Genomic DNA, 56460 nt, shown 5'->3' on the forward strand with positions numbered 1-56460 from the left:
CTGAACAGCTGGCTGCACTGGAAGTGGACGCCGCTGGCGTTCGGGGTGGCGTTCACCGTCTGGTTCGTCGTCCGCAATCTTCCGTTCGCGCCGTTCAACGCTTTGTACGTGTGAGCTAGGCTGCGTCGCCGAACCAGGTGATCTTCCGAGGGGGACGCAGTGAACAAGCCGCAGGACGAGCCGGAGCTGACCACGCGCCTGCAGCCGCCGGGGGCGGGCGGGCAGCCCGCGCGGCCGGCCGGTGAGGACCTGACGCAACGGGTGTCGCCGGAAGGAATCTTCCCGCCGGTGGGGGATTCGGGTGCCACGCAACGGGTTTCGGCGGAGGATGCCGGTCTCACCCAACGCATCCCGGGGGCCGACGCGGGCGCCACGCAACGCGTCTTCGGCGATGAGCCGGGCTTGACGCAGCGCATCAATCACCCGGGGCAGGGTGCCGCGCAGTCCTCCGGCCAGGCGCCGGGCCAGGTTCCGCCGGGCCAGGTTCCGCCAGGACAGGTGTCGCAGCCGGGACAGGCTCCGCCGAACCCGTTCGCCCCGCAGCCGGGCCAGGCCTCGGCGCCGTTCGGCCAGCCGCCCCAGGGCGGCCAGGCACCGGGCGGCCAGGCACCGCAAGCCTTCGGCCAACCGACCGGCCCGCAACCGACGGGCCTGCAGCCGACGGGCCCGCAGCCGGCGGGCCCCCAACCGACCGGATCACAGCCGACGGGCCCGCAGCCGGGCCAGGCCGCGGTGCCGTTCGGCCAACCCGGGCAGCCAGGCCAATCCGGCCAGTTCGGCCAGCCGGGCCAGGCCGATCAGCCAGGCCAGGGATCGCAGCCGTTCGGCCAGCCCGGCCAGCAAGCCCAGTCCTTCTCACCCGGCCCAGCCGGGGCGAGTCCCTTCCCGCAGCCGCCCGGCCAGGCCGCTCCCTTCGGCCCGCCCGGCCACCAGCAGCTCGCCTCCTGGGGCCAGCGCGTCGGCGGGTACCTGCTCGACCTGGCCCCCGTCCTCGCCGTGGTGGCGATCGGCGGGCTGGTGATGATCGGCTCGATCACCGCCGGGGCGATCATCATGGGCCTCGGCTGGCTCGGCGGCATGGTCTGGCTGGTGCTCAACCGGTGGATCCAGGCGGGCAAGACCGGCCAGTCCCTCGGCCGCCGGATGATGGGGATCAAGCTCGTCGGCGAGGAGACCGGGGCGCCGATCGGCGCGGGCTCGGCGTTCGTGCGCGATCTTTGTCACGCCGCCGATTCCGCCGCCTGCTACGTCGGTTTCCTCTGGCCGCTGTGGGACGAGAAGAACCAGACCTTCGCCGACAAGATCGTGAAGACGATCGTCGTCACGGCACCGAAGGGAAATTGACCGAAACGCGGGTGGAACCGGCCCCGGTCGCCTACCGTCCTATCGCGACGTCACGGCGTTCAGGTATCGATCGGTGCCTGCGCGCCGCCCTGGTCACCCGACCGAGTACGCTCCCGCGCACCGGCCTGCCTCGGGGGCGACCGTGACGCTATGTTTCCAGCCGATGTGAAGTGAGCGAGGGGGAAGCCCCATGACCAATCCCTACGGTCAGCAGCAGCCGTACGGCCAGCAGCCCGGCCAGCCTCAGCCGGGCTACGGCCCCCCGTCGGGCGCGACACCCGCGCCGTACGGCCAGCCGTCGCCCCCCTACGGTCAGCCCGCTCCCTACGGCCAGCCGTCGCCCTTCGGCGGCGGGCCCGGCATGGGTGGCCCCGGCATGGGCGGTCCGGTGCAGGACATCCCGGACTACAAGGGCTGGGCCATCGCTTCCCTCTTCCTCGGCGGCGTCCTGCTGGGCATCTTCGCGATCATGAAGTCGAACGAGGTCGGCCAGTACAAGATGCAGGGCAACTACGCGATGGCGGAACAGGCTTCGCGGACCACGAAGACGATCTGCCTGATCTCCACCATTCTCGGCGGCCTCGGCTGCGTGCTCGGCCTGATCATCTTCATCGTCAGCCTCGCCGCCATCTGATTTTCCACCTTTCACCGTTCCAGCCTCTTTGGGGGATTTCTCGATGACCAATCCATACGGCCAGCAGCAGCCGGGTTACGGCCAGCAGCCCGGCGGCTACGGCCCGCCGTCCGGCGGCATGCCCGCGCCCTACGGGCAGCCCGCCTACGGCGCCCCCGGTGGCGGTTTCGGCGGCCCGCCCGGAATGCCCGGCGGCGGCCAGGAGATCAAGGACTACAAGGGCTGGGCCATCGCGTCCCTGTTCCTCGGCGGCGTCATCCTCGGGATCTTCGCGATCATGAAGTCCAACGAGGTCGGCCAGTACAAGATGCAGGGCAACTACGCGATGGCCGAGCAGGCCTCGCGCACCACGAAGACCCTGTGCCTGGTCTCCACCATCCTCGGCGCCGTCGGCTGCGTGGTCAGTATCATCATGATCATCGTGGCGATCGCCGCCGGTACCGCGGCGTACGACACCTACAGCACGTACAGCACGTACAGCACCGACTACTGCGACTACACCACCTCCTGCTGAGCGGTAGTGGGACGATAGGGCGGTGAGCCGTCTCTACCGCGACACCGGAGTGGTGCTGCGGACGTACAAGCTCGGCGAGGCAGACCGGATCGTCAGCTTCCTGACGCGGCGGCACGGCAAGGTCCGTGCCGCCGCGAAGGGTGTCCGCCGCACCAACTCGCGGTTCGGCGCCCGTCTCGAACCCTTCGTCCACGTGGACGTGCAGTTCCACACCGGGCGCACCCTCGACGTGGTGACCCAGGTGCAGACCCTGGACGCGTTCGCCATGCCGATCGTGGCCGACTACCAGCGCTACACCTCGGCCAGCGCCATCGTCGAGACCGCCGACCGGCTCACCGTCGAAGAGGGTGAGCCCGCGCTGCGGCTCTACCTGCTCGTCGTCGGCGCCCTGCGGGCGCTGGCCGACGGCGAACGCGACTGCTCACTGGTGCTCGACGCCTTCCTGCTGCGCGCGATGGCCTTCGCCGGCTGGGCGCCGGCGATCGACGAGTGCGCGCGCTGCGGTGAACCCGGCCCCCACCGCGCGTTCAGCGTGGCCGGCGGCGGCGCGATGTGCCCCCGCTGCCGGATGGCCGGTTCGGTGCACCCCGCGCCGGAGATCTTCCAGCTGCTCGGTGCCCTGCTGCACGGCGACTGGCCGACCGCGGACGCCGCCACCCAGAACACCCGCCGCGACGCCAGCGGCCTGGTCGCCGCCCAGTTGCAGTGGCACCTGGAGCGCCAGCTGCGGTCCCTGCCACTGGTGGAGAGACGTGCCCGCGATGCCGAGGTCACCGGGAAGTAGGGTCGGAGGGAACCACCCGACCGGACGATCTGGAGGACCAGTGCGGCTCAGGGGACGCTCCACACCGGCGTCGCAGGTGCCCCTGCGGGCGCCCGAACCGCATGCCTCGGGCGAGCGCCCGCCGGAGATCCCGGCCGAGCTGGTGCCCCAGCACGTCGCACTGGTGATGGACGGCAACGGCCGCTGGGCCAACCAGCGCGGGCTGCCCCGGATCGAGGGGCACAAGCGCGGCGAAGCGGTGATGATCGACGTCGCCAGCGGCGCGGTGGAACTCGGCGTGAAGTGGCTCTCGGTCTACGCGTTCTCCACCGAGAACTGGAAGCGCAGCCCGGACGAGGTCCGCTTCCTGATGGGCTTCAACCGCGACACCATCCGCCGCCAGGTCGACTACCTCGGCTCGATCGGGGTGCGCATCCGCTGGGCCGGGCGGCGGCCGAAGCTGTGGCGCAGCGTGATCAACGAGCTGCAGGCGGCCGAGGAGAAGACCAAGCACAACACCACGCTCAACATGACCATGTGCGTGAACTACGGCGGCCGCGCCGAACTGGCCGACGGGGTGCGGCGGATCGCCCAGCTGGCCGCCGAGGGCAAGATCAACCCGGACAAGGTCGACGAGCGCACCATCGCCAAGTACCTGTACCAGCCGGAGATGCCGGACGTGGACCTGTTCCTGCGCCCGTCCGGGGAACTGCGCACCTCGAACTTCATGCTGTGGCAGTCGGCCTACGCCGAGTTCGTCTTCCAGGACACGCTGTTCCCGGACTTCGACCGCCGCCGGCTGTGGGCGGCCTGCCTCGAGTACGCCAAACGTGACCGGCGATTCGGTGCCGCGGTGGACGCGGCGTCGGCCGGAGGAGCCTGATGACCACCGAAGCCGCGGACACCGCGAACCTGCTGACCCTCGCCCGCGAGTCACTCGAGCGCTACCTCGAGGTGCACGTCGACGACGACGGCGCGCTCACCTTCATGCACGCCGACGTGCCGTGCGTGGTGCAGGCCACGCGCCTGGCCGACGGGCTGACCGTGCTGAGCCTGACCTGCGTGGTGGCGTGGGACCTGCCCGACGACCCGTCGATCGCGGCGTCCGCTGCCGAACGCGCCGGGCAGGGCCTGTTCGGCACGCTCGGCGTGGTGCACACCGAACGGGGGATGGACGTGACCCTGCGTTACGCCTTCCCGGCGGAGGGGATGGACCCGTCGCCGCTGGGCACGCTGCTGATGCTGGTCGTCTCGACGGCCTCGCAACTGCGTACCGATCTGCTGGGCATCCCGGAGTCCTGACCGCGCGCTGCGCCATGCCGTGAATGTGGCTTTCACAGCCGAATCCGCTGTGAAAGCCACATTCACCGCACCCGCCCGGCGCTCTCCGGCACCTGGCGATCCCCGTCCCGCCCGCGGCGTCTGGCATAGTCTCGAAGGTGGGAATCATTTCCGACAGCGCGGAGGGCACCACGCGCAGGAAACCGCGGATCACCTCCATCGAGGTGCTCTGCGCGGTGCTGCTGATCGCGATTCTCGCCCAGGGCTGGCTCCAGCAGGTCCTCGACGTCCCGGCGTTGCGCACCGGCTCCACCGTCTTTGTCGCCGTCTGCGTGCAGGCGCTGCCGTTCCTCGTACTCGGCGTGCTGATCAGCGGCGCGATCGCCGCCTTCGTCCCGGCCCGGGTGCTGCGCAAGGTGCTGCCGAAGCGCGAGAGCGCCGCGGTCGGCGTCGCCGGGTTGGCCGGGGTGGCGCTGCCGGGCTGCGAGTGCGCGTCGGTGCCGGTGGCGCGCCGGTTGATGGGGCAGGGCGTGGCACCCGCCGCCGCGCTGACCTTCCTGCTCGCCGCTCCCGCGGTGAACCCGGTGGTGCTGGTGGCCACCGCGGTCGCCTTCCCCGGCGAGCCGATGATGGTGCTCGCGCGGTTCCTCGGCTCACTGGCCACCGCGATGGTGATGGGCTGGCTGTGGGCCCGCTTCGGCAAGCTCGAGTGGATCGCCGAACGCGCCCTGCGCCGCCTTCCCGACAGCGAGCCGGGCTCCCGCTGGAAGACCTTCGCCGAGATCGCCCGCACCGACCTGGTCGAGGCCGGTGGCTTCCTGGTGCTGGGCGCGCTGATCTCGGCTTCGCTCGGCGTGCTCGTGCCGCCGGAGTGGTTCGGCGTGCTGGGCGAGCAGATCGTGCTCGGCATCCTGGTGATGGCCGTGCTGGCCGTGGTGCTCGCGCTGTGCAGTGAGGCCGACGCGTTCGTCGCCGCCTCGCTGACCGCGATGCCGCTGCTGCCGAAACTGGTCTTCCTGGTCGTCGGCCCGGCCGTGGACGTCAAGCTGTTCGCCCTGCAGGCGGGCACCTTCGGCCGGTCGTTCGCGCTGCGGTTCGCCCCGGTCACCTTCGTCGTCGCGACCACCTGCGCGGTGCTCGCCGGCTCGTTCCTGCTCGGAGGCTCGTGATGCGCCGGGAAACCCAGAACATCCTGCTCATCCTGCTCGGCGGGGCGCTGCTCAAGATCAGCCTCAACGGCGACTACCTGCGGTACGTCAAACCCGCGCACCAGCCGTGGATCATCGCCGGTGGCGCGATCATGGTGCTGCTCGGCGTGGTCGCGATCGGCCGGGACCTGCTGGCCGCCCGCCGCACCGCCGCACCCGAAGAAGGCCACGACCACGGCGGCCACCAGCACCCGGCGCGGTCGGCGTGGCTGCTGATGGTGCCGGTGCTCGCGGTCTTCCTGGTCGCCCCGCCCGCGCTCGGCTCGGATTCGGTGACCCGCACGCAGGGTCGCGCGCCGCAGTCCTCGGCCTTGCGCGACGCGCAACTCTTCCCCGCCCTGCCGGAGCAGGCCGTGGTGCCGCTGCCGGTGTCGGAGTTCGTCACCAGGGCGGGCTGGGATTCCAGCGGCTCGCTCAACGGCCGCACGGTCTCGCTGTCCGGGTTCGTCGCCCGCAACGGCGCGGACGTGCTGCTGGCGCGGCTGGTCATCGGCTGCTGCGCGGCCGACGCCAACCCGGTCACCGTGCGCCTGCTCGGCCCCGGCACCGAAGGGCTGAAACCGGACGCCTGGATCGAGGTCACCGGCGTGGTGGTGCCCGGCACCACCACCAGGGAGACGAACTACACCCCGGACTTCACCCTGGCCTCGGTGCGGCCGGTGCCCGCGCCGAAGGACCCGTACGAGTACTGAGCCCGTGCGGTACCGGACGACCGTGCGGCTCCCCGGCGGGGTGACCTGGTTCCTGCGCGGGGTGGCCGCCGGGTGCGTGCTGCTGTGCGTGGCGATGTGGTGGTTCGCCGGGGACCAGCCGGTCGCCTGCGCGATCGCCACCGCGGTGCTGCTCGGGGTGGCCGGGGTGCTGCTCGCCCTCCGCGGCCGGATCGAGGTCGACCCCGAGAACCTGCGGCTGACCGTGGTGCCGTTGTTCACCAAAACCTTGCCACGCGCGGAGATCACCTCGGTCGAACTGTCCGAAGTGGACCCCTGGGGCGAGTTCGGCGGGTACGGGTACAAGGTGCGGCGCGGGGACGTGGTCGCGTTCGCCTTCAGCCGCGGTCCCGCCGTCCGCCTCACCACCCGCGAGGGCCGCACCTACGTGATCACCGATCCGGCGGCGGCGGAGCTGCGGTCAGCGCTGGGCGGCTAGCGCGCTTTCCGAAACGCGGCTGACGATGGCGGGTGCCTCGTGGATCAGCGTGTCGTCGGTGAGCGCCTCGACCATGAACAACGCGAAGTCCACCCGCCGGGTCAGGTTGCTGGCCAGGATCGGGTCGCCGACGTGACGGCTCCACACCGGCAGCCCCTGGCTCTCGCCCTCCTCCAGATCACTGCCGCGCACGACGGTCCACCGCCGGTCGCTGGCGAAGATCCGGCGGCACGCCTCCACCTGGTCGTCGATCTCCACCAGGCGCGCCCACCGCGCGAGCACGCTGGCCACCTTCACCCCGGTCCGGAACAACCAGGAGTACTGGTCCTGGCCGTCCTTGGTGATGTGCCAGCCGCACGAGAACACCAGGCGCGCGCCGGGTTCGGCGTGGTCGAGCACGGCCTGCGCGGTGCCCGACGAGTACTGCTGCACGCGCCACGGGACCAGCACGGTCAGCACGCCGTCGCAGCCGGCGACCGCCTTCCGGATCACCTCCCGGTCGTTCGTCGGCCCGGGGACCACGGTGATCCGGCCCTCGAACTCGGCGAGCTTGTCCACGCTGCGCTCCCGGCAGACGCCGACGACCTCGTACCCCCGCTCCAGTGACTGGCGGACCATGTACCGCCCCAGCTTCCCCGACGCGCCGATGATGCAGACCTTGTCCACGTCCCGCTCCCGCCTTCCGGACTTACGTTGTAAGTAACGCTAGACTTACGTTGTAAGCCCGTCAAGGAGGACCAGTTTTGGCACAGCGCGTGAAACGGCAACCGCTCAGCCGGGAGCGGGTGATCACCGCCGCGATGGCGCTGGCCGACGAGAAGGGGGAAGCCGGGCTGACCATGCGGGCCATCGCCGGGCGGCTGGGCGTCGAGGCGATGTCGCTCTACAACCACGTCGGCGGCCGGGACGACATCCTCAACGGCATGGTCGACGCGGTGTTCGGCGAGATCGACCTGCCGGAGGCGACCGGTGACTGGAAGCGGGCTATGCGCGAGCGCGCCACCTCGTCACGGGCGGCGCTGCGGCGTCACCCGTGGGCCGTCGGCCTGATGGACTCCCGAAGCCAGCCCGGTCCGGCGACGCTGCGCCACCACGACGCCGTCCTGGGGGCGTTGCGGGCGGGCGGTTTCTCGGTCGTGATGGCCGCGCACGCCTTCTCGGTGATCGACAGCTACCTGTACGGCTTCGTGCTCCAGGAACTGGCCTTGCCGTTCACCAACACCGAGGAACTCGACGAGGTCGCCACCGGCATCCAGCGCGAAATGCCCGTCGACGCCTACCCGCACCTCATGGAGCTGATGACCGAGCACGTCCTGCAGCCCGGGTACGACTACGCGGGCGAGTTCGAGTTCGGCCTGACGCTGATCCTGGACGCGCTGAAGCCCGGCTAGCGCTTCGCGCAGTCCGCGCAGAGGCCGACGATCTCCACCGTGTGCGAGATGTCGGAGAACCCGTTGCCGGAGGCGATCTTCTCCGCCCAGCGCTCCACCGCCGGGCCCTCCACCTCGACGGTGTAGCCGCAGCGGCGGCAGACCAGGTGGTGATGGTGGTGCGAACTGCACCGCCGGTAGATCGCCTCGCCGGATTCGGTGCGCAGGACGTCGATCTCGCCCGCCTCGGACAGCGACTGCAGCGTCCGGTACACCGTGGTCAGGCCGATGCCCTCGCCGCGCTTGCGCAGCTCGTCGTGGAGTTCCTGCGCCGACCGGAAGTCGTCCACCGTGTCCAGCAGCTCGACCACGGCCGCGCGCTGCTTGGTGGACCGGCGTCCGGGCAGCGGGGCCGGTCCTCGGGTCGGGATGCTCACTACTGCTTGCCCTCCTGCACGTGTGCCACCGCGTCCACCACGATATGCGCCAGGTGGTCGTCGACCAGCCGGTAGACCACCTCGCGGCCCCGCCGCTCGCCGTGCACCACGCCGGCCGCCTTGAGCACCCGCAGGTGCTGGCTGATCAGCGGCTGGGCCACCTCGAGCGAGTCGACCAGCTCGTGCACGCAGCGGTCGCCGTCGCGCAGCTGCAGCACGATCGAGATGCGCACCGGCGCGGCCAGCGCGCGCAGCAGTTCCCCGGCTTCGACCAGGGTGCCCGGCGACGGGGTCGGGGCGTGCGGGGACGGCGCCCTGGCCGGCGAGTGCACGTGCTCGGCGTCCTCCGGCAGACCGGGTGGTGCGGCGTCCGGGCTCACCGTCGGCATCGTCCACTCCAGCGGTTGGCGAAAAGGGTTGTCTTTACCAGTCTAGTGCTTCACTTCGGCGCTAGGCCGTTCGAGTGACATCCGGTCGAAATCGTGAGTAAGTTTCCTATCTTGTGGACTGCCGTGCGAAGTTGGCCGCAGCAGCGGCCGCGCCGCGGGGTCTGGGGTCGCGCGAGCAACCCGAACGAGTGATCGCGCGTGTGTGTTACGGCAAGAGCGCCTATGAAGCTGAGGAGCCATGACGCGTTTTGTGACGAAGCTGGCCGCCGGCACGACGGCACTGGCCCTCGCGGCCGTCCCCGGAGTGGCATCGGCCCAGGTGGATGAGAAGACCGGCCCGGTCGCCTACGCCAACGCCGCCGCGGCGAAGGTGGGCGAAGGGGAGGGTGCGGGCACCGTCGTCACCGAGACGCAGAAGTCACCGCTCAAGGCGGGCGAGTCCCGGCTGGCGCAGGAGCGCAACCTGCTGCCGAAGGACGAGGGCGAGAAGAAGGCCATCGGCGCCAACTACCTGGTGCACCTCGGCAAGTACAACGCCGACCACAACCCGTACCCGGAGGGCATCGCCAGCCGCGACCACAACGTGGTGGCGACGCTGAAGGACACCAACGTGCCCACGGCCACCGCGGAGACCAACTACGCGCTGCAGGACGTCACGATCGGCGGCAAGACCGAGATCGACAACACCGTCCTGGTGCTGGACAAGGCCAAGTCCACCGTCGAGTGCGCGGGCAGCGACAAGGTCACCGGCACCACCACCGCGGACAAGCTCTGGGTGCGCAACGCCGAAGGTGACCTCGAAGAGCAGGAGGTCCCGGCCGCCGGTGGCGAGCTGAAGCTGACCGACCTGCCGTTCGGGGCCCCGCGGGACACCGATCCCAAGAAGGGGATCGAGGACCCGGCCAAGACCGTCTCCGACCTGACCGTGCGGCCGATCTCCGAGTTCGACGCCCTGCTCCGCCAGCAGCAGTGGCGCGACGGCGAGCTGAACGCCGCCGCGGGGTGGCTCGTGGAGATCGTCACCCACGTCAAGGACAAGGACGAAAAAGTCCTCGAGGACGTGAAGAGCCAGTACGTGTTCGGTGGGGTCAGCTGCTCCATCCCGGAGAACTTCAAGCCCGCCGATCCGCAGTCGAGCACCCCGCAGGTGCCGACCAAGATCCCGGCGGGTGCGATCGAGCCGCGGGACGTCGACGGCGGGGTCTCGCCGCTGGGCCTGACGCTGCTCGGCGGCGGGCTGCTGCTGGGCGCGGGTGCCGTGCTCACCCTGCGCCGCCGTCCCGCGCCGGTCGACGAGCGGAAGAGCTGACCTGGTGGAGACGCCGACCACGCCTCCCGCTGTCGACGAGGTCCCCCGCCGCCGCAAGCTGATCGCGGTGGTGCTCGCGATCGTCGCGGTGGTGGTCACCGGGGTCGGGGTCTGGGTGCTGGTGAGCGGCCCGGACCCGGTGCCGGTGGCCCAGCCGCCCGCCCCGGTGGTGACGCCCGACCTGCCCGCGGAGACCTCCGCGCCGCCGACGGCGGTGCAGGTCGCCGAACCCGCGCAGAGCCCCGGCACGGTACGGCTGCCCGAAGGCGGCACGGCGAAGCTGATCCGCAAGGAGGTCACCGCCGACGGCGTGCTGCCCATCCCGGACGGCCTCGACGAGGCCACCTGGTGGGGCGCGAAGCTCGGCGACGGCCAGGGCGCGGCGCTGCTGTCCGGCCACGTGAACTGGAAGCGGCAGAACGGCCCGTTCGACGAGCTGTGGCGCAGCAACCCCGGGCAGGAGGTGAGCGTGGTCGACACCGGTGGCGGGCAGTGGAAGTACCGGATCACCGAGGTGGTCACGCTGCACAAGAGCGAACTGCCCGACCACGCGCAGCGGTTGTTCGGCCAGGACGGCCCGCACCGGCTGGTCCTGGTCACCTGCGGCGGGGACTACGTGGGCGGCACGGAAGGCTACGAGGACAACCGGATCGTCACCGCGGAGCTGGTCTCCCGGCCGTGATCCGCGTTTGCCTTTTCACCCAAGGTAAACCCCTCGCAGAGCGCTCGTGGTGCAGCGGATACTCTGACAAGTCAGATAACCGTCCCCGCATGTCACGGAGCGTGGAGTGCCCGCCAACACCATCGAGACCGTAGTCAGTCTCTGCAAGCGTCGTGGTTTCGTCTTTCCGTGCGGGGAGATCTACGGGGGTACCCGGTCGGCGTGGGACTACGGTCCGCTCGGCGTGGAGATCAAGGAGAACATCAAGCGCCAGTGGTGGAAGTCCATGGTGCAGGGCCGCGACGACGTGGTCGGCCTGGACTCCTCGGTGATCCTGCCGCGCCAGGTGTGGGTGGCCTCCGGGCACGTCGGCGTGTTCACCGACCCGCTGGTCGAGTGCCTGTCCTGCCACAAGCGCTTCCGCGCCGACCAGCTCGCGGAGGAGTTCGCCGGCCGCACCGGCAAGGAGGCCAGCGAGGACGACCTGTCCGAGGTGCCCTGCCCGAACTGCGGCAACCGCGGCCAGTACACCGAGCCGCGTGACTTCAACATGATGCTCAAGACCTACCTCGGCCCGGTCGAGTCCGAGGAGGGCCTGCACTACCTCCGCCCGGAGACCGCGCAGGGCATCTTCGTCAACTTCCTCAACGTGCAGACCACCTCGCGGAAGAAGCCGCCGTTCGGCATCGGCCAGATCGGCAAGTCCTTCCGCAACGAGATCACCCCGGGCAACTTCATCTTCCGCACCCGCGAGTTCGAGCAGATGGAGATGGAGTTCTTCGTCGAGCCGGGCGAGGACGAGTCCTGGCACCAGCGCTGGATCGACACGCGCACCGAGTGGTACACCGATCTCGGCATCAAGCCGGAGAACCTGCGCCACTACGAGCACCCCAAGGAAAAGCTGTCGCACTACTCGAAGCGGACGGTCGACATCGAGTACCGCTTCGGCTTCGGCGGCCAGGAGTGGGGTGAGCTCGAGGGCATCGCGAACCGCACCGACTTCGACCTGACCACGCACTCGAACCACTCCGGCGTGGACCTGTCCTACTTCGACCAGGCCAGCGGCCAGCGCTACCGGCCGTTCGTGATCGAGCCCGCCGCCGGTGTCGGCCGCTCGATGATGGCCTTCCTGGTCGACGCCTACACCGAGGACGAGGTGCCCAACGCCAAGGGCGGGGTGGACAAGCGCGTGGTGCTGAAGCTGGACTACCGGCTGGCGCCGTACAAGGTCGCGGTGCTGCCGCTCTCGCGCAACGCCGACCTCACGCCGAAGGCCCGCGACGTGGCGGCCGCGCTGCGCAAGCACTGGCACGTCGACTTCGACGACGCCGGGTCGATCGGCAAGCGCTACCGCCGCCAGGAGGAGATCGGCACGCCGTTCTGCGTCACCGTGGACTTCGACTCGCTCGACGACCACGCGGTGACCGTGCGCGAGCGCGACTCGATGGCGCAGGAGCGGGTCTCGATCGACCAGCTCCAGTCCTACCTGGGCGCGCGGCTGATCGGCTGCTGACCCCTGACGGATGTCATGGGCAGGTCGTGACGGGCGGCCTGGGGACCGGGCGGCCTCCGGCGCGACGCTGGAGGCATGACCAGAGATTCGCACGCGGTCCGGCTTTCCGGGCTGCGCAAGCACTTCGGGGGAGTCCGGGCGGTCGACGGCGTCGACCTGGCCATCGCGCCGGGTGAGGTCGTCGCCCTGCTCGGGCCGAACGGGGCCGGGAAGTCCACCACCGTCGACCTGCTGCTCGGGCTGACCCGCCCGGACGCGGGCACCGCCACGGTGTTCGGGCTGAGCCCGGCCGAGGCGGTGGCAGACGGGGTCGTCGGCGCGATGCTGCAGGGCGGCGCGCTGCTCGACGACGCGACCGTCGGCGAGATGGTGGAAATGGTGGCGTCGCTGCACCGCGCGCCGTTGCCGGTGGGGGAGGCGCTGCGCCGCGCGGGTGTGACCGAGCTGGCCGGGCGGCGCGGGACCAAGCTGTCCGGCGGGCAGCAGCAGCGCGCGCGGTTCGCCATCGCGCTCGTCAGCGATCCGAGCCTGCTGGTGCTCGACGAGCCCACCGCGGCGATGGACGTCGGCACGCGCCGGGAGTTCTGGCGCGGGATGCACGAGTTCACCGACGCCGGGCGGACCGTGCTCTTCGCCACGCACTACCTCGAAGAGGCCGAGGACTTCGCCGACCGGGTGGTGCTGATGCGCGCGGGCCGGGTGGTGGCGGACGGGTCGGTGGCGCAGGTGCGCGCGCTGGCCGGGGGCCGGACGATCCGCGCGGTGGTGCCCGGGCTGAGCGCGGCCGCGGCCGGTGCGCTGCCCGGAGTGTCCGAAGTGGAGCAACGCGGCGAGCAGCTCGCGTTGTCCAGCCGGGATTCCGACGCCACCCTGCGCGCCCTGCTGAGCGAGTACCCGGCGGCGCACGAGATCGAGGTGTCCGCGGTCGGGCTCGAAGGCGCGTTCCTGTCGCTGACCGCCGAGGGGAGCGCCCGATGAGCCCGGCCTACCTGCGGCTGGAGATCCGCCGCACCTTCCGCTCCACCCGGTTCGTGCTCTTCGCGATCGCCTTCCCGGTGATCATGTTCCTGTTGCAGGCCACCCTGTTCCTGCCGGCGGAGGCCCCGCACCGGGCCGAGCTGGTCGGCGTGTTCATGGTCAACATGATGGCGTTCGGCGTGCTGTCGGCGGCCATGGCGGGCGGGGGCAGGCTGGCGCTCGAACGGGCCGGTGGCTGGCAGCGCCAGCTGCGCCTGACCCCGTTGTCCGGCACCGGTTACCTCGGCGGCAAGGGGCTGTCCGGGATGCTGGTGGCGCTGCCCGCGCTGGTGCTGGTGCCGGTGGTCGCGGTGCTCACCCAGGACGTGCACCTGAGCGCGGGGGGCTGGCTGCGGGCCGGGCTCGGCAGCTGGCTCGGCGCGGTGCCGTTCGTGCTGCTGGGCCTGCTGCTCGGGCAGTTCGGCACGCCCGAGTCGATGCAGCCGCTGGGCATGCTGGTGACCATGACGATGGGCTTCCTCGGCGGGCTGTGGGTGCCGATCGACACCATGCCCGAATGGCTGCGCGGGGTCTCGCAGCTCTTGCCGAGTTACTGGCTGACCCAGGTTGGCCGGGGCGCGGTGACCAGCGAGCTGTCGGCCGGGCTGGGCACCGCGGTCGCCGTGCTGGCCGGGTGGACCGTGGTGCTCGGTGCGATAGTGGTCCGGCGCTACCGCCGCGACGGCGCCCGGGGCTGAGGGGAACGAGATGGTGGACTGGCAGGACGGCCGGTGGGGCGGGCCGCGGGTGCCGGGGCCGAGCCGGTTCCCGCTGCGCTGGGTGGTCATCTCCTCGGTGCTGCTGCTGCCGTTCGTCATCCCGTCGAGCATCGGGCTGCTGGAGCACGAGCACCGGTGGCCGGTGCTCGTGCTGTCCTTCGTGCTGGTGGCCGTCTACTGCGCGGGGTACCTGGCGATGCCGGTGCTGCTGCCGGTGCGCCGGGTGAGCACGCGGCTCGCCTGGTGCACCGCGCACCTGGCGGTCGGGTTCGCGCTGCTGGGGTTGTTCGGCGACGAGCAGATGTACCTGATGGTGTATTCGATCTCGCTGATCGCCTTCGCGCTGCCGACGCCGATCGTGCTGGCCACCGGCGGGGTCGCGGTGCTCGGGCTGACCGGGTGGCTGCTGGCGGAGGGGCGGTTCCTGGCGGAGCTGGGTGACCTGGTCACGGTGGTCTCGGTGAGCATCGCGATGTTCTTCATGGGCAGGCTCTCGCGCCTGGTGCGGCAGCTGCGCGCGGCGCAGGAGGAGATCGCCGCGCTGGCGGTGGGCGCGGAACGCGAGCGGCTGGCGCGTGACCTGCACGACCTGCTGGGGCACAGCATCACCACGATCGCGGTCAAGGCGGGGCTGGCGCGGCGCATGCTGGAGACCGCGCACGACGAGGCGTCGGCGATCGAGGAGATCCGCTCGATCGAGGGACTGGCCAGGAGCACGCTCGCCGACGTGCGGGCGACGGTGACCGAGTACCGCGAGGTGTCGCTGCCCGCGGAACTGGCGGGGGCGCGGGAGGCGCTGCGGGCGGCGGAGATCCGCGCGGACCTGCCGTCCGCGGTCGATGACGTGCGGCCGGAGCTGCGGGGTGTGTTCGGCTACGTGGTGCGGGAGGCGGTGACGAACGTGATCCGGCACTCGGGCGCGCGGGTGGTGCGGGTGTCGCTGGGGGCGGACTGGATCGAGATCACCGACGACGGGGTGAACCCGCCGGGTGCCCAGGGCAACGGCCTGCGCGGCCTCGGTGAACGCCTGACCGCCGCGGGCGGCTCGATCCACGCCGCCCCGGCCCCGGGTGGCGGCTTCCGCGTCCGCGCGAGCGCCGGGGAGGCAGCGTGACCGAGGCGCGCGGCGTGATCCGGGTGCTGGTGGCCGACGACCAGGCCCTCGTCCGAGGAGCACTGGCGGCCATGCTCGGCCTGGAACCGGACATCGAGGTGGTCGCGCAGGCCGCCACCGGGGACGAGGTGCTGCCGCTCGCCCGCGAGTCCGAAGTGGACGTGGTACTGCTGGACGTGCAGATGCCCGGCAAGGACGGCCTCGAAGCCGCCGCCGAACTGCACGCGGCGCTGCCGGCCTGCCGCATCATCGTGTGCACCACCTTCGGCAGGCCGGGCTACCTCACCAGGGCGATGGCCGCCGGCGCGGCGGGCTTCGTGGTCAAGGACAGCCCGCCGGAGCAGCTGGTGGACGCGGTCCGCCGGGTCCACAGTGGACTCCGCGTGGTGGACCCGGCGCTGGCCGCGGAGTCGCTGGCCACCGGCACCAGCCCGCTCACCGGGCGTGAGCGCGAGGTCCTCCGCGCCGCCGGCGACGGCGCCACGGTGGCCGACGTGGCGGGCAGGCTGCACCTGTCCGACGGGACCGTGCGCAACCACTTGTCCGCCGCCATCGGGAAAACCGGCGCGCGCACGCGCGCGGAAGCCGTCCGCATCGCGGAAGACCGCGGCTGGCTGTAGGGGGTAGTCGCTACAGAGCGTGAATCTGTCAGGATTTCCCCACTATGACTGCGCGTATTCCCGGACGAGTGAGTGCTGCCCGCTGGGTGCGCCGTGCCGTGGTCGGCGCGGTGCTGATCGCGCTGCTCGTGGTCGGGGGCACGGCGGTGCGGGTGTGGCAGGTGGCCAGGCTCGACGACCGCTCACCCGCCGACGTCATCGTGGTGCTCGGCGCCGCCCAGTACAACGGCAAGCCCTCCGAGGTGTTCCGCGCGCGCCTGGTGCACGCCAAGCAGCTCTACGACACCGGCGTGGCCAAGTACGTGCTCACCTCGGGCGGTTCCGCCGAGGGCGACAGCTACACCGAGGCCGAGGCGGGCGCCCGCTGGCTGATCGAGCGCGGGGTGCCCCGCGAGAGCACCATCGTGGTCGGTGAGGGGCGCGACACGCTGGGCACGCTGCACGCGGTCTCCGACGAGGTGCACCGGCGCGGGCTGAGCAGCGCCGTACTGGTCAGCGACCCGTGGCACTCGCTGCGCGCGGAGACGATGGCCGAGGACGTCGGACTGGACGCGTGGACCTCGCCGACCCACCGCGGCCCGATCGTGCAGACCAGGGAAACCCAGGCGAAGTACATCTTCCGGGAAACCGGGGCGCTGCTGTTCTACCGGCTTTCGAAACGCCCCGCCGACGATATCGGCGGCACCGGCCTCGGCTGAGCGACCGGTATTCCCGCACCGCCGATCATGTGATTCTCCCGCCTTGCGGAAACAATTCTCACGCCGCGGATTCATTCGGTAGCGGCGGGACCACGGAGAGCCGCCGCGTGGGGTAGCCCTCCAGCGGACGGGCCAGCGCGGCCAGTCCGGCCGGGGTCAGTTCGGCGCGCACCCAGCTGCCCGGCAACGCCGGACCCGCCGCCCTGATCAGCCCCGCCCTGGCCAGATCGTGGGAAGTCGCCTGGTCACTGCAGTGGAGGCCGTCCACCCTGAGATCCGGCTCGCAGCTCGCGGTCAGCTCCGCCCGGCCCGCCTGCACCGCGCGCAGCATCGCGCGGGCCCGGTGGGTGATGGCCGGCGTTCTCTCAGGAGTGACGACTTCGGCTCTTTCGGCGCTTGTCATAACTCATCACCGCCTCCGTGCTTCCAGTGTTCGTGGTGACTGGAATCACAATCGTCTCCTGGTTTGCTTTCCGGCGGCACCCGAGAAAGTACCTAGGGGAACCCCTATTTCGACCGGACGACGGTTCAGGGTGCGGCGGTTAAGCTGGCGTGGGTGAACTCCTACACGGCGCACGACGCCGAGCGGCGGCTCGCCGAGCCGCCCAAGGGCGCGGTGCTCGACGGTGCGCGGGCCGACGCCCGCAGCGCGTTCGCCCGCGACCGCGCGAGGGTGCTGCACTCCGCCGCGCTGCGCCGGCTGGCCGGGAAGACGCAGGTGGTCGGCCCGGGTGAAGGCACCGAGGTGAGCGGGGTGCCGCGGACCCGGCTGACCCACTCGCTGGAGGTCGCCCAGATCGGCCGCGGCATCGCCGAGGAGCTTGGCGCCGACCCGGACCTGGTGGACACCGCCGGGCTGGCCCACGACATCGGCCACCCGCCGTTCGGCCACAACGGCGAGCACGCGCTGAACGCGGTCGCGCAGGCGTGCGGCGGGTTCGAGGGCAACGCGCAGACGTTGCGCATCCTGGCCAGGCTGGAGCCGAAGGTGCTCGACGGGCCGGAGACCGCCGGGCTGAACCTGACCAGGGCCTGCCTGGACGCGGCCACCAAGTACCCGTGGCCGCGCAAGGCTGGCGTGGCCAAGTTCGGCGCCTACGCCGACGACCTCGCCGTCTTCCGCTGGATGCGCGAGGGCGCCCCGGAAGGCCGCACCTGCCTCGAAGCCCAGATCATGGACTGGGCCGACGACGTGGCCTACTCGGTGCACGACGTGGAGGACGGCGTGCTCGCCGAGCGCATCTCGTTCCGCGTGCTGGCCGACGCCCAGGAACGGGCCGCGCTGGCCGAGTTGGCGGCCAAGCACTTCTCCGCCTGCCCGGTGTCCACTTTGGAGGGCGCCGCGCGCGGGCTGCTGGAACTGCCGGTGGTGGCTGAGCTGGCCGAGCGCTACGACGCCTCGCTCGGCGCGCAGGTGGCGCTCAAGCGGATGACCAGCGAGCTGGTCGGCCGGTTCGCCTCGGCCGCGGTCACCGGCACCAGGGCGGCCCACGGCGACGGCCCGCTGACCCGGTACGCCGCCTCGCTGGCCGTGCCGGAGCAGGTGGGGGCCGAGGTGGCCGTGCTCAAGGCGCTGGCCCTGCGGTACGTGATGAGCGACCCGCGTCGCCTGGCCATGCAGGACGGCCAGCGCCAGCTGCTCGCCGAACTGGTCGAGGTGCTGGTCCGGCGCGCGCCCGAGCCGCTCGACCCGATCTTCCGCCCGGCCTGGACCGCCGCGGCCGACGACGCGGCCCGCCTGCGCGTGGTCGTCGACCAGGTCGCCTCGCTCACGGACGCCCAGGCCTACGCTTGGCACTCCTGGTACACGGGCCGTCACGGGTAGGGTCGGTGGCATGGCCGACCCAGCCGAAACCAGTCACCTGCGCTTCGCCCTGGCCGTGCACGCCGAGGCCGGTTCGCGCGACACCTGCTTCTCCCCGTACTCCGCGGCCAGCGCGCTGGCGCTGGTGGCCAGAGCCGCCCGCGGCGAGTCGGCCGAGGAGCTCACGCGGTTGCTCGGGGAGGTGGGCGGCCAGGCCAAATTGCTGCGCGACGCCGCCGAACTGCACGGCCCCGACCACCAGGACACCCCGGTGCTCGAAGTGGCGAACACGCTCTGGGCGTGGGACGAACTGGAACTCCGCAGCGAGTTCACCGCGGAACTGGCGGACTGGGCGGGCGGCTCGGTGGCGAGCGCGCCCTTCGTCGGTGATCCCGAGGCCGCGCGCCGGACGATCAACGCCGACATCGCCGCCACCACCCACGACCTGATCCCGGAGTTGCTCACCCCCGGCTCGGTCGGCCCGGACACGGTGGCGGCCGTGGTCAACGCGCTCTACCTGAAGACCGCGTGGACGAACCCGTTCGGCGAGGGCGCCACCCGCCCGGCCGCCTTCCACGCCCCCGGTGGCGAGGTCGAGGTGCCGACCATGCACCAGACCGAGCAGCTCGCCTACGCGCACACCGGCGGCTGGCAGGTCGTCGGCCTGCCCGCGGTCGGCGACGTGGAGGCGGTGGTCCTGCTGCCCGACGGCGACCTGGCCGCCGCGGAGGCGGAGCTGGACGCGCCGAAGCTCGCGGAACTGCTGTCCGCCAAGACGTTCACCCAGGTGAGCCTGGCGCTGCCGAAGCTCGAACTGGACCTGCGCACCGATCTGACCGCGGTGCTCAAGGCGCTCGGCGTGCGCACGCTGTTCACCCCGGACGCCGACCTGTCCGGGCTCAGCCCCGACCCGCGGCTGCTCGTCTCGGACGTGCTGCACCAGGCGGTGCTGCGCCTCGACGAGAGCGGCCTGGAGGGCGCGGCGGCCACCGCGGCGATGATCCGGATGGTGTCCATGCCACTGGGCGACCCGGTACCGGTCGCGGTGGACCGGCCGTTCCTGCTGCTGGTGCGGCACACCGGCACCGGGGCCGTCTACTTCCTGGCCAGGGTGGTGAACCCGGCTAGCGCGTGAGTACTTCCGAGGCGAGTTTCCCCAGGTAACCGGCGAAGCGCCGCCGGTCGTCGGCCGGCCAGTGCGCGACCAGTTCGGCGAAGGCCGCGCGCTGGTACTCGTGCGTGGCCTCGAGGAACTTCTCCGCCGCGGGGGACAGCGACAACCGGGCGCGGCGGGCGTCCTGCCCGGAGGTCTCCCGCAGCACGAAGCCGTCGCGCACCGCGTCGGTGATCATCCGGCTGGCCACCGACCGGTCCAGCCCGAGCTGCCGCGCCACGTCGGCCACGGTCACCTCCGGATCCGCCTGCGCCGCGCTGTGGATCGCGTCGATCACGTAGAGGTTCTGCACCGTCCACGTCTCGGGCGCACCCTCGTAGAGGCGCTCCACCACCTCGGGCGCCCACCGGCGCGACCAGAACCTGACCAACCGGAACAACGCCGGTCCGCCGCCGTTCGGCGCGGGCCGGGCTTTCTCGTTTTCGGTCACCTAGGAACTCACGAGCCTTTCGTCGAACCAAGATCACCCATGCGGGTATGGCCGGACATCCTGCCATGCCCTTGATGCGTGCGTATTGCACGCGTTAATGTGTGCGATATGCACGCGGTCAAGGGTAGTCGCTCGCTCGCCTTCGCCGGGGTCCTGCTGGGAATGTTGCTGGCACAGCTGGATTTGACCGTGGTGGTGACGGCGCTGCCGATGATCGGCGCCGAGTTGGACGCCGGTCCCGCGGTCGCCGGGATCACCGCCGCCTCGTTGCTCACCGCGACCGTCTCCACGCCGATCCACGGCCGCTTCGGTGACCTGTACGGGCGAAAGATGGCGTTTGTGCTCGCCGTCGGTTTGCTCGCGGTGGGTTCGGCGTGGTGCGCGCTCGCCACCGACATCGGCTCGCTGGTCGCCGGGCGCGCGGTGCAGGGCGCCGGGGCCGGTGGGCTGATCGTCGGGGCGATGGCGGCGCTGGGCGAGTTGTTCGACCGGACCGAGCTGATCCGGCGGCAGGGCTGGCAGGTGGCCGTCGGCGCGGTCGCCTCGCTCGCCGGGCCGCCGGCGGGCGGCCTGGTCGCCGACACCTTCGGCTGGCGCTGGCTGTTCTGGTTCACCCTCCCGGTGGCGGCCGTGGCGCTGGCACTGGGTCTGGCCGGGCTTCCCGGCCGCCGCGCCGACCGCCCGGCGGGCAGGCTCGACCTGCGCGGCTCGGCCCTGCTGGTGGTCGCCGGGACGGCGGCGACCGCGCTGGGCACCGTGCCGGCGCTGGCTCGCAGTCCACTATGGACACCGGTGCTGGTGGTGGTCGCGGTGGCCGCCGGGTTCGCCTTCGCCAGGACGCAGACGCTGATCCCGCGCACGATCTTCGCCGACGCGGTGGTGGTGCGCTCGGTGCTGGCGACCACCCTCGCCGGGGTCGCGCTCTACGGCACGTTCACCTTCGTCTCGCTGGCGATCACGCTCGGCGTGCGCGGCGATCCCGGCGCGGCCGGGCTGCTCCTGCTGGCCATGACGGGCGGCTCGCTGCTCGTGTCGAGCTGTTTCGCGGTACTGGCCCGTCGTTGGCCGCGGATGACCGCCTGGGGCCGCTGGGGCTGTCTCACCGGCGCCGTGGGGCTCGCGCTGATCGCGGTGTCCGTGCCACTCGGCGGGGTCGTGCTGCTGACGGTCGGGCTGGTGCTCACCGGCGGCAGCTTCATGCTCGTGGTCTCGGCTTACACCGTGCTCGCGCAGGGGCGGGCGGCACCGGGCGAGATGGGCGCCACGATGGGCGTGTTCACCTTCGCCAGGCAGGCGGGCGGGGTCGCCGGGACCACCCTGCTCGGCTGGCTCGCGCTGCTGGTCACCGGCGGTTTCGAGGCGGCGGGGCTGACCGTGGTCTTCGGTGCCGCGGCACTGGCCATGGTGGTGGCGCTCACGTGCTCGCCCCGGGTTGTCACAACCGGCGAAGTCGTCTCGTCCCCCTCGTGAGAACGACGAACGAAGGAGAGCGACCATGCCGCGTATCCCCGCGAAGGACCCCAAGGACGGCGGCCTCGTGCTGCGCCTGATCGCCCGGTTCGCCCGCCGCCGCTACGGTGCGCTGCCGGAACCGCTGGCGGTCCACGCGCACAACCGGCGCGTGCTGCGGGCCGGCCTGGTGACCGAGATGCTCGCCGAGAAGGTGGCCACCGAACTGCCGGTCAACGTGCGCGAGCTGGCGGTGTACCGCACGGCGGTCCGGCTGGGCTGCTCGTGGTGCATCGACTTCGGCACCATGCTGCAGAAGCACGAGGGGCTCGACATCGACCGGCTCAAGGCGATCGACGACTACGCCGACTCGCCGCTGTACAGCCCCCAGGAGCGGCTCGCGCTGGCCTACGCCGACGCGATGACCGCGACGCCGGTGACGGTGACCGACGAGCAGGTCGCCGAACTGGAGGCCGAGTTCGGCCGCGAGGGCGTGCTGGAGCTGACCTACCAGATCGGGCTGGAGAACATGCGGGCCCGGATGAACAACGCGCTGGACATCACCGAGCAGGGCTTCACCTCGGGCGAGGCCTGCCGCGTGCCGCAGGTCACCCAGAGCGGCCGGGTGTCTGGTTAAGCAGTTTCCGATTAATCGCCGAGCAGGTCACGGAAACATCACTGGACAAGATCGATTGCGGGTGCCGCCGGGGCACCCGCAAGCCGATCTTGGCCCGTTCGGCCCGGCCGACTCCGGCATTCGCAGGTTGCAGACAAGATCGTTCAATTCATTAACAGAGTTGGTTTATCACTCACCAAAATTCGGGCTAACAATTAGTGGTTCCGCCTGGTTATGGTTGCGCCAAGAGCGGGTTTTGAGTGCTCCGGCTGGGAAGTCTCGGGGGCCAGTCAGTGCTGTCGGTGTCAATTGGAGTTGGGCTCCGGCACGGCCGCGAGATGACGAATGGAGCGTGGCGCAACATGGTGAGGGCGTTCCCGGCGCGCCGGTGGCTGGCGACGGCCACCGCGGTCGCCGGACTTCTCGCGCTGACCGCGTGTGGTGGGGCGAACACCGCTGGTTCCCCTGGTGCGAGCCCCGCGCCGGGCCCGGGCGGGCTGCTCGACCGGGCGCCGGTGGCCACCGACGCGGAGCTGGCGGCGAGCCCGACCGCCGCGGCCATCCGCGCGCGCGGGCAGTTGATCATCGGCAGTGAACTCGATCTGCCGCTGCTTTCCGAGCGGAATTCGATTACCGGCGAAACCGAAGGTTTTGACGCTTCGCTGGCGAAGCTGCTCGCCAAATACATCATTGGCGAATCCTCGGTCAAGATCGCGAAAGCGACGCCGGAGACGCGGGAAGCGCTGCTGCAGGTCGGCACGGTCGACGCGGTGATCCGGATTTACACGATCACCCCGCAGCGCGCGCAGAAGGTGGCCTTCGCCGGGCCGTACCTGATGTCCGGCCAGTCGATCGCCACGCTCAGCCGCGAGCGGTCCATCACCCGGCCGGCCGACCTCAACGGCAAGGACGTGGTCGCGGTCGCGGGCACCACCAGCGTGGACGCGCTCAAGCGGGTGGCGCCGGAGGCGAAGATCCGCACCTTCGGCACCGCCAACGAGTGCATCCAGGCGCTGGAGGCCGGGCAGGCGGTGGCCTACGTGCACGACCTCACCGTGCTGGCCGGGGCGGCCCGGCTCAACGACAAGATCCGCGTCATCGGCGAGCCGTTCACCAGCGAGCCCTACGGCATCGGCCTGCCGCGCGGGGACACCGAGTTCAAGAAGTTCGTCAACGACTGGCTGGGCAAGATCGTGCAGTCCGGGATCTGGGAAGAGCTGTGGAAGGAGTCGCTGGGCACCGTCGTCGCCGGTCAGCCGCCGGCGCCGCCGCAGATCGGGTCGGTACCGGGCTCGTAGACCACGAGCGGGGGAACGCGGCGTGACAACGAGGTCCTGGCTGCGGAACGGGGTGGCGGCACTGCTGGTGCTGACCGGGTGCAGCGCCGCCCCGCCGAGTGGCCCGGCCGCTCCGGCGGGCCCGTTGAGCCTGCTCGACCGGGCGCCGGTGGCCACCGCCGAGGAGGTCGCGGCCAGCCCGACGGCCGCCGCGATCCGCGAACGCGGGCAGCTGCTCGTCGGCGGCGAGCTGGACCTGCCGCTGATGTCGCAGCGCAATCCGATCACCGGCGAGACCGTCGGTTTCGACGCCACGCTCGGCAAGCTGCTGGCCAAGTACATCATCGGCGAACCGAACGTGAAGGTGGTCCGGTCGATCTCGGAGACCCGCGAGTCGGTGCTGCAGACCGGCACCGTCGACGCGGTGATCAGCACCTACACCATCACCCCGCAGCGGGCGGAGAAGATCGGCTTCGCCGGGCCGTACCTGGTCTCCGGGCAGGCGATCGCCACGCTGAGCTCGGAGAACAGGATCTCCACCCCGGCCGACCTGGCCGGGAAGAAGGTGGTCGCGGTGTCCGGCACGACCAGCGTGGACGCGATCCGGCAGAGCGCGCCGGGGGTGCAGCTGACCACCTTCGGCGCGGCCACCGAGTGCATCCAGGCGCTGGAGGCCGGTACCGCGGTGGCCTACGTGCACGACATGACGCTGCTGGCCGGGACCGCGCAGCTCAACGACAAGATCCAGATCGTCAGCGAGCCGTTCACCGAGGAGGCCTACGGCATCGGCATCCGGCACGGTGACGAGGCGTTCAAGAAGTTCGTCAACGAGTGGCTGACCAAGATCGAGCAGAGCGGCCTGTGGGGCGAGAACTGGACCGACACGCTCGGCCGGGTGGTGCCGGGCGACCCGCCGAAACCGCCCGCCATCGGTTCCGTGCCCGGTTCGTGACCCGGTGGGCACCGCCGCTACCCGCGAAGGGCTTCCGGCGGCAACCACTCAGGCGGGCAGGTGCTTCAGCTTCTCCGGGTTGGCCTGGTCGTAGATCGCCACCACCTTGCCGTCGCGGATGACCATGGTGGACACGTGCGCGTCCAGCGGCACGTGGTCCTCGTCACCGGGGGCGGGCGGCAGGTACAGCCCCAGGTCGCCGTTGACCAGCAGCGGCCGCGCCCCGGCCACCGCGGCGTCGGTGTACTTGCGGAACACCCCGACGAAGAACCGGGTGATCTTGTCCGCGCCGACCATGATCTGGCGGGTGGTGCGGGCCTTGCCGTCCGAGTCGCCGATCAGCACCACGTCGGGGTGCAGCACCTCGGCGACCGCGCGCACGTCACCCGAGTTGAGCGCGGCCACCAGTCGCTCCAGCACCGCCTGCTGCTCGGCCATCGACGCCCGCGGCGGCGGATCGGCCTCCTCCAGCGCCCGGCGCCCGCGCGAGGCGTGCTGGCGCGCGGCGGCCGGTGAGCAGCCGAGGATCTCGGCGATCTCGGCGAACGGCACGGAGAAGGCGTCGTGCAGCACGAACGCGACGCGCTGCTCGGGGCTGAGCCGGTCGAGCACCACCATCGCCGCCATGCGCACGCCGTCGTCGCGCACGGCCACCTCCAGCGGGTCCTCGCTGGGCCGCGGCCCGAACCCGGCCACGATCGGCTCGGGCAGCCACTGCCCGACGTAGCGCTCGCGGCGGGCGGTCGCCGAACGCAGCCGGTCCAGCCCGAGCCGCCCGACCACGGTGGTCAGCCAGCCGCGCGGGTCGCGGATGGCTTCGCGCTGGCCCTCGGTGAGCCCGGCGAGCCGCAGCCACGCCTCCTGCACCGCGTCCTCGGCGTCGGACACCGAGCCGGTCAGCCGGTAGGCCACCGAAACCAGGTGCGCGCGATGGGCGGTGAACTCCTCAGCCAGCAGATCCCCGGTGACGGCCATACCTCGAGTCTGCACCATCAGGTGCCGCACCCGGGCGCGTCCTCGGTGCCCCGATCGCGCTCTTCGCGCCCAGGCGGCCCCTGGCGGCACCGGGCCTCCGCCCGAGTACAACCCCGGTACGAGGGCGAATGCCCGGCACCGCCAGGAACCACCTGGATCGCGAAGCCCATCGACCGGGGCATCGAGGACACGCCCTAGAGTGGAAGTGTGGCGGGACGGATCCGGGAAAGCGACATCGCGGAAGTGCGTGACCGCAACCGGATCGATGAGGTCGTCGGCGAGTACGTGGCGCTGCGCCGGGCCGGTGGCGGCGCGCTGAAGGGGCTGTGCCCGTTCCACGACGAGAAGACCCCGTCGTTCAACGTCCGCCCCACGCACGGCACCTTCCACTGCTTCGGCTGCGGCGTCGGCGGCGACGTGATCAAGTTCCTCACCGACCTGGAGAAGCTCACCTTCGTCGAGGCCGTGGAGCGGCTCGCCGACCGGGTCGGGATCCGGCTGACCTACGAGGGCGGCGGCGGGAGCGTCCAGCGCGACCGCGGCACCCGCTCCCGCATGGTCGAGGCGCACAAGGCGGCCGCCGAGTTCTACGGCGAGCAGCTGCTCTCCGAGGACGGCCGGATGGCGCGCGACTTCCTCAACGAACGCGGCTTCGACCCGGTGGCGGCCAAGACCTTCGGCTGCGGGTACGCGCCGAGCGGCTGGGACAAGCTGACCAAGTACCTGCTCAAGCGCGGGTTCGAGCTCAACGAGCTGATCAAGTCCGGGCTGGTGCGCGAGGGCAGGCAGGGCCCGATCGACCGCTTCCACCGGCGGCTGCTGTGGCCGATCAAGGACCTCGGCGGCGACGTGGTCGGCTTCGGCGCGCGGCGGCTGTTCGACGACGACCGCATCGAGGCCAAGTACCTCAACTCCAGCGAGAGCCCGATCTACAAGAAGTCCGAGGTGCTCTTCGGGCTGGACATGGCGAAGAAGGAGATCTCGCGGCGCCACCAGGTGGTGATCGTCGAGGGCTACACCGACGTGATGGCCATGCACGGCGCCGGGGTGCCGACCGCGGTGGCCACCTGCGGCACCGCGTTCGGCCAGGACCACATGAAGGTGCTGCGGCGCCTGCTGATGGACGACGACGCCTTCCGCGGTGAGGTGATCTTCACCTTCGACGGCGACGAGGCCGGGCAGAAGGCCGCGCTCAAGGCGTTCGAGGGCGACCAGACCTTCGCCGGGCAGACCTACATCGCGGTGGCGCCGGACGGCATGGACCCGTGCGAGCTGCGCCTGGCCAAGGGCGACACCGCGGTGCGCGACCTGGTGGCGCGGCGGATCCCGCTGTTCGAGTTCGCCATCCGCAGCATGCTGAGGTCCTACGACCTGGAGTCGGTGGACGGGCAGGTCGCCGCGCTGCAGAAGATGGTGCCGATGGTGGCGCAGATCAAGGACCGCGCCAAGCGGGACGGCTACGCCACCAAGCTGGCCTGGTGGGTCGGCTGGCCGGACGAGGCGACGGTGGTCAAGCGGGTGCGCGCGGTCGCCGGTGGCAAGGGCGCGGCGCCCGCCGCCCGGCCCGCCGCGGCGGCCTCCGGGTCGAACCCGCAGGACGTGCCCCGGCCCAACCCCACCGACCCGCGGCTGACCGTGCAGCGCGAGTCGCTGAAGGCGGCGCTGCAGGAGCCCGCGCTGGCCGGCCCCGAGTTCGACGCGGTGCCGGACGAGGCGTTCACGCACCCGGCGTACCTGGCCATCCGCAAGGCGATCCGCGAGGCGGGCGGGGCCGCCGGTGGCATGGCGGGGCCCGCGCTGCTCGAAGCCACCTCGCGTCACTGTCCACAGGGGATGGTCCGCCGGGTGCTCGGCGAGCTGGCGGTGGAACCCATGCACGCCAAGGACGAGGCCGACGCGCGGTACGTCTCCAGCGTGCTCGCCGCGATCCAGGAGAACCTGGTCGGCAGGCAGATCCAGGAGATCAAGTCGAAGCTGACCCGGTTGTCCCCGGTGGAGGCGCCCGAGGACTACCGCGCGTTGTTCGGGGACCTGGTGGCGCTGGAGGAGTACCGGAAGGCATTGCGGCAGCAGGCCGTCGGCGGGCTCGACTGATGGGGTTGTTCAAGCGGCTGTTCGGCAACCGCCTGCCGGACGACTTCGGGGGAGAGCTGGCCGCCGGTGAGGACGCGCTGGCCACCGCCCCGGTGACCGGCGGCGGGTACCTGGTGGTCACCTCGTTGGGGCTGTGGGTGCCGTCGGAGGACGGGCCGCGCCGCATCGGCTGGCACCTGATCAGCAAGGCGGTCTGGGGCGAGAACGCGCTGACGGTGACCGAGGCCGACGAGACCGGGCAAGCGGGCGACGCGGTGTTGCTGACCGACCGGGTGCCGGTCCGGTACGGGGTCGAGGAGCCGGGGAAGCTGCCGCCGATGGTGCGCCAGCGCGTCGACGGCTCGATCCGCGGGCGGCACCGGCAGGAGCTGCCGGGTGGCGTGGCGTGGTTCCTGCGGCGGAAGGTGCCGGGCACCGACGGCACGGTGCTCCAGGTACGAGCCGACCCTGGCGTGGACGCGGCACTGGTGGCAAGCATCGCCGAGGACGCGGCGAAGAAGCTGGTGGATCCGGAGGCCTAGCAGTACAGTCGTACTGTATGTGGGATCCGGCGAAGTACCTCGACTACCAGGACGAACGCGCGCGGCCGTTCTACGACCTGCTGGCCCGTGTCGGCGCCACGTCGCCACGCCGGGTCGTCGACGCCGGGTGCGGGCCGGGGAACCTGACCGCGTCGTTGAGCTCGCGCTGGCCGGACGCGGTGGTGGAGGCGTTCGACAGCTCGCCGGACATGGTCGAGGCGGCACGGGCCAACGGGATCGCGGCGTCGTTGCGGGACGTGACGTCGTGGGTGCCGCCCGCGGACACCGACGTGATCGTGACCAACGCCGTGCTGCAGTGGGTGCCCACGCACCGTGAGGTGCTCACCCGGTGGGTGGACGCGCTGCCGCCAGGAGCGTGGCTGGCGATGCAGGTGCCCGGGAACTTCCGCGCGCCCTCGCACGAACTGGTTCGCAAGCTGGTGGCGACTTCGAGGTGGTCGCGCTCACTGGACGTCCGCGATGAGGACGCGGTGAGCGAGCCGCAGGAGTACGCCGCTCTGCTGGCGGCTTGGGGTTGCTCGGTGGATGTGTGGGAGACCACCTACGTGCAGCGTCTGACCGGGGAGGACCCGGTATTGGAGTGGATCACCGGCACCGTGCTCCGCCCGATCAAGGCGGCGCTGGACGCGGCCGAGTGGGAGCGCTTCCGGTACGAACTGGGCTCGCTGCTTCGGGACGCCTATCCGCCGAATGCGGACGGGAGCACCTGGTTCCCGTTCCGGCGGGTCTTCGCCGTGGCCCACGTGAACTAGCCGTGACGCACGGCAGCCCTGATGTAAGTGGGCTGCGCGTAGGTCAGCCGTGGTGAGCGTGCGCCAGACGCGCCGGGCCCGGAGCCGCGGGCGTGGGCCGGGGCGTGCGTGGGGTGACCGTGTGCGCATGGGGTGAGCCAAGCCCGCGCGCGGTAGCAGCTCTGCGCGCGGTGCCTGGCCCAGGCGTCGCTCAGCCCTGGTGCTGTGCTTCCCGGGTGCGCTGCCCGTTGCCGCCAGGGCGTTCCCCGAACGGCAGCTTCTCGCCCACCTTGGCCCTGGCGATCCCCGCCGCGCCCTGCACGGCGGGGTGGTCGGCCAGCTTGCGGTAGGTGCGGACGATCTGCTCGTACCGGCTGCGGCCGGCCCGCGCGCCGAGCACATAGCCCACCGCCGCGCCCAGCAGGAACTTCTTCATCTGTCGTACGCCTCCCTCTGCTCGCTCAGCTTCCATTGTCCCCCACCTCGGCGCGCCGGGCCGGGGACGCCGGGGGTGGGTGCACGGCGGCGGCGGGCATGGGATAGAGTTCTTCACGTCGGGCCGGAGTGATCCGGTCGGGCCAGCAATCCCCTGTAGCTCAATTGGCAGAGCAGCCGGCTGTTAACCGGCAGGTTATTGGTTCGAGTCCAATCGGGGGAGCATCCGCCCAGGTCAATGGCCTGGGCTTTGTTGCATGTACCCCCAGAGGGTGCAGAATCAGCTGACGCTGTCCGCCATGGCTTCCAGGGCCGGTGACCCAGCCGTAGCCACAGCCGGTGAACGCTTCTTAAATCCGGTGGATGACGTTGCTGGGGTCCAGCCACCCGCCGGTTGCGGACGGGGGCCGTTGGCGCGAGGAACACTCCACCAGCATTGGCGCCGACCAGTTCGGCCCCTGCGGCAACAGGCCCGGCTGGGTTGCTTTTGCGCAGGGGGAGCCGGTGGAGGCCTTCTCTCAGCCGGATCGCGCTCAGGCATTGAGGGTGTAGCGGACTTCGGTGCGGGCTACGGAAAAACCGGCCCGTTCGTAGAGGCCGCTTGATCCTGTCGGGCTGCCGGCGTCGACTTCGATGCTCGCCCGGTCGAAGCCGGCGTCTCGCGCCGAACACAGCGCACGGCTGATCAGCGCGCTCGCCACGCCTCGCTGGCGATATGCGCGGCGAGTTCCGATCCTCATCAGGTGCGCGTCACGGACACCAGTCGCCGCGGTGTCCGCATCCCAGGAGTAGGTCAGCACCATGCCGGCAGCCGTGCCGCTGCCCACATCGCGCAGCAGAAAGCTGAGGTCCGGGCGAAAAGCCGGCCAGCCGAGAAACGCCCGCCACTGCTCCCGCGGCATCGGGACTCCTCCCCATCGGTCGAGCACCGACTCGTTGCCGACAGCGAAGAACTCGGCGTCGTTCTCGCCCGAGTACCCCTCCGCAGCGAGACCGTCCGGCAACGGCAGGTCGACAACGGCGGCTCCGAGTGGCTGCCGCATGTGCGAGTACCAGCGCACGGGTGCCATACCAGCGGCTTCGTAGCAGGCGCGTGCGCTGTCATTGCCCGCGTTGTTCTGAGCGTCGATGGCCAGCGGCAAGCCGGGGTGATGGATCGCGTGCAGCGCCTTCGCGCTCGCGATCCCGGTAGCCAGCAGCTCGGCTCCGAGTCTCCGGCGCCGGTACTCGGGATGCACGCCGCCGCTCACTGTCACCCGGTGCACGTCCTCGACGAGCAGCTTGTGCGCCGCCGAGGAGTAGCCGACCATCCGGTCCCCATCGAAGACGCCGACCGTACCGCGCTCGAGGTCGAGCATGGGGGCGTTGATCTGGTCGGCGGCGTCCTCCTCGGAGTAGAACTCGCCGAAGACGTCGATGACCTCGATCGCGTTGAGCAGCTCGGCCAAGGCGGCCGCGTCCCCCGGGCTGATCGGACGGCGGACCAGCTTTGCGAAACCGACGGGCATGGGCCGACCTTAGGCATCTCGTGACCCCGACGTCACCCGGGTTTCTCTCGCTGCCGCCTGCCTGCCTCAATCGATTCGCCCTTTTCGCTTGGGGAAGCGTCGTTCGAACTCGGCCCATTCGGCAGGCCGGTGGAGACCGCGTCGGTGGTGAAGAAATGCCGGGAGTCGTGCGGTGGGTAGCGCAGAGGGTTGCCGCCGTGCCCGCGCTTTCGTTCGAGAGGGTGACGGTGGTGTCGCCGGATGGTTCCACGACGGCTCGGTCGAGATGTGCTGGTCGCGTTTCGTCAAGCCCCCGAGCTCCATGAGTCCCTGTTGTCGCTGCTCTCACCTGCGTTGGCGTCTTCCGGCTCGCTGGTTCCGGCGCCCCGACGTCGCCGAGTCTCGGCTGACGCTGTCCGCGGCGGCGGGGCGGGAGGTCAGTCCTGTCGTCGTGAGCTGAGGAGCAGGTGGCAGCGGCCTATACTTTGGATAGAACAGATTCCGGTCAATTCGGCCCAAGGCCTTGTGCTATATGGATGAACTTGTTGCCAATGATCTATAACACGTTCTAGATTTACCGGCATGGCCGACACCGACAGACCCGGCGGGCAGCTGTCCCGCCGGCAGGTTCTGCGTGGCACCGCCGCCGGTACCACGATCGCGCTGGCTTCAGGATGGGTCGACCCGCTCTCCGCCGCCGCGGAGCCGCTCCTCGGTGAGTACGACGTCGTCGTGGTCGGTGCCGGTGCCGCGGGTATGACGGCCGCGCTGACCGCGGCCCGTCGGGGACTTTCCTGTGTGGTGGTCGAGAAGGCGGCCACGTTCGGTGGTTCGGCGGCCCGGTCCGGGGCGGGGATCTGGATCCCCTGCAACGAGGTCCTGCTCGCCGCCGGTGTTCCTGACACGCCGCAGAAGGCGGCCAGCTACCTCGCCGCCGTGGTCGGGCCCGGCGTGCCCGCCGCCCGGCGGCAGGCCTTCCTCGACAACGGCCCGGCGATGCTCTCCTTCGTCATGGCCAACAGTCCGCTGCGCTTCCGCTGGATGGAGGGGTACAGCGACTACTACCCCGAACTGCCCGGCGGCTTGGCGAACGGCCGTTCCATCGAGCCGGATCAGTTGGACGGCAACGTTCTCGGCGCCGAGCTCGCCCGCCTGAACCCGCCCTACCTCGCCACCCCGCCCGGCCTCGTCGTGTTCAGCGCCGACTACAAGTGGCTCGCCCTGGCCGCGGTCAACGCCCAGGGTGCGGCGGTCGCCGCCGAATGTCTGGCTCGGGGCACCGCCGCGGCTCTGCGCGGGGAGAAGCCGCTGACCATGGGGCAGTCGCTCGCCGGTGGCCTGCGGGCCGGGCTGCTGGCGGCGAACGTGCCGGTGTGGTTGACCACCCCGTTGGTCGACCTGGTGGTGGAGGGCGGCCGGGTCACCGGTGCGCTGGTGTCGCGCGGCGGTACCACCGGCGTGATCAAGGCCCGGCGCGGCGTCATCGTCGGTTCCGGTGGGTTCGAGCACAACGCCGCCATGCGCAACCAGTACCACCAGCAGCCGACCGGTACACAGTGGACAGTCGGCGCTCGCGAGAACACCGGTGACGGCATCCGGGCGGGCGCGCGGGCAGGCGCGGCACTGGACCTGATGGACGACGCCTGGTGGGGCCCGGCCATTCCGCTGCCCGACGCCCCCTACTTCTGCCTCGCCGAACGCACCCTGCCCGGCGGCCTGATCGTCGACGCGGCGGGGAAGCGGTTCGTCAACGAGGCGGCGCCCTACGGTGACGTCGTGCACGTCATGTACGACCGCAACCCGACTGATCCGTGCATCCCCGCCTGGTTGATCGTCGACCAGTACTACCGCAACAAGTACCTGTTCAAGGACGTTCTGCCGACCTTCGCCCTGCCCGGCTCGTGGTACGCCTCCGGAGCCGTCCACCGCTCGGCCACCGTCGACGGCCTCGCCTCCGCGATCGGCGTGCCGGCGAAGGCGTTGCGGGAGACCGTCTCCCGGTTCAACGGGTCCGCGCACAACGGGACCGACGCCGAGTTCGCCCGGGGCAAGAGCGCCTACGACCACTACTACACCGATCCCGCCGTGCACCCGAACTCGTGCCTGGCGCCGCTCTGGCTGCCGCCGTACTACGCGTTCAAGATCGTTCCCGGTGATCTCGGCACGAAGGGCGGGATGCGCACGGACGCGCGGGCGCGGGTACTGCGTCCCGACGGCACGGTCATCCCGGGCCTGTACGCCGCGGGCAACGCCAGCGCCGCGGTGATGGGCCGCGGCTACGCCGGTGCTGGTTCCACCATCGGTCCCGCGATGACCTTCGGTTACATCGCCGCCAACGACATCGCCGGGGCGTAGCGCGTGGCGGTGGTTCAGAACAGGGTCGCGGGTTCTACCGGCTCCGGTTCGGGCAGGGGCTCGAGGTCCGGCACCAGCGCCCGCACGTCGTCGTGGAAGTGGCGGGCGAGTGCGGGTGCGTCATCGTTGTTGGGGGTGTGCACAAAAACCGTCGGTGCGCGACCCTCGCGCAGCCAGGCGGCGACCACTTCGGTCCACGGCTGCCACCCCTCGACCGTCTCCTCGGCCGAATCCCGGCCCAGGTAGCGGACGATCGGCTGGTCGGTCAGCGCCCGCGTCCGCCGGGGCAGGCGGGGTTTCTTCGCCCAGGCTTCCTGTTCGGCCTCGCTGGTCGGCGGGGTCCGGAAGAAAACGGTGGTGTCGAACGGGACCCACTCGGCGTCCGCGGTGGCGAGGGCGCCCTCCAGCGCCGACGCCGAACCGGTGTCGGTGAAGAACTCGGGGTGACGCACCTCCACCGCCCGCCGACGGTTGGCGGGCAGCCGGCGCAGGAAGCGGCCGAGCGCCTCGACGTCCGAGGGGCCGAACGAGCCGGGCAACTGGGTCCACAGCACGGCCCGCTCGCCGAGCGGTTCGATCGCGTCCAGGAACGCCCGCATCTCGGTCTCGACCGCGACGAACCGGCGTTCGTGCGTGACGGCCTTGGGCACCTTGACCACGAACCGGAAGCCGGGGTCGGTCTGCTCCGCCCACGCCGCGACGGTCTCGCGGGCGGGGGTCGCGTAGAAGGTGGTGTTGCCTTCGACCGCGTTGCACCAGCCGGCATAGGCGCGCAGGCGTTCCTTGGCGGGCAACGACTGCGGCAGGAACCGCCCTGGCCACGCCTTGTGGGTCCACATCGCGCAGCCGACATGAAGACGTGCCACTCCGCCGGCTCCTCTCGCTCGCGAGTGAAACTACTACCCGGCCTGGTGCGCCGCCGTCCAGGTGCGGATCGCGGTGACGAACTCGTCGGTCGCGTCGGATTCCACGTAGAGACCGGCGCCCTCCAGGATCACGGTCTCGTGCGCGGGGAAAGTCTCCTCCAGGCGCTCGCGTTCCCGCGGGCGGAAGCCGATCTGCGCGTTGCCCCAGACGATCAAGGTCGGTAGGTGGCGCAGGTCGGTGGCGCCCGCCTCCACCTCGGTGAAGAAGGCCTGGCTGGCGGTGATCCGGCCGGGGAGCACGGCGGCGGCCTGGCGCCGGGCGGGGGTGTCCAGCGCCCGGCGGTAGTGGGTCATCTCGGCGGCGGTCGGCTTCCGCAGCCGGTGGCCCATCGGGATGAACGCGTGGACGATCAGGTTGAGCCGCCGGGCCAGGAAGCGCATCGGCAACCCGCCGGCGATGCGGGCGAAGGCTTCGAAGTAGGGGTCGCCGTTCACCGGCCACGCCCAGGCGTTGGCGAGCACCAGGCGGGTGAAGGCACCCGGCCGCCGGGCGGCGGCGGCCAGGCCGATCGGGCCGCCCCAGTCCTGGCCGACCAGGGTGGCTCCGTCCAGGTCGAGCGCGTCGACGAACGCGGTGACCACGTCGGCGTGCTCCTCGGGCAGGTAGCGGTAGCCGGGTTTCGGCGTCGACAGGCCGAAGCCGGGGTAGTCGAGTGCGATGCACCGGAAGTCGTCGCGCAACTCGCGGATCACGTCGCGCCAGAGGAACGACCAGGTCGGATTGCCGTGCAGGAACAGCAGAGCGGGGCCCGAGCCCTCGTCGACGTAGTGCACGGTGTGCCCGTCGACGTCGACGAAGCGGCTCTCGAACGGGAACAGGTCGTCGTCGACCCAGGTGGGCCGCGCGCTCTCGGTGGTGTCGGCCATGGTGCCCCCTCGGCTCGGTCTCGTGTCGCGCTTGAGCGTGTCATGCACGCTTGAGAAACTCAAGTCGAAGGGTGGCTCCACTGCTGCTGCCAGGAGGAGTCGCAGCGCCGGACCGTCAGCGACGTCGTGTCGTCCGGTTGCAGGCACCTGCTGAGGTCGGCGGCCGAGTGGAACCGGCTCCAGCGCCGGCCGCCTTCCTCGCCCATCGGCTCGATGACCCACTGCTGGTCGGGCTGGCGGGTGCACGCCAGCCACCGCACCCCGGACGCCAGCGTGAGGCAACGACCGGACGGATCGGTGACCACGCTCGTGCAGCCGTGCGCGGATCGTGGGGCCGTCGACAGCGTCACGTCCAGGTGATCGCCGGATTCGTGGTTTCGCAGCCGTTGCGCGGGCCGTTCGGCGCAGACCTGCTCGCCGATTCCCGGATAGCGCCGGACTTCCCATTCGAAGGCTTTGCCCGGCAGGCAGGCGGCCTGGACGAGGCTGATCGATTTCGGATCGGGGTCGGTGAAGGCCAGGCACTGCTTCGTGTTCTCGTTCTCGATGGCCACCACGTCGCGCACCTGGTCGAACACCTGACGCAGCCGCCAGCGCTGCCTGCCGTCGTGCGGTTTGCAGGCCTGGAAGCGCTGGGACTGCCCGGGGGCGCCGTCCGCCGCCAGGCACAGGTCGAGTTTGATGCTGCTCCGGATCGCCCACCCCGCCTGCTGCGGTGCGAGCACGACCGTGTGCCCCGGCTCGTCGTCCGATTCGGCGCACTCCCATTGGTAGACACCGGCGCCGATGTATTCGGCGTCGTTTTCGTCGTCCTGGCTGTAGATGCCGTTTCTGGAAAGGCATTTGCCCGAACGCTGATTGATCACCTTCGCGACGAACTCGCTTTCCGCGGGGTAGTCGCCGCCGATGATTCTTTCGGTGGTGTCGAATCGCGCGTCCCCGGCGAGTCCCGTGACCAGCAGAAGCGCCACGACGCCGAGTGCAGCCGCCGGAACCTTCCGTGCGGTGGACCTCAGCGCGGGGTAGGGGTTGTCGGGCAGGCAGACCCAGCCGGTGGTTTCGGTTTCCTTCACCCGAATCGTGACGCGGCGGTACCTGCCGGTGTCGAGCACGGCGCTCTGGGACACGATTTCGTCGTAGAACCACTGGGAAACGACCACCACCAGCACCCCGGACGAGGCGGCGAGCGCGGCTTTCACCGGTGCCGCGTCGAGCAGCCGGGCGGCGCGCACGACGGCGTTCCCGGTGCAGCCGGCTTTGTCGAAACTGAGTTCGCCCGCGTGCACGACCATGCGCAATCTGAATCTCGATTCCGCTGGGCTGTGGGTGTTGTGCGTTCTCAGTTCCCGTGCCACCGCGCCGGGCAGCGACTCCACGTACGGCGCTTTCGACTCGCCGGGACCCACGATGAGCAAGCCATCACCGCGATCTTCGACGTGGCAAGCGGACCAGGGGATCCCCGCCGTCCCGAACGCCTTCGCCATGACGGCCCGCAAACCCGCGCGGACCGCGAGCTGGTCAAGCAATGTGCCGACAGCGCTGAACTTCTCGACATCCACGAAGACGATCGTCCGGTGCACCGCGGCCGGTGAAATGCTCATGTGTCACGGTAGTGAGCCGGCCGCGGGGCAGAGGATCGCCTGATCGGGTAAACGCCGGTCCCGCGCGGGGCAGACCCGCGCGGGAACCGGAGGAGGATCAGGCGACGCAGTTCGCCAGTTCGGGGCTGGGCGCGGGAACTCCCTGCGGCCCGAAGAACAACTTGGCGCAGGCGCTCAGGAAGGCCGTGTTCTCCTCGGCGATCCAGTGCCCGCTGTCCGGTGCCACGACCCCGCGGACGTCGTCGGCCACCTGGCCGAAGGAGTTGGCGACCAGCGGGCCGAAGGCGAACTCCGCGCCCATGGCCAGCACCGGCATCTGCAGGCGCTTGTGCGCGTTGGCCTGGTTGTTCGCGCCGTCGGCGGCGAAGGCCCGGTAGTACTCGTAGCCCGCGGTCCGGCGGGCCGGGCTCGCGTAGGCCTGGAAGAAGGTGGCCTGGTCGATGCGCTCGGGGTACCGCGCGCCGCTGAAGAGCCAGCCGAGGTAGGTCGAGACGTCGTCGTTGTCGATGAGCTTCTCCGGCACCGGCGCGGCGGTCTGGTTCAGGCCGAGGTGGAAGCTGATCCCGTAGAGGTTTTCGAGGCCGAAGCCGGACAGCGGCGTCTCCAGCACGGCCATGCGGACGACCTCGTTCGGGAAGTCGCGGGCGTACGGGTAGGCGACGAGCGCGCCGGTGTCGTGGCCGAGCAGGGAAACCTGGGTGTAGCCCAGTTTCTGGACGCCTTCGCGGATGCGCTTGGCGGTGGTCGCCTTGTCGTAGCCGCCGGTCGGGATGCTCGACTCGCCCGCGCCGGGCAGGTCGAACGCGATGACGGTGTGGTTCGCGGCGAGCGCGGGCATCACGTCGGCCCATTCCCACCAGGTCTGCGGCCAGCCGTGCAGCAGCACCAGCGGCGGGCCGGAACCGCCGCGGACGTAGTGCAGCGTGCCGCCCTGCACGGCCACGGATCCGTGGGTGAAACCGGGGAGGTTCAAGGAAGCCGGCTGCTCGGCCGCGGGCGGTTCGGCGCTGGCCGCCGACCCGACCAGGAGGATCACGACGGCGGCCAAGGCGGCGTAGATGCCGCGACCGGCACGCCGGAAAGCGCTGTCTCTTCGAATCACTCGGAACTCCTAGGGAGGCGCGATAATTGCGCGGGATCGTTTGGGTGTTCGACTGGAAGTCGACGCCAACGTAGTCCATCGCGCGATCGCGGAACAACCCTTGATCATCGGTGAAAGAGCGCAATCGGAAAGAAGTGGAGCGGGCCGGGCGGGTGCTATTGGTCACGCTCCGTCGTGGTTGAGTTCTTCCTGGTAGCGCCGGTCAGCCGGCCCGTTCTTTTCCGGCGGGCTGGAAGTGGGTGGCCAGCCGCGGGGGCCAGATGCCGGGCGTCAGGGTGCCGGTCGAGTAGGCCCTGGCGACCAGTGCCGTCCGGTTCGTCGCGTCGAAGCGGCGCAGGAGGGTGTTCACGTGGTAGTCGATGCCCGCCTGGCTCAGGTGCAGGCGCAGCGCCAGCGCCTTGCTGGGCACGCCGGCCGCCACGCCTTCCAGCACGCGGGCGCTGGTCTCGCTGATGCGTGCCGGGGCGGTTTCCCGGAGCGGGAGGTTCTGCTGGCGGAAGAACATTATCGTGGCGACCGCGACCGTGGTCTCGCCGAACGGTTTGAGCGTGCAGGAGAGCGAGGCCTTGACCGAGGTCGAGCCGATTTTCAGGGTGATCACCGGTGTTCGGGTGCAGCAGGTCTGGCGGCTGAATATCGCCGCGAGTTGCTCGCCGAACTGCGCCCGGAAGCCCGGCGGCACCAGGTCACGCACGTCGCGGCCGCCGAGTTCGGCGGCCACCGAGTTGAGCCAGTCCGGGCACCGGTTTTCCATTCGGCCTATCCGGTACGACGGATCGATTTCGACCACAATACAATCTTTTGGATCGCGCATAGGTGCCCTTGAACTCGCTGTCGCGGAAGTGAAACTGGACAGATGAGAACATGTTGCTCTGGGATTCAGTAAACCTGAAACGCGATCCTTGTCCGGTCGCCGGCCCCGGTCCTGCCCGATCCGACACGTGGTCTTGCCCGCTTGTCTTCGGTTCCGCCAACCGGAGCAACCGGCCGGTGACTGCCGTTGAGTGGGATTAGTCCCAGCCGAAGGCGCCGATCGAGTCCTCGTCGCCGCCGGACCGCAGGTGCTTCTTCTTGCTCATCTCGCACGTCCTTTCTCCACTGCTGAAAAATGGTCACAACCAGCCGCGTCGAGCTGCCTCGGCGCCGGCTTCGAACCGGCTGCCGGCGTCCAGCAACCGCATCACCCTGGCGATCCGCCGCCGCAGGTGCCGGACGGAAACCCCGATGGTCTTCGCCGCGTTCTCGTCGGTGATGCCTTCGGCCAGCAACCGCAGCACTTCGCGGTCCTGTTCGTCCGGTCCGGTGGTGGCGGACTCGCCGGGCAACTCCGCCGCCTCGCGCCACAACCCGTGGAACAACCGCAGGAAACCACTGAGCAGCCCGGCCTGGCGCACCACCAGCGCGCCACGCCCGCGGCCACCGGGGTCCTGCGGCACCACGGCGACCTGCTCGTCCAGGATGATCATCCGTTCCAGCGGCTGGTCGCTGAACCGGATCGCCGTGCCTTCACCCGCCGCGGCGCGCAGCGCGGTCACCGCCGACGGTTCGGCCAGCACGGACGCCGGGTAGATCACCCGGACGTCCAGGCCACGCCGCATGCTGCGCTGCTCCAGCGGCCGGGAGGCAGCCGTCGCCGCCGCGTCGCCGGTCGCCGACGGTTGCACGGCGTACACCGAGTCGCGGGTGAAGAAGGAGAGTTCGGCGAGCCGTTCCCGGACCGCCCGCACCTCGTCGAGCTGCTCGACGCCGGTGACCGGGCCCGCCGCGGCCTCGTCGGCGTCGCGGCGGCGGTCGGCGTAGGTGGCCGAGAGCCCCGGCACCTCCGCCCGGACCGCGCCGACCCGCCGCAACCGCGCGTGCAGCTCGTCCTCGGTGCGTTCGATCAGCTCACCGACCGCGACCGCCGGATCGAGCGGGCTGACCCCGGACGGCGCGGCCTCGTCCGGCCGCGCCACCCCGAACTCGACCAGCCGGTCCAGCACCTCGCGCCGGGACCGCGGGGTCCCCGCGCCGGGCACCAGCTGGGCGGCCGCGCGGTACGGGTCGCCGAGCAGCAGCCGGTACGCCCGTTCCTGCTCCTCGGTGAAGCCCAGGTCCCGCAGTGGCATGCCCGCCTCCTTCCGTGCCACCACTGTGGCCGAGCTGCCCGGGCAGGCACATGGGTAGCGCGCCCCCATCTTCCGCCGGCGGAATGCGGGTAGCGATTACCCATGCGCCGGGCGGGCCCCCGCTGGCATCGTTCGGCGGGTGAGCAATCCGACCGAGATCACCAGCACCTGGTGGGCGACCGCGCTCTCCAGCCGCGAGCGGGCCGCCGAACCGGCGCGGCCCGAGTGGGCGGTGCTGGTGGCTGAGGTGCTCGCGGTGGCTCCCGACCGCGGGGCGTACCGGGAGGTCCCGGCGGACGCCGCGCCCGAGGAGCACCTGGTGGCCCCGTTCGAGCCGTTCCTCGACCTGGTCCGGCTGCGGCTGGGGGCGGAAGCGGCCGCGGTGTGGCCCGACGTGCGTGGCTGGCTCGGCCGCAGGCTGGCCCGGATCGCCGCCCGCGCGCTGGTCACCGACCTGCACCGGGGAGCGCCCTGGCCGGGGGACGGTGCACGCGAGCGGTTCGCCGAGTTCGTCCGGCACACCGGCGGGCGGCTGTCCGAACTGTTCGACCGCTACCCCGTGCTGGCCAGGCTCCTCGGCGAGACCTGCGTGCGCACCGCGGAGGCCGTCGGTGAACTGCTCCGCCGCTTCACCGCCGATCGCGAGGCGCTGGTCGCCGGGCTGTTCGACGCCGACCCCGGCTGCCTCACCGGGCTGGAGCTGGGCGCGGGCGACCTGCACTCCGGCGGGCGCTCGGTGGCCGTGCTGACCTTCGCCGACGGCACCCGCCTGGTGTACAAGCCCCGTCCGCTCGGCCTCCAGGCGCGCTTCGGCGAACTGCTGGGCTGGTTCGCCACGGTGCTGCCCGAGCTGGCCCCGCGCGGGGTCCAGGTGATGCCGCGCGACGGATACGGCTGGGCCGAGTTCGTCGAGCACGCGCCGTGCGCCACCACGGCCGAGGTGGACCGGTTCCACCGCCGTCAGGGCGCGCTGCTCGCGCTGCTGTACGTGCTGGACGCGACCGACATGCACTACGAGAACCTCGTCGCCGCCGGGGACCAGCCCGTGCTGGTGGACGTGGAGACCCTCTTCCACCCCGGCTGGACGCCGCTGACCACCGCCGGTCCCGACCCGGCGCTGGCCGCGCTGAACGCCTCGGTGGTGCGGACCGCCCTGCTGCCCCGGCTGCTGCTGGGCGAGCACGGTTCGCTCGACGTCTCCGGCGTCGGCGGGCAGTCCGAAGTGGACTACCCGATCGACGTGCCGGTGTGGCAGGAAGCGGGGACCGACCGGATGCGCTTGGCGCCCGGCCGGGTCCCGGTGACCGGTGCCCGCAACCGCCCGCTGCTGCGGGGCGCGGCGGCGGATCCGCTGGAGCACCGCGAAGCGCTGCTCGCCGGGTTCCGCGCCGGGTACGACGCGCTGGCCGAACGGGCCACGGAGCTGTCCGCCGAGCACGGTCCGCTGGCGCGGTTCGCCGGCGAGGAGGTCCGGCTGGTGGTGCGGGACACCCGCGCCTACGGGCTGCTGCTCGCCGAGTCCACCCACCCCCGTCACCTCGCCGACGGCGCCGCCCGCGAAGCCGCCTTCGCCGAACTCGCCGTCGACACCGGGCACGACCACCTGCCCCAGCTCGCGGCCCACGAACTGGCCGAGCTGTACACCGGGGACATCCCGTTGTTCACCGCCAGGGTCGGCAGCCGCGAAGTGCGCACCGGCACCGGCGAGGTGCTGCCGGACCTGCTGCGGCGCAGCGGGCTGGCCGCCGTCCGCGACAAGCTCGCCCAGCTCGGCGCGGTGGACCAGCGCGAGCAGGAATGGCTGGTGGAAGCCACCCTCGCCACTCGCGAACGGATGGCCGGGCACCAGCCGTCCCCGGCCGCCGGGAGCCCGGTGGCCGGGGTGGTACCGGACCAGCCGCACCTGCTGGCGCTGGCCCGCGGCATCGGCGACGAGCTGGTCGCGCGGTCCCGGCAGGACGGCGACCGGGCCAACTGGCTCGGCCTGGAACTGGTCGACGGAAAGCACTGGTCGGTGCTGCCGATGGGGGCGGGCCTCGCCGAGGGCTACTGCGGCACGGCGTTGTTCCTGGCCCAGCTCGGGGCCGTGACCGGGGTCGCGCGGTACGCCGAACTGGCACGCAAGGCGGTGCACGGGCTGCCCGCGCTGCTCGCGGCGCTGGTCCGCCATCCGGAACTGGCCAGGGAGGTCGGCTCGGGCGGGTTCTTCGGTCTCGGCGGCATCGCCTACGCCGTGGCCAGGCTGAGCGCGCTGCTCGACGACACCGCGCTCCGCGAATGCCTGCCGTTCGCGGTCACCGCCACCCGGCTCGCCGACGAAGCCGGGCGCGCCGGCATCGGTGACGGCACCGACGGCGCACTGCTCGCGATGCACGCCGTGCACACCGGAACCGGCCTGCCGCTGGCCGCCGAGGTCGCCGCCGAACTCACCGAGCGGCTCGCGTCCCGTCCGGAGCCCGAAGGCGCCGGCTTCCTCTGGGGTGCCGCGGGCACCGCGCTGACCAGGTCGGCGACGCCGCGCGCGGGCGCCGCGGCGGGCATCGGCTGGTGCTCCGGCGCCGCGGGTGTCGCGCTGTCCCGTCCACCCGGAGACCCGGCCGCCGACGCCTTCGTCGCCGCCGCGGCCGATCGCCGCGTCTCCGGCGACCACTCCCTGTGCCACGGCGAACTCGGCGTGCTGGACGTGCTGGTCGAACTCGCCGCCACCGGGCACGAACGCGCCGCGGCCACGCTGACCAGGGACAGCGCCCACGTGCTCGGCGCCATCGAGCTGTACGGGCCGCGCTGCGGCACCCCGCACGCGGTTCCCAGCCCCGGCCTGCTGACCGGCATCGCCGGCATCGGCTACGGCCTGCTGCGGCTGGGCTTCCCCGCCGAGATCCCCTCCGTACTACTGCTGCGCTGAACCCACCGAGTACCGGAAACCAGAAAGGACACCACGATGCACGACGAGCAGGCCAACACCGAGGACACCGCGACCGCGCACGGCACCAGCGGCGACCTGGGCACCGACCCGGTCACCCCCGCCGAGCCCGCTCGTCGCGGGGCCGCCGGGGTCCGCGCCAGCATTCTCGCCGGGCTCACCCTCGGCGCGGTCGCCGCGGCCTCCATCGCCGCCGAGGTGACCACGGTCAGCGCGCCCGGCGGCGGGAGTCTGTGAATTTCCCTCGCGTCGGTAGCGATCGGATGACGGTCTGACCGGTAGCGGCGGTGGGCTGGTTAGGGTCTGATCATGCGGACCAGAGCCCCCCGACTGATCGGCAGGGATCCCGAGTCCGCGCGGTTGGCGATCGCACTGGAGCAGACCAGGGCGGGCAATGGCGGCTCCTTCTTCCTGTCCGGCGAGCCGGGTATCGGCAAGACCAGGCTCGCCGCCGACACGATCGGCAGCGCGCTCGACGCCGGCATGGTGGTGCTGCGGGGCCGGGGCAGCACCACCGGCCCCGCGGTGCCGTTCCGGCCGCTCACCGAGGCGCTGCTGTCCCTGGTCCGCACCGCGGATCCCGGCCTCCCCGCGCGGCTCGGCCCGTACCGGCCGGTGCTCGGCCGCCTGGTCCCCGACTGGGCCGACGAGAACTCTCGTGGCGGCGAATCGCTGGTGGTGCTGGCCGAGGGCGTGCTCCGGCTGACCGCGCTGGCCGGTGCCGCCAGTGGCTGCGTGCTCTACCTCGACGACCTGCACGACGCCGACGTGGAAACCCTGGCGGTGCTGGAATACCTCTGCGGCAACGTCGCCGGTCTGCCCACCATGGTGCTGGCCACGGTCCGCAGCGAGCCGAGCGATGCGCTCGACCTCGCCGAAACCGCCGCCCGCCGGGACGAAGCGCACCTGCTTTCGTTGCAGCGCCTGGGCACCAAGCAGGTGCACGAGCTGGTCTGCGGCTGCCTCGACGCCGAACCCACCGAGGTGCCCGAAGCGGTCTCCGGCCTGCTGTTCGACGACAGCGCGGGAAATCCGCTGGTGGTCGAGGAACTGTTGCACGAACTGGTCTCCGGCGGGTCCCTGGTGCGCGACCGGGACGGCTGGCGGCTCGCCGAGGAAACCCGGGCGGTGCCGCAGACGCTGGTCAACAGCATCGGCAGGCGGGTGGACCGGCTGGGCCCGCGTGGCGCGCAGCTGCTGTCCGTCGCGGCCGTGCTGGGGCAGCGGTTCCCGCTGTCGGTGGTGCAGCGCGTGACCGGTCTCGACGACCACGCCCTGCTCAGCCACCTGCGCGCGGCCGTGGCCGCGCAACTGCTCTCGCCGGACGAGCGCGGCGCCGACTGGTACGGCTTCCAGCACCCGCTGGCGGTCGACGGCCTGCTCACCCGGCTCACCCCGGCCGATCGCGCGCAGATCGCCCGTTCGCTCGCCGACGCCGTTCTCGAACTGCACCCCGATCTGCCGCGCGAGTGGTGCCACCTGGCCGCGGGCCTGCGCGCGCAGGCGGGGGAGCACCGCGTCGCCGGGCAGCTGTACCTGCGGGCCGGGCGCCGCGCGCTGGACGGTGGTGCGCCGGGCACGGCGATCGCCCTGCTGGAGCGCGCGGAACCGTCGCTCACCGAGCACGGCACCGCGGCCGAACGCGGTGATCTGCTGGAGACCATGCTCTTCGCGCTGGCCGAGAGCGGGCAGTTCGACCGCGCCAGGGAGCTGGCCGAAACCCTGCGCACCACCACCGCGCTCGGTGACGACGCGCGCCGGATCGAGGTGTGCGTGCGCCTGGCCTGGGCCGCGCAGGTGGCCGGGCGCTGGGCCGACGGCGACGCGCAAGTGCGGGCCGCCCGCGCCCTGCTGCCGCTGGACGCCACCGAGGAGCAGACGGTTCCGGTGGACGCCGTCGACGCCTACCTGACCATGTTCGGCACCGAACCGGGCCGAGTGCACCGCGGTGAGCTGCTGGCACGCCGCGCGCTGGACGGCGCCGAGCGCATCGGCCGCCCGGCCACCGCCTGCCAGGCCTGGTACGCCATCGGGCTCGCGGTGCGGGAACGCAACCTGCGCGAGTCGGACGCCTGCTTCCAACAGATGCTCGACCTGGCCGCCAAGCACGAGCTGGCCACCTGGCGCAACTACGCGCTGACCGGGCTGGCCGGCAACGCCTGGCTCGCCGAGGGCGACACCACCGCGCTGGACCGGGCCAGGGCCGAGTCGCTGCGCACCGGCGGCATCAGCCTCGCGCACAACGCGGACGCCATCCTTGGGCTGCATTCGGTGTTGTGCGGGGATTTCCGGCGTGCCACCGAGCAACTGGACACCTGCCTCGCCGAATCGGCGCGCATGCAGCTGACCGCGGTCACCCGGTACGTGCTGATGGCCAAGGCGGCGCTGGCCGGGCACCGGGGTGACCGGCAGGCGATGACCGCCGCGCTGGCCGAATTCGCCAGGCAGGGCGGGGAGTCCTCGCCGGAGATGCCGCTCGCGCGGGGCCTGGCCAAGGTGTTCTGCGCCCTGCTGGAGGAGGACCGCCCGGCCGCCGAAGCGGAACTGGCCGTGATCGCGACGGCGCAGGCCGAGCGGCAGAGCACCTTCTACCTGGCCGGGCCGCACGGCCTGCAGTTGCTGCTGGACGTGCTCGCCGACCGCGCGGGCCGGGCGGAGCACGCGCGGGTCAGGAACAGCGCCGCCGGGCAGATGCGGTGGAACCGGCAGTTCGTGCTGCTCGCCGAAGCCGTGCTGCTGGGCCGGGAGGGCCGCGGCGCGGAAGCCGCCAGGGTGCGCGCGGAAGCTTCCCGCACCGCGGAGTCCTTCCGCGGCGCCAAAATGCTGGGGTTGCGCCTGGTTGCCGAAGCCGCGGTCGCGGACGGCTGGGGCGAGCCGGGGGCCTGGCTGCGCGAGGCCGAGGAGTACTTCCACCGCTTCGAAACAGTCGCGGTGGCCAGTGCCTGCCGAACGCTGCTGCGCCGCGCCGGCGCCCCGGTCGGTCAGCGGCGCGCGGGTTCCGAACGCGTGCCCGAGAGCCTGCGCGTGCTGGGTGTGACCCTGCGCGAGTTCGAGGTCTACCAGCTGCTGGTGCACCGCCTCGCCAACAAGGCGCTGGCCGAGAGATTGCACATTTCCCCGCGCACGGTGGAAAAGCACGTGGCCAGCCTGCTGGTGAAGACCTCGGTGGCCGACCGCTCGGCACTGGCCGACCACGCGGTGGAAACCCTGCGCGCCCACGGCTAGTCCGCCGCCGAAGGAGTCAGGCCGGTGTGCTCGGCCAGGAACGCCAGCATGTCCACCGCCAGCCGGTCGGCGTCCGCGCCGCCGCCGACGTGACCACCACCGTCCACCATCCGCAGCAGTACCGGTCCGCCCTCCACAGTGGACTGCAGGAGCGCGGCCATCTTCCGCGAGTGCGCCGGATCCACCCGGCTGTCCTCGGAGCCGGCGGAGAACAAGATCGCCGGGAACGGCCCGCGGTCCGGATCGACGTTGTGGTAGGGGGAATACGAGAGCAGGCTCGCCAGTGCCACCGGATCGGCGGCCGAGCCGTATTCCTCGCGCCAGGCGCGGCCGAGGCCCCAGCGCTCGTAGCGCACCATGTCCAGCGGCGCGCCCGCGACGGCCAGTGCGGCGTACGCGGTCGGCCGGCGCACCGCGGCGCTGGTCACCACCATGCCGCCGTTGCTCCCGCCCAGCAGGGCCAGGCGCGACGGCCCGGTCCAGCCTTCGTCGACCAGCCAGTCCGCCGCGGCCTCCAGATCGCGGATCGCGGTGAGCTTGCGGGTCCCCGCGCCGTCGTGGTGCCAGCCGCGTCCCCGTTCACCGCCGCCGCGCACGGCCGCGATCGCCATCGCGCCCCCGGCGAGGACCCAGCTCAGCCCGTCCGGCTGGAAGCTGGGGCGGAACGAGATGCCGAAACCGCCGTAGCAGGTGAGCACGGTCGGGCGCGGGCGGTCCGTCCGGTCGGTGTCCAGAATGGTCAATGGCACCTCGGTGCCGTCGAACGAGCGGTAGGTGGTGCGGTGCACGTGGATGCGCCGCCGTTGCCGGTCGGCGCCGGGATCGGCCGGGCGCACCTCACCGGTGCTGGTGTCGAGCAACCACACCGACAAGGCGGTGGCCCAGTCGGTGTAGCTCAGTGCCAGCACGTCCGGGTCGTCGGTGGGATTGATCGCCGAGACCGTGCCGTGCCCCGGCAGCCGAGCCTCGCGCACCAGCGCGCCGCTGCCCGCCTCGTGCACGGTCATCCGGCTGTATCCATCCACTGTGTACAGTGCGATCAGCCGTTCCGCTTCCGGCCTGCCCGCGAGGTCCACGGTGGCGAGCACGGCGGGCGCTTGTTCGGGCAGCAGTTCCCGCCACCCGCCCCAGCCGTCGGCGCCGTCCGGGCGCGCGACCAGCAGGCGGCCGAACTCGGCGCCCTCGGTCGAGGTGGCCAGCAGGCGGCCGGTGGAGTCGATCAGCACGCCCGACGCCGACGAACCGCTCAGCGGTACGGGCCGCAGCGCCGGACCGGTCGACAGATCGGCGCACCACAGCCGGGTGCCCCGCGAAGTGCCGTGCCGCACGCCGACCACCAGCCAGCGGTCGTGCCACAGCCGCAGGTGGTACCGGGTCATCGGGTCGTCGTCCCCGATCAGGCACCGGTCACTTCCGGGATCCCCGCCCACCTCGTGGCGGTAGACGCCGGTGCCGCGGCCGTCGAGGTGGCCGCGGACGTAGTAGTACGCTCGCTCGTCCGCGGTCCATTCGATCGGGCTGTAGCGGGTGAGCGGGCTCCGCTCGACCACGCGCCCGTCGTCGATGTCCACAACGGACAGCGGAGTGGCCTTCTCCGAGCCGCCGGTGGTCACCTGCACGGCCAGCAGCCGTCCGCCGGGTGAGGGCGTCCAGCGGCGCACCACCGTGCCGCTGTCCAGCTGGTCCGGCGGCAGGGCCGGGCGCCACGGCGCGTCGGGCTCGTCGCTCACCTGCAAGCGCCAGCGGTCGGCGGCATCGGCGCGGCCCACGCGGAACCGGCGTCCGCCCCGGGTTTTCACCGGTGACTCGGTGGGGCCGGCGACCAGACCGCGGAGCAGTCCGGAGAACTCCTCCCGGCCGGGCAACCCGGCCAGCAGTTCCTCGGTCCGGTGCTGCTGCGTGGCGAGCCAACTCGTCGTGCGCGGGTCGTCCGCGTCCTCCAGCGCGCGGAACGGATCCGCGACGCGGTGCCCGTGCAGGTCCTCGACCAGGTTTTCGGGTTTCACGGCCGCACCTCCTCGCGCACCGGCCGTCGCGCGACCAGCACCAGCACCGCGGCGGCGAGCAGATCGACGCCCACGCAGACCCAGATCCCGGACCGCACCCCCAGCGCGGTCCCGACCGAGCCGCCGAGCAGCGCGCCGAGGGTGGCCGCCAGCGTCGACACCGAGCCGAGCAGGGTGGTGATGCGGGCGAAGTACTGGTCACCGATCTCGTCGTTGATCACGCCGACCAGCGCGATGTTGACCGCGGCGCCGAAGAGCAGCGGCAGCGCGGTGCTGATCACCATGGCCAGCAGCACCAGCGGGGTGCCGCCACCGGCGAGCGGCAGCGCGGCCATCGACACCGCCGCGGCGGGCAGACCCCACAGCAGCACGGTCCTCGGTGGCACTCCACGGGCCAGCAGTCGCGGCGCGAACAGCGCGCCGGCGGCACCGACGGCGGTCGCGACCACGGCGGGCAGCGTGTAGAGCGCGATCGGCAGGCCGACCACGTCGAGCAGGAAAACCGCGCGCTGGGTGGTGATTCCGCTGGTGGCCAGCGCACTCAGGAACAGGTACGCGGTGAACGCGCTGAGCAGGGGATGCCGCCGGACGACGTCGATGCCGTCGCGGAACTCGCGGAGCACACCGGGGCGTCCGGTGTCCTCACGCGGCGCGCGGGTGTCGGGCGCCTTCAGCAGCATCAGGCAGAACGCGCTGATCAGGTAGGTGAAGACGTCGGCGAGGAACAGCAGCGCGGCCCCGAGCGCGGCGGCGATCGGCGCGCCGACGGTGTTCGCGACCGAACGGGACACCATCTCGCTCGACTGGAGCTTTCCCCTCGCGGTGCGGGGATCGTCGACGCCGAGTGCGTGCAGGTGGGAGAAGTACAGGCTTTCCACCACGATGCCGACGAAGTTCAGCACCACGGTGAGCCCGGCGAGCCAGGCAACGGTGAGCACCCCGGTGGCCGCGGCGAGACCGCAGGAGGCGACCGCTGCGGCGGCGACGAGGTCGGCGGTGATCAGCGCGCGGCGCGGACGGCGGACCCGGTCGAGCAGCACCCCGCAGATCGGGCCGAACAGCAGCGCGGGCAGCGTGCCCGCGACCACGATCAGTGACATGTCCCCGGCACCGGCGCCCAGCCAGGCCACCGCGATCAGGGAGACCCCCGCGCTGGTCAGCGTGGTGCCGAACACCGAGGCGACCTGCCCGACGAGGAACAACCGCAGATCGCGGCGGCCACCGTCGGCCGGGCCGTCGGGGGTGGCTTCGGCGGTGGGGCGGTCCGTGGTGACGGACATGGCTTCCCTACCTTTCACGGACGGGGGCGGATCAGCCGAAGAAGGCGTCCTCGCAGTAGGCGACGGACAACACGCTGATCGGCGCGTCGGCGCCGATGTCGTCCTCGGGCGCGAGCGCGGCGAGTGCGAGCGTTTCGGTCATGGGCTTGCCTTTCTCGGGATAGCGCTGCGCCGCCCCGGAGGCGCGGGAGGCGCCTCCGGGACGTGCGGCGTGCGGGCGGATCAGGCGGGGCTGAGCTCGTTGTCGTTGCCGCACTGGGACAGGCTGTAGGTGCTGATCGGGGCGTCGGTCTCGACGCCCTCGGGGTCGGCCTGGAGCTGGAGGCGGAGCACGGAGTTCATGGCTTTCCTTTCGGGTTCGTGGGGTTTGCGGAGGGGGCGGCCCGCCGGACGCGGGCCGGCCCCACTCCACCGGTTGCCCAGGTCAGCCGACCGACGGCTCCAGCTGGCTGTTGCCGCACTGGGTCAGGCTGTAGGTGCTGATCGGGGCGTCGGCCTCGACCTCTTCGGGGTTTTCCTGGTTCTGCAGGCGCAGCACGGAGTTCATCGTGTTTCCCTTCTCAGTGGGGGTTGGGGAGCTGGTGCGGATCAGGCGGGCGAGATCTCGACCTGGCCGCCACCGCAGTGGTGCTCGCTGATGGTGCTGATCGGGGCGTCCGCCTCGACCTCGTCCGGGTTGACCTGGAGCTGGAGGCGCAGGACGTTGTTCATGGTGGTTCCTTTCTCAGTGGGTTTCTTTTCCTTCACCGGCAGTGATCCGCTTGCGCGGCCCGCGGCCGGGTGTCTTCGGTGGGGAGGTGGGCGTCGAGGGTGAACAGCGGGTCGGGCACCCGGTCGAGCACCTGGTTCAGCGCCAGCAGCACGCCGGCCGAACCGCTCCACAGCTCGGCGGACAGCCGCTGCCCGTGTGAACCCGCCCAGCGCACGCCGGTGGCGTGGGGCACGGCGTACTTCACCAGTGCGCGGGCCGAATCCAGCGCGCGATCGGCCAGTTCCGGCCGGTCGAGCAGTTCGGCGGCCCCGGACAGGGCGAGCCCCATCCCGGCCTGCCCCTGGAACAGTCCACTCGAGACGGTGAAGCGGATGCCGAGCGAGCGGAGGCAGCCGTCGAGCGTCTCTTCGAGTTCGTCGTCGCGCACCACGGTCAGGTACCGGGTGAGCACGTGGACGAATCCGGCGCTGCCGGCGGACAGGTACGGCATGTTCCGGCGGTCCTTGGCCGAGACCCGGAAGCCGAGCCCGTTGGCCTCCAGCGGTTGCCGGTGGGCCAGTTCCTCGCGGAGCAGGGCCAGCCCGCGGCGCAACGGCCGCCGGTCTCCGCTGAACCGCGAGAGGTAGTACAGCGCCAGCGCGACGCCGGGCCGACCGTGGACCAGACCGGACGCGTCGTCCTTGCCCAGCATCGGGACCAGGTCCTCGGGCAGCGTTTCGAGCAGCTGCCCGGCGGCGGTCAGATCGGCACCGTCGCCGACGGTCGCGTACCGGTGCAGTCGAGCGAGCGCCAGCCCGGCCACGCCGCCGCCCAGAGTGGCCGAACGGAGCAGCAGGGTGTGGGTGGAGGCAGCCGCCAGCAGCTCGTCGGCCGCTTCGCGTTCGCCGAGGTCGGCGAGCACCCAGGCGATCCCGGCGTTGCCGAAGAGCAGTCCCGGGCCGATTTCCTTGGCACCGGCCAGTGACTCGTCGCGCAGGGACCGCACCCAGCGGGGATCGGGCTCGCGCCCGGCCACGCGCAGGGCGTGCAGCACGCCGGCGGTTCCGTAGGCGACGCAGCGCGTGTTGCTCAGGTAGCCGTCGGGAATGGTCGGGAAGAGCGTGTCCTTTCCCTTCCCCGCCAGCGCTTCCAAAGCGTCCGCGGTGGCGTCGCGCAGCTTCCCCAGGTGTTCCGCGGGTCGCTGCGACACCTCCTCGGGCGTGGGCAGCGCGCCGGGTGGCTCCGGCTGGAAGCAGAGCACGGTGTCGCGCAGTTCGTCCGGCACGGGACCGTGCTCGGTCAGCTCGGCGAACAGGTGGTGCAGGGCGTCGGGGGAGCGGTCGGCGATCTGGTGCAACGGGAACACCAGCATCTGCGCGACGGCGCTCAGCCCGTAGTGGTCGTAGTGTTCGGCGGTTTCGACTTCCTCGAGCGGGAAGTAACCCGGGGTGGCGGGTGCGTTGACCGGCCGGTTGGCGGGCTGGGCGGACTCGAAGTCGATGAGCCGGACGTGGTCTTCGTCGTCGATCAGCACGTTGCGCGGGTTGAGGTCCACGAAGACGTAGCCGTTGTCGTGGAGAGCCTTCAACGCCTTCGAGAGTCCTTTGAGGACTTCGAGGCAGCGTCGGTAGTAGGCGACGTAGTGCTCCGGCGGCTGACCGGTCTGGATCACCGGTGTGTTGGCGACCGTCCACTTGGTCAGCGTGGTGCCGGGGACCAGCTCGGTCACGAGGTAGCTGTGCTCCCAGTGGGTGAAGAATTCGAGGGGCTCCGGGCAGCTTCCCGGGGCGACCGCGTGCACCGTGCGCAGGGTCAGGTACTCGGCTTCGAGCCGTCGGCGCGCGTCGGAGCCGTTCCACGTGTAACCGTTGTGGGAGCGGGCTTCCTTGACGAAGACCTGACGGCCGTCGGCGGTGCGGGCGCGGTAGGCGCCGCCCGCGTTGCTGTGCTGGAGCACGGCTTCGAAGGTGTAGCCGTGGAAGCTGACCTCGCCGTCGTCGAGTTCGTCGAGCGCGGTGGTGAACGGATCGGTGAGGCCGTCGGGCAGGTGGAACTCGGGGCGCCGCTCGTCGGGCACCAGGCGGCCGTCGATTCCGCGCACCATCGGGGTGCTGGTGCCGTCGGCTTCCAGGCGGGGCTGGGAGGTGAAGGCGCCGTAGCGGTAGGAGACGCAGTGGGAGTCACCGAAGCGGCGGTCGGTGAGCACGTAGGGCCCGTCGATGCCGGCGAGGGCGGTCTCCAGCGCGGCGAGCACCTCGTGGGCTACTTCGGGGGTGGGCGGGTAGAGGGCGCAGAACTTGCCGCTCTGGGCGCGGGAGGAGTGCTTGCCGTGCATCCAGAGGAAGAAGCGCTGGCCGCTCAGGTGCTTGAACGCCACCCCGAGCCGGAAGCACACCCCGGCGACCACCTCGAGCACCCGAGCCGAGTTGCCGAGGGAGGCCGAGACGTGCACCTTCCAGCCGTGGTCCGGCAGTTCGCTGCCGTCGGGCGCCCAGGAGGTCCAGACATCGAACTCACTCCGGTGCCAGCCCGTGGGAGAGGTGGCGACCTCGTACCGCGTGCCGGGGTCCCCGGCCGCGAGCGGAGCGAAGAAGTCCTTGTCCGCCAGGGTGAACGCCGCGTCCCGCATGGTTTTCGCCTCCTCGTGTCGGCTGCCGTTTTCGCTGACATGAGAAGCATCTCCGGCGAGGGGGTCCCGGAACAGCGGTCACGCGGTCAGCAACCGGACGCCCCCGATGGCAGGAAGCTGACCTCGACGGACTGAACCAGATCGCCGCGCTGACCGGGCTGGCGCTGCCCGCGAAAACCCGGAGCTCAGCGCCCGCGGTGACCCAGGCCCGCCGATATCTGCTGCGCCGCGCGCCCCACGACCTTGGACAGGCCCCGAAGGCGCGCGGCCGGCATGTACGGCCGAGTCGCCGACACGCTGATCGCCCCGGCGATCTCCCCGGTGGCGTCCCGGATGGGCGCCGCCACGCAGCGGATGCCGGGTTCGTTGTCCTCCAGGTCGAGCGCCACACCGCTCTCGGCGTACTCCCGCATCCGCACCAGGAACGCGTCCAGGTCGCCCGGATGGACCTGGTCCGGCTCCAGCGGCGCCTCCGCCTGGTAGAGCGCCCGCCACTCCGCCGCCGAGTCCAGCAGCAGGGCCATGCCGACGCCGGTCCGGGTCAGCGGCATGCGGTGCCCGATCCGCGAACGCATCTCCGCACCACGTGACCCGGGGAGCTTGTCCAGGTACAGCACCGAATCGCCATCACGCACGGCCAGGTGGACGGTGTCGCTCAGCTGCGCGGACAGCTCCTCCAGCACCGGCCTGGCCACCACCGGCAGCGGATTCCCGTGCAGCGCCTGGAAACCCAGCTCGATCAGCGTCGGCCCGAGCGTGTAGCCCTCGCGCCCGCTGCGCAGGTACCCCTCGCTGACCAGCAGCTGGACCAGCCGGTGCGCGGTGCTGCGCCCGAGTCCGGTGCGTTCGACGAGTGCCCGCAGATCGGTCGCGCCCCCGGCGACCGCGCGGATCACCGCGAGGCCGCGGGCGAGCGTCTGGGTGCCGGGCGGCGCGTTCTCGACCACGCCGACATCCTACATATAGGGACGGCGTTCGCATTATGGGGAACGCGCCCGCACAGTGCCACCTGTGACCGACCCCGAACCCGCACTGGTCGCCCTCGACTGGGGCACCTCCGGCCAGCGCGCCTGGCTGCTCGACGCCGGCGGCCGCATCCTGGACGCACGCCGCTCGGGGCGCGGGCTGCTGGCCGTCACCGAGGGCATCGACCCCGGCGACCGGACCGCCCGCGCGGCCGCCTACGAAACGGCCTTCCACCAGGCGTGCGGCGACTGGCTCACGACCGGCGTGCCCGCCATCGCCTGCGGCATGGTGGGCAGCGCACAGGGCTGGACCGACACCGGCTACCGCACGGTGCCGTCCACTCTGGACTTCCCCGACCTGGTCCGCGTCCCGCACCGCGACGGCGTGCTCCACTTGGTCCCCGGCGTGCGGATCCCGTCCGGGGAGACCCCCGGCGACGTGCTCCGCGGCGAGGAAACCCAGCTCGCCGGCATGCTCGACGTGCTCACCGGGCACCGCACCGTGGTGCTCCCGGGAACGCACAGCAAGTGGGTCCGCGTCGAGAACGGCACGGTGACCGGCTTCGCCACCGCGATGTCGGGCGAACTCCACGGCCTGCTCACCTCGCACGGTATCTTCGCCCGCACCGCCGCCGAACCCGTCCGCGACGACGAGGCCTTCGAGCGGGGGCTGGCCACCGGACGCCGCTCCCGTGGGTTGTCCACGGAACTGTTCGGCGCCCGCCCGCTCCTGCTCGACGGCGAACTGGCCCCGGCCTCCCTGCCCGACTACCTCTCCGGCGTGCTCATCGCCGACGAGGTCGCGCACCTGCTGCCCGCCGGGGAAACCGGCGTGGTCGTGTGCGGCACCGCCGACCTGTGCCGCCGGTACGCCGCCGCGCTCGCGCACCACGGGGTCGAAGCCGTGGCGCGGACCGAGGAAACCGCCGCCAGGGGCCTGTGGCGCATCGCGACCGCGGCCGGGCTCGTCACGGAAAGGACGTCATCATGACCGAGCTGATCGCGATCCTGCGCGGGGTCACCCCCGGCGAGGTGGTGGGCATCGGCCACGCCCTCGCCGACGCGGGCATCACCGCCATCGAGGTCCCGCTCAACTCGCCGGACCCGTTCACCAGCGTGCGCCTGCTCGCCGACGCGCTCGGCGACCGGTGCGCGATCGGCGCGGGCACCGTGCTCACCACCGAAGACGTCGGGCGGGCCCACGAAGCCGGTGCCCGGCTCATCGTGGCGCCCAACTGCGACGCCGCGGTGATCACCGCCGCGGTCGAGCTGGGGATGACGCCGTACCCGGGCGTCGCCACCCCCACCGAGGCGTTCACCGCGATCGCCGCGGGCGCGCGCCACCTCAAGCTCTTCCCGGCCGACGCGGTCGGGATCAGCGGGGCCGGCGCCTGGCGCGCCGTGCTCCCGAAGGACGTCGGACTGCTGCCGGTCGGCGGGGTCGACGCGACGAACCTGGCCGCGTGGGCCGCCGCGGGCGCGGCGGGCGCGGGGCTGGGCTCCTGCCTGTACCGGCCGGGCGACACCGCCGACGCGGTCGGTGCCCGTGCCCGTGAACTCCGCCGGATCTGGGACGAGAAGTCGCAGTAGCAAAGGGAAATCATGAAGATCACGTCAATGACGACATATCAGGTGCCGCCCCGCTGGTGCTTCCTGAAGATCGAGACCGACGCGGGGATCACCGGCTGGGGTGAGCCGGTCCTGGAGGGCCGCGCCGCCTCGGTGGCCGCGACGGTGGAGGAGCTTTCCGACTACCTGATCGGCCAGGACCCCGCGCGCATCGAGGACCTGTGGACCGTGCTCTACCGCGGTGGTTTCTACCGCGGCGGCGGCATCCACATGAGCGCGCTGGCCGGGATCGACCAGGCGCTGTGGGACATCAAGGGCAAGGCGCTCGGCGTGCCGGTGCACGACCTGCTCGGCGGCCGGGTCCGCGACCGGATCAAGGTGTACTCCTGGATCGGCGGCGACCGGCCCGCCGAAACCGCCCGTGCCGCGCGCGAGGTGGTGGACCGCGGGTTCAGCGCGGTGAAGATGAACGGCACCGAGGAACTGTCCTATCTGGACACATGGGCCAAGGTGGACCGCTGTGTGGCCAATGTGGACGCCGTGCGCCAGGCGGTCGGCCCGGACATCGGCATCGGCGTGGACTTCCACGGCCGCGTGCACAAGCCGATGGCCAAGGTGCTGCTCCGCGAACTCGAACCGTACCGGCTGATGTTCGTCGAGGAACCGGTACTTTCCGAGCACGTCGAGGATTTCGCCGACGTGCTGCGTGCCTCGCCGATCCCGATCGCGCTCGGCGAGCGGCTGTATTCGCGGTGGGACTTCAAGTCGGTGCTGGCTTCCGGTGCGGTGGACATCATCCAGCCCGACCCGTCGCACTGCGGCGGCATCACCGAGGCGCGCAAGATCGCGCACATGGCCGAGGCGCACGATGTCGGACTGGCGCTGCACTGCCCGCTCGGCCCGATCGCGCTGGCGGCCTGCCTGCAGATCGACGCGGGGTGCTACAACGCGACGATCCAGGAGCAGAGCCTGGGCATCCACTACAACACCAGCAACGACCTGCTCGACTACCTGGCGGATCCGGCGGTGTTCACCTACCGCGACGGTCAGGTCGACATCCCGCGCGGGCCCGGCCTCGGCATCGAGATCAACGAGGAGTACGTCGCCGAGCGCGCCGCGGAAGGGCATCGCTGGCGCAATCCCGTGTGGCGGCATTCCGACGGCTCGTTCGCGGAGTGGTGACCGATGACGCAGACCACGACCGCCGGTTCGAAACTGTCCACAAAGGCCTCCCGGGTCCGCGTGCTGGTCGCGGTGATGCTCTTCGTCACCGTGGTGATCAACTACCTGGACCGCTCCAACCTGTCGATCGCCATGCCCGCGATCGCCGGGGAGATGGACCTTTCCAAGGCGCAGCAGGGGTTGCTGCTGTCGGCCTTCGGCTGGACCTACGCCGCGCTGCAGATCCCCGGCGGCTGGCTGGTCGACCGGGTGCCCGCCCGCGTGCTCTACCCCGTGTGCCTGGTGCTGTGGTCGCTGGCCACCTTCTTCATGGGCATCATCGGCG

General features: G+C 71.5%; 56 protein-coding genes and 1 tRNA gene (2 of these 57 only partly in view). 37 read left to right on the forward strand and 20 right to left on the reverse strand.

Going from position 1 to position 56460, the window contains the following annotated elements:
* The 10 genes from JYK18_RS22025 to JYK18_RS22070 form a co-directional block, all read left to right on the forward strand.
* A protein-coding gene (locus JYK18_RS22025; protein ID WP_374195040.1) for a DUF2752 domain-containing protein crosses the window boundary here: on the forward strand, window positions 1–114 show its final stretch. 357 nt of this gene lie to the left of the window's left edge; only the last 114 of its 471 coding nucleotides appear in the window; the start codon falls outside the window, past its left edge; its stop codon occupies window positions 112–114.
* 45 nt (window positions 115–159) lie between these two features.
* Window positions 160–1344: an RDD family protein gene (locus JYK18_RS47560; RefSeq protein ID WP_307795986.1), complete on the forward strand. Its 1185-nt coding sequence runs from the start codon at window positions 160–162 to the stop codon at window positions 1342–1344.
* Between the two features lie 190 nt (window positions 1345–1534).
* Window positions 1535–1978: a CD225/dispanin family protein gene (locus JYK18_RS22035; protein WP_206803823.1), complete on the forward strand. Its 444-nt coding sequence runs from the start codon at window positions 1535–1537 to the stop codon at window positions 1976–1978.
* Between the two features lie 43 nt (window positions 1979–2021).
* Window positions 2022–2492: a CD225/dispanin family protein gene (locus tag JYK18_RS22040; RefSeq protein WP_206803824.1), complete on the forward strand. Its 471-nt coding sequence runs from the start codon at window positions 2022–2024 to the stop codon at window positions 2490–2492.
* Window positions 2493–2514: 22 nt separating this feature from the next.
* Window positions 2515–3276, forward strand: coding sequence for a DNA repair protein RecO (gene recO, locus JYK18_RS22045; RefSeq protein WP_206803825.1), 762 nt, complete (start codon window positions 2515–2517; stop codon window positions 3274–3276).
* Between the two features lie 40 nt (window positions 3277–3316).
* A complete protein-coding gene (locus tag JYK18_RS22050) occupies window positions 3317–4138 on the forward strand; it encodes an isoprenyl transferase (RefSeq protein ID WP_206803826.1) in 822 nt (273 codons plus the stop codon).
* Window positions 4138–4557, forward strand: coding sequence for a hypothetical protein (locus JYK18_RS22055; protein WP_153034962.1), 420 nt, complete (start codon window positions 4138–4140; stop codon window positions 4555–4557). The genes JYK18_RS22050 and JYK18_RS22055 overlap by 1 nt, the downstream gene beginning before the upstream one ends.
* A gap of 137 nt (window positions 4558–4694) precedes the next feature.
* On the forward strand, window positions 4695–5705 hold the full coding sequence (locus JYK18_RS22060; protein ID WP_206803827.1) for a permease: 1011 nt from the start codon (window positions 4695–4697) through the stop codon (window positions 5703–5705).
* Complete coding sequence (locus JYK18_RS22065; RefSeq protein ID WP_206803828.1) at window positions 5705–6436, forward strand: TIGR03943 family protein; 732 nt, start codon at window positions 5705–5707, stop codon at window positions 6434–6436. The genes JYK18_RS22060 and JYK18_RS22065 overlap by 1 nt, the downstream gene beginning before the upstream one ends.
* A gap of 4 nt (window positions 6437–6440) precedes the next feature.
* The gene (locus JYK18_RS22070) at window positions 6441–6893 is read left to right on the forward strand and encodes a hypothetical protein (protein ID WP_206803829.1); all 453 of its coding nucleotides are present in this window, start codon (window positions 6441–6443) and stop codon (window positions 6891–6893) included.
* On the opposite strand, the gene JYK18_RS22075 is transcribed toward JYK18_RS22070, so the two are convergent.
* Entirely contained in the window at window positions 6876–7559 is a 684-nt protein-coding gene (locus JYK18_RS22075; protein ID WP_307795987.1) for an NAD(P)H-binding protein, read from the reverse strand. The genes JYK18_RS22070 and JYK18_RS22075 overlap by 18 nt on opposite strands.
* A 77-nt stretch (window positions 7560–7636) precedes the next feature.
* On the opposite strand from JYK18_RS22075, the gene JYK18_RS22080 reads away from it, so the two are divergent.
* Complete coding sequence (locus JYK18_RS22080; RefSeq protein ID WP_242579316.1) at window positions 7637–8284, forward strand: TetR/AcrR family transcriptional regulator; 648 nt, start codon at window positions 7637–7639, stop codon at window positions 8282–8284.
* Here the strand turns inward: JYK18_RS22080 and JYK18_RS22085 are convergent.
* Entirely contained in the window at window positions 8281–8700 is a 420-nt protein-coding gene (locus tag JYK18_RS22085) for a Fur family transcriptional regulator (RefSeq protein WP_307795988.1), read from the reverse strand. The genes JYK18_RS22080 and JYK18_RS22085 overlap by 4 nt on opposite strands.
* Window positions 8700–9089, reverse strand: a complete 390-nt coding sequence (locus JYK18_RS22090) for a helix-turn-helix transcriptional regulator (RefSeq protein WP_206803830.1) — start codon at window positions 9087–9089, stop codon at window positions 8700–8702. Before JYK18_RS22090 ends, JYK18_RS22085 begins: the two co-directional genes overlap by 1 nt.
* A 238-nt stretch (window positions 9090–9327) precedes the next feature.
* Here JYK18_RS22090 and JYK18_RS22095 point away from each other — a divergent pair, with 238 nt between their 5' ends.
* From JYK18_RS22095 to JYK18_RS22130, 8 genes are all read left to right on the forward strand, one after another.
* A complete protein-coding gene (locus JYK18_RS22095) occupies window positions 9328–10398 on the forward strand; it encodes a hypothetical protein (RefSeq protein WP_206803831.1) in 1071 nt (356 codons plus the stop codon).
* A 4-nt stretch (window positions 10399–10402) separates the two neighbouring features.
* Entirely contained in the window at window positions 10403–11080 is a 678-nt protein-coding gene (locus JYK18_RS22100) for a class F sortase (protein ID WP_307795989.1), read from the forward strand.
* 106 nt (window positions 11081–11186) lie between these two features.
* Window positions 11187–12572 (forward strand): glycine--tRNA ligase, encoded by a 1386-nt coding sequence (locus JYK18_RS22105; protein WP_206803832.1) that lies wholly within the window; start codon window positions 11187–11189, stop codon window positions 12570–12572.
* Window positions 12573–12647: 75 nt separating this feature from the next.
* Complete coding sequence (locus JYK18_RS22110) at window positions 12648–13550, forward strand: ABC transporter ATP-binding protein (RefSeq protein WP_206803833.1); 903 nt, start codon at window positions 12648–12650, stop codon at window positions 13548–13550.
* Window positions 13547–14287, forward strand: a complete 741-nt coding sequence (locus JYK18_RS22115) for an ABC transporter permease (protein ID WP_206803834.1) — start codon at window positions 13547–13549, stop codon at window positions 14285–14287. The genes JYK18_RS22110 and JYK18_RS22115 overlap by 4 nt, the downstream gene beginning before the upstream one ends.
* Before the next feature lie 10 nt (window positions 14288–14297).
* The gene (locus JYK18_RS22120) at window positions 14298–15422 is read left to right on the forward strand and encodes a sensor histidine kinase (protein WP_242579318.1); all 1125 of its coding nucleotides are present in this window, start codon (window positions 14298–14300) and stop codon (window positions 15420–15422) included.
* 14 nt (window positions 15423–15436) lie between these two features.
* Window positions 15437–16042 (forward strand): response regulator, encoded by a 606-nt coding sequence (locus JYK18_RS22125; RefSeq protein WP_206804413.1) that lies wholly within the window; start codon window positions 15437–15439, stop codon window positions 16040–16042.
* A gap of 44 nt (window positions 16043–16086) precedes the next feature.
* Entirely contained in the window at window positions 16087–16740 is a 654-nt protein-coding gene (locus JYK18_RS22130; protein ID WP_153034951.1) for a YdcF family protein, read from the forward strand.
* A 58-nt stretch (window positions 16741–16798) separates the two neighbouring features.
* Here the strand turns inward: JYK18_RS22130 and JYK18_RS22135 are convergent, their stop codons facing one another.
* Window positions 16799–17143 carry a hypothetical protein gene (locus JYK18_RS22135; RefSeq protein ID WP_242579320.1) on the reverse strand — a complete coding sequence of 115 codons (345 nt, stop codon included), beginning with the start codon at window positions 17141–17143 and terminating at the stop codon, window positions 16799–16801.
* A 153-nt stretch (window positions 17144–17296) separates the two neighbouring features.
* On the opposite strand from JYK18_RS22135, the gene JYK18_RS22140 reads away from it, so the two are divergent.
* Both JYK18_RS22140 and JYK18_RS22145 read left to right on the forward strand, forming a co-directional pair.
* The gene (locus JYK18_RS22140; protein ID WP_206803835.1) at window positions 17297–18565 is read left to right on the forward strand and encodes a deoxyguanosinetriphosphate triphosphohydrolase; all 1269 of its coding nucleotides are present in this window, start codon (window positions 17297–17299) and stop codon (window positions 18563–18565) included.
* A 10-nt stretch (window positions 18566–18575) separates the two neighbouring features.
* Complete coding sequence (locus tag JYK18_RS22145) at window positions 18576–19679, forward strand: serpin family protein (protein WP_206803836.1); 1104 nt, start codon at window positions 18576–18578, stop codon at window positions 19677–19679.
* On the opposite strand, the gene JYK18_RS22150 is transcribed toward JYK18_RS22145, so the two are convergent.
* On the reverse strand, window positions 19669–20148 hold the full coding sequence (locus JYK18_RS22150) for a MarR family winged helix-turn-helix transcriptional regulator (protein WP_206803837.1): 480 nt from the start codon (window positions 20146–20148) through the stop codon (window positions 19669–19671). The two genes, JYK18_RS22145 and JYK18_RS22150, sit on opposite strands and share 11 nt — an antisense overlap.
* A 108-nt stretch (window positions 20149–20256) precedes the next feature.
* Between JYK18_RS22150 and JYK18_RS22155 the strand changes: the two genes are divergently transcribed.
* The 4 genes from JYK18_RS22155 (at window position 20257) to JYK18_RS22170 (ending at window position 24442) form a co-directional block, all read left to right on the forward strand.
* Window positions 20257–21618 carry an MFS transporter gene (locus JYK18_RS22155; RefSeq protein ID WP_206803838.1) on the forward strand — a complete coding sequence of 454 codons (1362 nt, stop codon included), beginning with the start codon at window positions 20257–20259 and terminating at the stop codon, window positions 21616–21618.
* Between the two features lie 25 nt (window positions 21619–21643).
* A complete protein-coding gene (locus JYK18_RS22160; protein WP_206803839.1) occupies window positions 21644–22234 on the forward strand; it encodes a carboxymuconolactone decarboxylase family protein in 591 nt (196 codons plus the stop codon).
* A 317-nt stretch (window positions 22235–22551) separates the two neighbouring features.
* Window positions 22552–23511, forward strand: coding sequence for a transporter substrate-binding domain-containing protein (locus tag JYK18_RS22165; protein ID WP_242579322.1), 960 nt, complete (start codon window positions 22552–22554; stop codon window positions 23509–23511).
* Between the two features lie 22 nt (window positions 23512–23533).
* On the forward strand, window positions 23534–24442 hold the full coding sequence (locus tag JYK18_RS22170; RefSeq protein ID WP_307795990.1) for a glutamate ABC transporter substrate-binding protein: 909 nt from the start codon (window positions 23534–23536) through the stop codon (window positions 24440–24442).
* 48 nt (window positions 24443–24490) lie between these two features.
* Here the strand turns inward: JYK18_RS22170 and JYK18_RS22175 are convergent, their stop codons facing one another.
* Window positions 24491–25417 carry a sigma-70 family RNA polymerase sigma factor gene (locus tag JYK18_RS22175; RefSeq protein WP_206803840.1) on the reverse strand — a complete coding sequence of 309 codons (927 nt, stop codon included), beginning with the start codon at window positions 25415–25417 and terminating at the stop codon, window positions 24491–24493.
* A gap of 207 nt (window positions 25418–25624) precedes the next feature.
* On the opposite strand from JYK18_RS22175, the gene dnaG reads away from it, so the two are divergent.
* From dnaG to JYK18_RS22190, 3 genes are read left to right on the forward strand one after another with little or no spacing between them, the layout of a single operon-like run.
* Window positions 25625–27511 carry a DNA primase gene (dnaG, locus tag JYK18_RS22180; protein ID WP_206803841.1) on the forward strand — a complete coding sequence of 629 codons (1887 nt, stop codon included), beginning with the start codon at window positions 25625–25627 and terminating at the stop codon, window positions 27509–27511.
* A complete protein-coding gene (locus JYK18_RS22185; protein WP_206803842.1) occupies window positions 27511–28032 on the forward strand; it encodes a hypothetical protein in 522 nt (173 codons plus the stop codon). Before dnaG ends, JYK18_RS22185 begins: the two co-directional genes overlap by 1 nt.
* Before the next feature lie 17 nt (window positions 28033–28049).
* Window positions 28050–28805: a trans-aconitate 2-methyltransferase gene (locus JYK18_RS22190; RefSeq protein ID WP_206803843.1), complete on the forward strand. Its 756-nt coding sequence runs from the start codon at window positions 28050–28052 to the stop codon at window positions 28803–28805.
* Between the two features lie 190 nt (window positions 28806–28995).
* On the opposite strand, the gene JYK18_RS22195 is transcribed toward JYK18_RS22190, so the two are convergent.
* A complete protein-coding gene (locus tag JYK18_RS22195; protein WP_206803844.1) occupies window positions 28996–29220 on the reverse strand; it encodes a hypothetical protein in 225 nt (74 codons plus the stop codon).
* Between the two features lie 149 nt (window positions 29221–29369).
* On the opposite strand from JYK18_RS22195, the gene JYK18_RS22200 reads away from it, so the two are divergent.
* Window positions 29370–29442, forward strand: a tRNA-Asn gene (locus tag JYK18_RS22200).
* Window positions 29443–29752: 310 nt separating this feature from the next.
* Here JYK18_RS22200 and JYK18_RS22205 read toward each other — a convergent pair.
* The gene (locus JYK18_RS22205; protein ID WP_206803845.1) at window positions 29753–30727 is read right to left on the reverse strand and encodes a GNAT family N-acetyltransferase; all 975 of its coding nucleotides are present in this window, start codon (window positions 30725–30727) and stop codon (window positions 29753–29755) included.
* 561 nt (window positions 30728–31288) lie between these two features.
* On the opposite strand from JYK18_RS22205, the gene kstD reads away from it, so the two are divergent.
* Window positions 31289–33061 (forward strand): 3-oxosteroid 1-dehydrogenase, encoded by a 1773-nt coding sequence (kstD, locus tag JYK18_RS22210; protein WP_206803846.1) that lies wholly within the window; start codon window positions 31289–31291, stop codon window positions 33059–33061.
* Between the two features lie 14 nt (window positions 33062–33075).
* Here the strand turns inward: kstD and JYK18_RS22215 are convergent, their stop codons facing one another.
* From JYK18_RS22215 to JYK18_RS22240, 6 genes are all read right to left on the reverse strand, one after another.
* On the reverse strand, window positions 33076–33900 hold the full coding sequence (locus JYK18_RS22215) for a DUF72 domain-containing protein (protein WP_206804420.1): 825 nt from the start codon (window positions 33898–33900) through the stop codon (window positions 33076–33078).
* Between the two features lie 60 nt (window positions 33901–33960).
* Window positions 33961–34854 carry an alpha/beta fold hydrolase gene (locus JYK18_RS22220; RefSeq protein WP_206803847.1) on the reverse strand — a complete coding sequence of 298 codons (894 nt, stop codon included), beginning with the start codon at window positions 34852–34854 and terminating at the stop codon, window positions 33961–33963.
* A 59-nt stretch (window positions 34855–34913) separates the two neighbouring features.
* The gene (locus JYK18_RS22225; protein ID WP_206803848.1) at window positions 34914–36455 is read right to left on the reverse strand and encodes a ricin-type beta-trefoil lectin domain protein; all 1542 of its coding nucleotides are present in this window, start codon (window positions 36453–36455) and stop codon (window positions 34914–34916) included.
* Between the two features lie 97 nt (window positions 36456–36552).
* The gene (locus JYK18_RS22230; protein WP_307795991.1) at window positions 36553–37557 is read right to left on the reverse strand and encodes an alpha/beta fold hydrolase; all 1005 of its coding nucleotides are present in this window, start codon (window positions 37555–37557) and stop codon (window positions 36553–36555) included.
* Window positions 37558–37759: 202 nt separating this feature from the next.
* The gene (locus tag JYK18_RS22235) at window positions 37760–38311 is read right to left on the reverse strand and encodes a LuxR C-terminal-related transcriptional regulator (RefSeq protein ID WP_206803849.1); all 552 of its coding nucleotides are present in this window, start codon (window positions 38309–38311) and stop codon (window positions 37760–37762) included.
* Between the two features lie 358 nt (window positions 38312–38669).
* Window positions 38670–39665: a hypothetical protein gene (locus tag JYK18_RS22240; protein WP_206803850.1), complete on the reverse strand. Its 996-nt coding sequence runs from the start codon at window positions 39663–39665 to the stop codon at window positions 38670–38672.
* A gap of 139 nt (window positions 39666–39804) precedes the next feature.
* Between JYK18_RS22240 and JYK18_RS22245 the strand changes: the two genes are divergently transcribed.
* From JYK18_RS22245 to JYK18_RS22255, 3 genes are all read left to right on the forward strand, one after another.
* On the forward strand, window positions 39805–42570 hold the full coding sequence (locus JYK18_RS22245) for a type 2 lanthipeptide synthetase LanM family protein (RefSeq protein ID WP_206803851.1): 2766 nt from the start codon (window positions 39805–39807) through the stop codon (window positions 42568–42570).
* 36 nt (window positions 42571–42606) lie between these two features.
* Window positions 42607–42825 carry a hypothetical protein gene (locus JYK18_RS22250; protein ID WP_206803852.1) on the forward strand — a complete coding sequence of 73 codons (219 nt, stop codon included), beginning with the start codon at window positions 42607–42609 and terminating at the stop codon, window positions 42823–42825.
* A gap of 72 nt (window positions 42826–42897) precedes the next feature.
* Entirely contained in the window at window positions 42898–45813 is a 2916-nt protein-coding gene (locus JYK18_RS22255; protein ID WP_206803853.1) for a helix-turn-helix transcriptional regulator, read from the forward strand.
* Here the strand turns inward: JYK18_RS22255 and JYK18_RS22260 are convergent.
* The 6 genes from JYK18_RS22260 to JYK18_RS48040 form a co-directional block, all read right to left on the reverse strand.
* A complete protein-coding gene (locus JYK18_RS22260) occupies window positions 45810–47819 on the reverse strand; it encodes a prolyl oligopeptidase family serine peptidase (protein ID WP_206803854.1) in 2010 nt (669 codons plus the stop codon). The genes JYK18_RS22255 and JYK18_RS22260 overlap by 4 nt on opposite strands.
* Window positions 47816–49099, reverse strand: a complete 1284-nt coding sequence (locus JYK18_RS22265; protein WP_206803855.1) for an MFS transporter — start codon at window positions 49097–49099, stop codon at window positions 47816–47818. Before JYK18_RS22265 ends, JYK18_RS22260 begins: the two co-directional genes overlap by 4 nt.
* A 424-nt stretch (window positions 49100–49523) precedes the next feature.
* Complete coding sequence (locus tag JYK18_RS47565; protein WP_277992181.1) at window positions 49524–49646, reverse strand: hypothetical protein; 123 nt, start codon at window positions 49644–49646, stop codon at window positions 49524–49526.
* A 41-nt stretch (window positions 49647–49687) separates the two neighbouring features.
* Complete coding sequence (locus tag JYK18_RS47570) at window positions 49688–49810, reverse strand: hypothetical protein (protein WP_277992182.1); 123 nt, start codon at window positions 49808–49810, stop codon at window positions 49688–49690.
* A gap of 32 nt (window positions 49811–49842) precedes the next feature.
* A complete protein-coding gene (gene lanKC, locus JYK18_RS22270; protein WP_206803856.1) occupies window positions 49843–52419 on the reverse strand; it encodes a class III lanthionine synthetase LanKC in 2577 nt (858 codons plus the stop codon).
* Between the two features lie 185 nt (window positions 52420–52604).
* The gene (locus JYK18_RS48040) at window positions 52605–53366 is read right to left on the reverse strand and encodes an IclR family transcriptional regulator (protein ID WP_206803857.1); all 762 of its coding nucleotides are present in this window, start codon (window positions 53364–53366) and stop codon (window positions 52605–52607) included.
* A gap of 64 nt (window positions 53367–53430) precedes the next feature.
* Here JYK18_RS48040 and JYK18_RS22280 point away from each other — a divergent pair, with 64 nt between their 5' ends.
* The 4 genes in view from JYK18_RS22280 to JYK18_RS22295 are tightly spaced (at most 12 nt apart) and all read left to right on the forward strand, a layout consistent with a single transcriptional unit that may run on beyond the window.
* A complete protein-coding gene (locus tag JYK18_RS22280; protein ID WP_307795992.1) occupies window positions 53431–54375 on the forward strand; it encodes a 2-dehydro-3-deoxygalactonokinase in 945 nt (314 codons plus the stop codon).
* Window positions 54372–54974: a 2-dehydro-3-deoxy-6-phosphogalactonate aldolase gene (locus JYK18_RS22285; RefSeq protein ID WP_206803859.1), complete on the forward strand. Its 603-nt coding sequence runs from the start codon at window positions 54372–54374 to the stop codon at window positions 54972–54974. The genes JYK18_RS22280 and JYK18_RS22285 overlap by 4 nt, the downstream gene beginning before the upstream one ends.
* A gap of 12 nt (window positions 54975–54986) precedes the next feature.
* Window positions 54987–56135: a galactonate dehydratase gene (gene dgoD / locus JYK18_RS22290; protein ID WP_206803860.1), complete on the forward strand. Its 1149-nt coding sequence runs from the start codon at window positions 54987–54989 to the stop codon at window positions 56133–56135.
* A 3-nt stretch (window positions 56136–56138) separates the two neighbouring features.
* Window positions 56139–56460: the 5' portion of an MFS transporter gene (locus JYK18_RS22295; protein ID WP_206803861.1), read on the forward strand. The gene runs 989 nt beyond the window's last position; 322 of the gene's 1311 nt are visible here — the first part of the coding sequence; its start codon is at window positions 56139–56141; its stop codon lies off the right edge, out of view.

It is taken from the genome of Amycolatopsis sp. 195334CR (assembly GCF_017309385.1).
GTDB lineage: Bacteria > Actinomycetota > Actinomycetes > Mycobacteriales > Pseudonocardiaceae > Amycolatopsis.

Bases quoted from the DNA above. Each gene is read 5' to 3' on its own strand.
- JYK18_RS22250 (WP_206803852.1), top strand. From the start codon at position 42,607: ATGCACGACGAGCAGGCCAACACCGAGGACACCGCGACCGCGCACGGC.
- JYK18_RS22215 (WP_206804420.1), bottom strand. From the start codon at position 33,900: ATGTGGACCCACAAGGCGTGGCCAGGGCGGTTCCTGCCGCAGTCGTTG.
- JYK18_RS22205 (WP_206803845.1), bottom strand. From the start codon at position 30,727: ATGCCCGTCGGTTTCGCAAAGCTGGTCCGCCGTCCGATCAGCCCGGGG.
- JYK18_RS22220 (WP_206803847.1), bottom strand. From the start codon at position 34,854: ATGGCCGACACCACCGAGAGCGCGCGGCCCACCTGGGTCGACGACGAC.
- JYK18_RS22040 (WP_206803824.1), top strand. From the start codon at position 2,022: ATGACCAATCCATACGGCCAGCAGCAGCCGGGTTACGGCCAGCAGCCC.
- JYK18_RS22095 (WP_206803831.1), top strand. From the start codon at position 9,328: ATGACGCGTTTTGTGACGAAGCTGGCCGCCGGCACGACGGCACTGGCC.
- JYK18_RS22225 (WP_206803848.1), bottom strand. From the start codon at position 36,455: ATGAGCATTTCACCGGCCGCGGTGCACCGGACGATCGTCTTCGTGGAT.
- JYK18_RS22090 (WP_206803830.1), bottom strand. From the start codon at position 9,089: ATGCCGACGGTGAGCCCGGACGCCGCACCACCCGGTCTGCCGGAGGAC.
- lanKC (WP_206803856.1), bottom strand. From the start codon at position 52,419: ATGCGGGACGCGGCGTTCACCCTGGCGGACAAGGACTTCTTCGCTCCG.
- JYK18_RS22130 (WP_153034951.1), top strand. From the start codon at position 16,087: ATGACTGCGCGTATTCCCGGACGAGTGAGTGCTGCCCGCTGGGTGCGC.
- JYK18_RS22240 (WP_206803850.1), bottom strand. From the start codon at position 39,665: ATGCCACTGCGGGACCTGGGCTTCACCGAGGAGCAGGAACGGGCGTAC.
- JYK18_RS22135 (WP_242579320.1), bottom strand. From the start codon at position 17,143: ATGACAAGCGCCGAAAGAGCCGAAGTCGTCACTCCTGAGAGAACGCCG.
- kstD (WP_206803846.1), top strand. From the start codon at position 31,289: ATGGCCGACACCGACAGACCCGGCGGGCAGCTGTCCCGCCGGCAGGTT.
- JYK18_RS22175 (WP_206803840.1), bottom strand. From the start codon at position 25,417: ATGGCCGTCACCGGGGATCTGCTGGCTGAGGAGTTCACCGCCCATCGC.
- JYK18_RS22065 (WP_206803828.1), top strand. From the start codon at position 5,705: ATGCGCCGGGAAACCCAGAACATCCTGCTCATCCTGCTCGGCGGGGCG.
- JYK18_RS22195 (WP_206803844.1), bottom strand. From the start codon at position 29,220: ATGAAGAAGTTCCTGCTGGGCGCGGCGGTGGGCTATGTGCTCGGCGCG.
- JYK18_RS22160 (WP_206803839.1), top strand. From the start codon at position 21,644: ATGCCGCGTATCCCCGCGAAGGACCCCAAGGACGGCGGCCTCGTGCTG.
- JYK18_RS22190 (WP_206803843.1), top strand. From the start codon at position 28,050: ATGTGGGATCCGGCGAAGTACCTCGACTACCAGGACGAACGCGCGCGG.
- JYK18_RS22155 (WP_206803838.1), top strand. From the start codon at position 20,257: ATGCACGCGGTCAAGGGTAGTCGCTCGCTCGCCTTCGCCGGGGTCCTG.
- JYK18_RS22115 (WP_206803834.1), top strand. From the start codon at position 13,547: ATGAGCCCGGCCTACCTGCGGCTGGAGATCCGCCGCACCTTCCGCTCC.
- JYK18_RS47565 (WP_277992181.1), bottom strand. From the start codon at position 49,646: ATGAACTCCGTGCTGCGCCTGCAGAACCAGGAAAACCCCGAAGAGGTC.
- JYK18_RS22265 (WP_206803855.1), bottom strand. From the start codon at position 49,099: ATGTCCGTCACCACGGACCGCCCCACCGCCGAAGCCACCCCCGACGGC.
- JYK18_RS22145 (WP_206803836.1), top strand. From the start codon at position 18,576: ATGGCCGACCCAGCCGAAACCAGTCACCTGCGCTTCGCCCTGGCCGTG.
- JYK18_RS22185 (WP_206803842.1), top strand. From the start codon at position 27,511: ATGGGGTTGTTCAAGCGGCTGTTCGGCAACCGCCTGCCGGACGACTTC.
- dgoD (WP_206803860.1), top strand. From the start codon at position 54,987: ATGAAGATCACGTCAATGACGACATATCAGGTGCCGCCCCGCTGGTGC.
- JYK18_RS22120 (WP_242579318.1), top strand. From the start codon at position 14,298: ATGGTGGACTGGCAGGACGGCCGGTGGGGCGGGCCGCGGGTGCCGGGG.
- JYK18_RS47570 (WP_277992182.1), bottom strand. From the start codon at position 49,810: ATGAACAACGTCCTGCGCCTCCAGCTCCAGGTCAACCCGGACGAGGTC.
- JYK18_RS22110 (WP_206803833.1), top strand. From the start codon at position 12,648: ATGACCAGAGATTCGCACGCGGTCCGGCTTTCCGGGCTGCGCAAGCAC.
- JYK18_RS22255 (WP_206803853.1), top strand. From the start codon at position 42,898: ATGCGGACCAGAGCCCCCCGACTGATCGGCAGGGATCCCGAGTCCGCG.
- JYK18_RS22235 (WP_206803849.1), bottom strand. From the start codon at position 38,311: ATGGAAAACCGGTGCCCGGACTGGCTCAACTCGGTGGCCGCCGAACTC.
- JYK18_RS22035 (WP_206803823.1), top strand. From the start codon at position 1,535: ATGACCAATCCCTACGGTCAGCAGCAGCCGTACGGCCAGCAGCCCGGC.
- JYK18_RS22165 (WP_242579322.1), top strand. From the start codon at position 22,552: ATGACGAATGGAGCGTGGCGCAACATGGTGAGGGCGTTCCCGGCGCGC.
- JYK18_RS22055 (WP_153034962.1), top strand. From the start codon at position 4,138: ATGACCACCGAAGCCGCGGACACCGCGAACCTGCTGACCCTCGCCCGC.
- JYK18_RS22285 (WP_206803859.1), top strand. From the start codon at position 54,372: ATGACCGAGCTGATCGCGATCCTGCGCGGGGTCACCCCCGGCGAGGTG.